This window comes from Streptomyces sp. NPDC047982 (genome assembly GCF_043204165.1).
Classification (GTDB): domain Bacteria; phylum Actinomycetota; class Actinomycetes; order Streptomycetales; family Streptomycetaceae; genus Streptomyces.
This window is the reverse complement of sequence record NZ_JBIDBS010000006.1, coordinates 261,910-319,144: the sequence shown is the minus strand read 5'-3', so window position 1 is coordinate 319,144 and position 57,235 is coordinate 261,910. Positions and strand designations below refer to the sequence as shown.

54 protein-coding genes (2 of these 54 running past the window's edge) are annotated in these 57,235 nt (G+C 71.2%); 6 read left to right on the top strand and 48 right to left on the bottom strand.

Annotated elements, in window-relative coordinates; translation table 11 throughout:
- The 14 genes from ACGF2V_RS10610 to pyrR all read right to left on the bottom strand — a co-directional run.
- Positions 1–287, bottom strand: the 5' portion of a protein-coding gene (locus ACGF2V_RS10610) for a primosomal protein N' (RefSeq protein ID WP_362710653.1). 1,858 nt of this gene lie to the left of the window's left edge; only the first 287 of its 2,145 coding nucleotides appear in the window; its start codon is at positions 285–287; the stop codon falls past the left edge of the window.
- A gap of 149 nt (positions 288–436) precedes the next feature.
- Entirely contained in the window at positions 437–1,660 is a 1,224-nt protein-coding gene (metK, locus tag ACGF2V_RS10605) for a methionine adenosyltransferase (RefSeq protein ID WP_362627321.1), read from the bottom strand.
- 242 nt (positions 1,661–1,902) lie between these two features.
- Positions 1,903–3,105 carry a bifunctional phosphopantothenoylcysteine decarboxylase/phosphopantothenate--cysteine ligase CoaBC gene (gene coaBC / locus ACGF2V_RS10600; RefSeq protein WP_362627318.1) on the bottom strand — a complete coding sequence of 401 codons (1,203 nt, stop codon included), beginning with the start codon at positions 3,103–3,105 and terminating at the stop codon, positions 1,903–1,905.
- 133 nt (positions 3,106–3,238) lie between these two features.
- The gene (gene rpoZ, locus ACGF2V_RS10595) at positions 3,239–3,511 is read right to left on the bottom strand and encodes a DNA-directed RNA polymerase subunit omega (RefSeq protein WP_030610454.1); all 273 of its coding nucleotides are present in this window, start codon (positions 3,509–3,511) and stop codon (positions 3,239–3,241) included.
- Between the two features lie 122 nt (positions 3,512–3,633).
- Positions 3,634–4,260 (bottom strand): guanylate kinase, encoded by a 627-nt coding sequence (gmk, locus tag ACGF2V_RS10590; protein ID WP_362627313.1) that lies wholly within the window; start codon positions 4,258–4,260, stop codon positions 3,634–3,636.
- A 38-nt stretch (positions 4,261–4,298) separates the two neighbouring features.
- Positions 4,299–4,622, bottom strand: a complete 324-nt coding sequence (locus tag ACGF2V_RS10585; RefSeq protein ID WP_014157387.1) for an integration host factor — start codon at positions 4,620–4,622, stop codon at positions 4,299–4,301.
- A 244-nt stretch (positions 4,623–4,866) separates the two neighbouring features.
- On the bottom strand, positions 4,867–5,706 hold the full coding sequence (gene pyrF / locus ACGF2V_RS10580; protein ID WP_362710650.1) for an orotidine-5'-phosphate decarboxylase: 840 nt from the start codon (positions 5,704–5,706) through the stop codon (positions 4,867–4,869).
- Positions 5,703–6,812 carry a quinone-dependent dihydroorotate dehydrogenase gene (locus ACGF2V_RS10575; protein WP_362627307.1) on the bottom strand — a complete coding sequence of 370 codons (1,110 nt, stop codon included), beginning with the start codon at positions 6,810–6,812 and terminating at the stop codon, positions 5,703–5,705. Before ACGF2V_RS10575 ends, pyrF begins: the two co-directional genes overlap by 4 nt.
- 49 nt (positions 6,813–6,861) lie before the next feature.
- On the bottom strand, positions 6,862–10,170 hold the full coding sequence (gene carB, locus ACGF2V_RS10570) for a carbamoyl-phosphate synthase large subunit (RefSeq protein WP_362627304.1): 3,309 nt from the start codon (positions 10,168–10,170) through the stop codon (positions 6,862–6,864).
- Positions 10,163–11,305, bottom strand: coding sequence for a glutamine-hydrolyzing carbamoyl-phosphate synthase small subunit (gene carA / locus ACGF2V_RS10565; protein WP_362710647.1), 1,143 nt, complete (start codon positions 11,303–11,305; stop codon positions 10,163–10,165). Before carA ends, carB begins: the two co-directional genes overlap by 8 nt.
- Positions 11,302–11,883 carry a hypothetical protein gene (locus ACGF2V_RS10560; RefSeq protein WP_362627299.1) on the bottom strand — a complete coding sequence of 194 codons (582 nt, stop codon included), beginning with the start codon at positions 11,881–11,883 and terminating at the stop codon, positions 11,302–11,304. The genes carA and ACGF2V_RS10560 overlap by 4 nt, the downstream gene beginning before the upstream one ends.
- On the bottom strand, positions 11,880–13,166 hold the full coding sequence (locus ACGF2V_RS10555; RefSeq protein ID WP_362627385.1) for a dihydroorotase: 1,287 nt from the start codon (positions 13,164–13,166) through the stop codon (positions 11,880–11,882). The genes ACGF2V_RS10560 and ACGF2V_RS10555 overlap by 4 nt, the downstream gene beginning before the upstream one ends.
- Positions 13,167–13,168: 2 nt before the next feature.
- Positions 13,169–14,170, bottom strand: a complete 1,002-nt coding sequence (locus ACGF2V_RS10550; protein ID WP_362627382.1) for an aspartate carbamoyltransferase catalytic subunit — start codon at positions 14,168–14,170, stop codon at positions 13,169–13,171.
- A 91-nt stretch (positions 14,171–14,261) separates the two neighbouring features.
- Positions 14,262–14,846 carry a bifunctional pyr operon transcriptional regulator/uracil phosphoribosyltransferase PyrR gene (gene pyrR, locus ACGF2V_RS10545; RefSeq protein WP_362627296.1) on the bottom strand — a complete coding sequence of 195 codons (585 nt, stop codon included), beginning with the start codon at positions 14,844–14,846 and terminating at the stop codon, positions 14,262–14,264.
- Positions 14,847–15,066: 220 nt separating this feature from the next.
- Here pyrR and bldD point away from each other — a divergent pair, with 220 nt between their 5' ends.
- A complete protein-coding gene (gene bldD / locus ACGF2V_RS10540) occupies positions 15,067–15,567 on the top strand; it encodes a transcriptional regulator BldD (RefSeq protein ID WP_030355502.1) in 501 nt (166 codons plus the stop codon).
- 346 nt (positions 15,568–15,913) lie between these two features.
- On the opposite strand, the gene nusB is transcribed toward bldD, so the two are convergent.
- The 14 genes from nusB to ACGF2V_RS10470 all read right to left on the bottom strand — a co-directional run bounded on the left by nusB (position 15,914) and on the right by ACGF2V_RS10470 (position 29,272).
- Positions 15,914–16,345, bottom strand: coding sequence for a transcription antitermination factor NusB (nusB, locus tag ACGF2V_RS10535; protein ID WP_362629610.1), 432 nt, complete (start codon positions 16,343–16,345; stop codon positions 15,914–15,916).
- 2 nt (positions 16,346–16,347) lie between these two features.
- Positions 16,348–16,914 (bottom strand): elongation factor P, encoded by a 567-nt coding sequence (gene efp, locus ACGF2V_RS10530; RefSeq protein ID WP_362629607.1) that lies wholly within the window; start codon positions 16,912–16,914, stop codon positions 16,348–16,350.
- Between the two features lie 50 nt (positions 16,915–16,964).
- Positions 16,965–18,071, bottom strand: coding sequence for an aminopeptidase P family protein (locus ACGF2V_RS10525; RefSeq protein ID WP_362629604.1), 1,107 nt, complete (start codon positions 18,069–18,071; stop codon positions 16,965–16,967).
- Between the two features lie 104 nt (positions 18,072–18,175).
- Positions 18,176–19,003 (bottom strand): Pro-rich N-terminal domain-containing protein, encoded by an 828-nt coding sequence (locus ACGF2V_RS10520; protein WP_362629601.1) that lies wholly within the window; start codon positions 19,001–19,003, stop codon positions 18,176–18,178.
- Positions 19,004–19,130: 127 nt separating this feature from the next.
- Positions 19,131–19,571 carry a type II 3-dehydroquinate dehydratase gene (gene aroQ / locus ACGF2V_RS10515; RefSeq protein ID WP_362629598.1) on the bottom strand — a complete coding sequence of 147 codons (441 nt, stop codon included), beginning with the start codon at positions 19,569–19,571 and terminating at the stop codon, positions 19,131–19,133.
- Positions 19,568–20,659, bottom strand: coding sequence for a 3-dehydroquinate synthase (gene aroB, locus ACGF2V_RS10510; RefSeq protein WP_362629595.1), 1,092 nt, complete (start codon positions 20,657–20,659; stop codon positions 19,568–19,570). Before aroB ends, aroQ begins: the two co-directional genes overlap by 4 nt.
- Positions 20,656–21,174: a shikimate kinase gene (locus tag ACGF2V_RS10505; protein WP_362629591.1), complete on the bottom strand. Its 519-nt coding sequence runs from the start codon at positions 21,172–21,174 to the stop codon at positions 20,656–20,658. The genes aroB and ACGF2V_RS10505 overlap by 4 nt, the downstream gene beginning before the upstream one ends.
- On the bottom strand, positions 21,171–22,355 hold the full coding sequence (aroC, locus tag ACGF2V_RS10500; protein ID WP_362629588.1) for a chorismate synthase: 1,185 nt from the start codon (positions 22,353–22,355) through the stop codon (positions 21,171–21,173). The genes ACGF2V_RS10505 and aroC overlap by 4 nt, the downstream gene beginning before the upstream one ends.
- Positions 22,356–22,502: 147 nt before the next feature.
- Positions 22,503–23,339 carry a shikimate dehydrogenase gene (locus ACGF2V_RS10495; protein WP_362629585.1) on the bottom strand — a complete coding sequence of 279 codons (837 nt, stop codon included), beginning with the start codon at positions 23,337–23,339 and terminating at the stop codon, positions 22,503–22,505.
- On the bottom strand, positions 23,326–25,179 hold the full coding sequence (gene mltG, locus ACGF2V_RS10490; protein WP_362629582.1) for an endolytic transglycosylase MltG: 1,854 nt from the start codon (positions 25,177–25,179) through the stop codon (positions 23,326–23,328). Before mltG ends, ACGF2V_RS10495 begins: the two co-directional genes overlap by 14 nt.
- 95 nt (positions 25,180–25,274) lie before the next feature.
- Positions 25,275–25,739 (bottom strand): Holliday junction resolvase RuvX, encoded by a 465-nt coding sequence (gene ruvX, locus ACGF2V_RS10485; protein ID WP_362629579.1) that lies wholly within the window; start codon positions 25,737–25,739, stop codon positions 25,275–25,277.
- A 26-nt stretch (positions 25,740–25,765) separates the two neighbouring features.
- Positions 25,766–28,435 carry an alanine--tRNA ligase gene (alaS, locus tag ACGF2V_RS10480; protein ID WP_362629576.1) on the bottom strand — a complete coding sequence of 890 codons (2,670 nt, stop codon included), beginning with the start codon at positions 28,433–28,435 and terminating at the stop codon, positions 25,766–25,768.
- The gene (locus tag ACGF2V_RS10475) at positions 28,435–28,815 is read right to left on the bottom strand and encodes a DUF6167 family protein (RefSeq protein ID WP_362629573.1); all 381 of its coding nucleotides are present in this window, start codon (positions 28,813–28,815) and stop codon (positions 28,435–28,437) included. Before ACGF2V_RS10475 ends, alaS begins: the two co-directional genes overlap by 1 nt.
- Before the next feature lie 7 nt (positions 28,816–28,822).
- Positions 28,823–29,272, bottom strand: coding sequence for a DUF948 domain-containing protein (locus tag ACGF2V_RS10470; protein WP_362629570.1), 450 nt, complete (start codon positions 29,270–29,272; stop codon positions 28,823–28,825).
- 222 nt (positions 29,273–29,494) lie between these two features.
- Between ACGF2V_RS10470 and ACGF2V_RS10465 the strand changes: the two genes are divergently transcribed.
- Positions 29,495–31,711 carry a regulator gene (locus ACGF2V_RS10465; RefSeq protein WP_362629567.1) on the top strand — a complete coding sequence of 739 codons (2,217 nt, stop codon included), beginning with the start codon at positions 29,495–29,497 and terminating at the stop codon, positions 31,709–31,711.
- A gap of 15 nt (positions 31,712–31,726) precedes the next feature.
- Here ACGF2V_RS10465 and rpsD read toward each other — a convergent pair whose 3' ends face one another.
- Positions 31,727–32,341, bottom strand: a complete 615-nt coding sequence (gene rpsD / locus ACGF2V_RS10460) for a 30S ribosomal protein S4 (RefSeq protein WP_362629564.1) — start codon at positions 32,339–32,341, stop codon at positions 31,727–31,729.
- A gap of 188 nt (positions 32,342–32,529) precedes the next feature.
- Here rpsD and ACGF2V_RS10455 point away from each other — a divergent pair, with 188 nt between their 5' ends.
- Positions 32,530–33,255, top strand: coding sequence for a DUF2470 domain-containing protein (locus ACGF2V_RS10455; RefSeq protein ID WP_362629561.1), 726 nt, complete (start codon positions 32,530–32,532; stop codon positions 33,253–33,255).
- 83 nt (positions 33,256–33,338) lie between these two features.
- On the opposite strand, the gene ACGF2V_RS10450 is transcribed toward ACGF2V_RS10455, so the two are convergent.
- The 4 genes from ACGF2V_RS10450 to ACGF2V_RS10435 form a co-directional block, all read right to left on the bottom strand.
- Entirely contained in the window at positions 33,339–34,721 is a 1,383-nt protein-coding gene (locus ACGF2V_RS10450) for a replication-associated recombination protein A (RefSeq protein WP_362629558.1), read from the bottom strand.
- Positions 34,722–34,799: 78 nt separating this feature from the next.
- On the bottom strand, positions 34,800–35,435 hold the full coding sequence (locus ACGF2V_RS10445; RefSeq protein WP_362629555.1) for a vitamin K epoxide reductase family protein: 636 nt from the start codon (positions 35,433–35,435) through the stop codon (positions 34,800–34,802).
- A gap of 488 nt (positions 35,436–35,923) precedes the next feature.
- Entirely contained in the window at positions 35,924–37,186 is a 1,263-nt protein-coding gene (gene hisS, locus ACGF2V_RS10440) for a histidine--tRNA ligase (RefSeq protein ID WP_362629553.1), read from the bottom strand.
- Between the two features lie 14 nt (positions 37,187–37,200).
- The gene (locus tag ACGF2V_RS10435) at positions 37,201–37,887 is read right to left on the bottom strand and encodes an MBL fold metallo-hydrolase (RefSeq protein WP_362629550.1); all 687 of its coding nucleotides are present in this window, start codon (positions 37,885–37,887) and stop codon (positions 37,201–37,203) included.
- A gap of 147 nt (positions 37,888–38,034) precedes the next feature.
- Between ACGF2V_RS10435 and ACGF2V_RS10430 the strand changes: the two genes are divergently transcribed.
- A complete protein-coding gene (locus ACGF2V_RS10430; RefSeq protein ID WP_362629547.1) occupies positions 38,035–38,820 on the top strand; it encodes a peptidylprolyl isomerase in 786 nt (261 codons plus the stop codon).
- A gap of 353 nt (positions 38,821–39,173) precedes the next feature.
- Complete coding sequence (locus ACGF2V_RS10425; RefSeq protein WP_362625881.1) at positions 39,174–40,403, top strand: DUF349 domain-containing protein; 1,230 nt, start codon at positions 39,174–39,176, stop codon at positions 40,401–40,403.
- Positions 40,404–40,523: 120 nt separating this feature from the next.
- Here the strand turns inward: ACGF2V_RS10425 and ACGF2V_RS10420 are convergent, their stop codons facing one another.
- From ACGF2V_RS10420 to pgsA, 15 genes are all read right to left on the bottom strand, one after another.
- Positions 40,524–43,097 (bottom strand): RelA/SpoT family protein, encoded by a 2,574-nt coding sequence (locus tag ACGF2V_RS10420; RefSeq protein WP_362625884.1) that lies wholly within the window; start codon positions 43,095–43,097, stop codon positions 40,524–40,526.
- 292 nt (positions 43,098–43,389) lie between these two features.
- Positions 43,390–43,944 (bottom strand): adenine phosphoribosyltransferase, encoded by a 555-nt coding sequence (locus tag ACGF2V_RS10415; protein WP_362625887.1) that lies wholly within the window; start codon positions 43,942–43,944, stop codon positions 43,390–43,392.
- Entirely contained in the window at positions 43,944–45,044 is a 1,101-nt protein-coding gene (gene secF / locus ACGF2V_RS10410; RefSeq protein WP_362704930.1) for a protein translocase subunit SecF, read from the bottom strand. Before secF ends, ACGF2V_RS10415 begins: the two co-directional genes overlap by 1 nt.
- A gap of 1 nt (position 45,045) precedes the next feature.
- A complete protein-coding gene (gene secD / locus ACGF2V_RS10405) occupies positions 45,046–46,800 on the bottom strand; it encodes a protein translocase subunit SecD (protein ID WP_362625893.1) in 1,755 nt (584 codons plus the stop codon).
- A 147-nt stretch (positions 46,801–46,947) separates the two neighbouring features.
- Positions 46,948–47,433, bottom strand: coding sequence for a preprotein translocase subunit YajC (gene yajC / locus ACGF2V_RS10400; RefSeq protein WP_362704932.1), 486 nt, complete (start codon positions 47,431–47,433; stop codon positions 46,948–46,950).
- Between the two features lie 165 nt (positions 47,434–47,598).
- Entirely contained in the window at positions 47,599–48,684 is a 1,086-nt protein-coding gene (gene ruvB / locus ACGF2V_RS10395) for a Holliday junction branch migration DNA helicase RuvB (RefSeq protein WP_362625898.1), read from the bottom strand.
- 80 nt (positions 48,685–48,764) lie between these two features.
- Entirely contained in the window at positions 48,765–49,391 is a 627-nt protein-coding gene (ruvA, locus tag ACGF2V_RS10390) for a Holliday junction branch migration protein RuvA (protein ID WP_362704934.1), read from the bottom strand.
- The gene (ruvC, locus tag ACGF2V_RS10385) at positions 49,388–49,978 is read right to left on the bottom strand and encodes a crossover junction endodeoxyribonuclease RuvC (protein WP_362704937.1); all 591 of its coding nucleotides are present in this window, start codon (positions 49,976–49,978) and stop codon (positions 49,388–49,390) included. The genes ruvA and ruvC overlap by 4 nt, the downstream gene beginning before the upstream one ends.
- Positions 49,979–50,126: 148 nt before the next feature.
- On the bottom strand, positions 50,127–50,879 hold the full coding sequence (locus ACGF2V_RS10380) for a YebC/PmpR family DNA-binding transcriptional regulator (protein WP_362704940.1): 753 nt from the start codon (positions 50,877–50,879) through the stop codon (positions 50,127–50,129).
- A 63-nt stretch (positions 50,880–50,942) separates the two neighbouring features.
- Positions 50,943–51,536 (bottom strand): pyridoxal 5'-phosphate synthase glutaminase subunit PdxT, encoded by a 594-nt coding sequence (pdxT, locus tag ACGF2V_RS10375; RefSeq protein WP_362625909.1) that lies wholly within the window; start codon positions 51,534–51,536, stop codon positions 50,943–50,945.
- 6 nt (positions 51,537–51,542) lie between these two features.
- Positions 51,543–52,463, bottom strand: a complete 921-nt coding sequence (gene pdxS / locus ACGF2V_RS10370) for a pyridoxal 5'-phosphate synthase lyase subunit PdxS (protein ID WP_362625912.1) — start codon at positions 52,461–52,463, stop codon at positions 51,543–51,545.
- Positions 52,464–52,631: 168 nt separating this feature from the next.
- Positions 52,632–53,177, bottom strand: coding sequence for a hypothetical protein (locus ACGF2V_RS10365; RefSeq protein WP_362625915.1), 546 nt, complete (start codon positions 53,175–53,177; stop codon positions 52,632–52,634).
- Between the two features lie 67 nt (positions 53,178–53,244).
- Positions 53,245–54,405: a glycosyltransferase family 4 protein gene (locus ACGF2V_RS10360; RefSeq protein WP_362625918.1), complete on the bottom strand. Its 1,161-nt coding sequence runs from the start codon at positions 54,403–54,405 to the stop codon at positions 53,245–53,247.
- Complete coding sequence (locus ACGF2V_RS10355) at positions 54,402–55,382, bottom strand: phosphatidylinositol mannoside acyltransferase (RefSeq protein WP_362704944.1); 981 nt, start codon at positions 55,380–55,382, stop codon at positions 54,402–54,404. Before ACGF2V_RS10355 ends, ACGF2V_RS10360 begins: the two co-directional genes overlap by 4 nt.
- On the bottom strand, positions 55,379–56,050 hold the full coding sequence (gene pgsA / locus ACGF2V_RS10350) for a phosphatidylinositol phosphate synthase (RefSeq protein WP_362625924.1): 672 nt from the start codon (positions 56,048–56,050) through the stop codon (positions 55,379–55,381). The genes ACGF2V_RS10355 and pgsA overlap by 4 nt, the downstream gene beginning before the upstream one ends.
- A 610-nt stretch (positions 56,051–56,660) precedes the next feature.
- Between pgsA and ACGF2V_RS10345 the strand changes: the two genes are divergently transcribed.
- Positions 56,661–57,235: the beginning of an elongation factor G-like protein EF-G2 gene (locus ACGF2V_RS10345; protein ID WP_362704946.1), read on the top strand. The gene runs 1,651 nt beyond the window's last position; the window shows 575 of its 2,226 coding nt (coding positions 1–575); the start codon lies at positions 56,661–56,663; the stop codon falls past the right edge of the window.

Here is a 57,235-nt window from a genome sequence, read left to right as displayed (position 1 = left end):
CGGACGTGGCGGGCACCGGCGCCGAACCGCACGCGCACCCGCACCCCGGGCCGGGCGTCGGCGTCGAGCTCCTCGGGCACGGCGTAGTCGAAGTACTGGTCGAGGTGGAGCGCGCCCTTGTTGACCAGGACCCGGGCGACGGGCAGCTCCTTGGCGAGCGCGGCACCGCGCCAGGTCCGCGGCTTGGCCCGCGGCACCTTCGCCTTCCGCACGGTCTCCCGGATCAGCGCGAGCTGCTCCGGAGCCCCGGGCCCGGGGTCGCCGGATCGCTTGTCGTCGCTGCTCACAGCCACATTCCTACCAGACCCCTCGGACAGCGCCTCCCCGCTCGCAACCCGCCCCGGAGCAAAGCGCCGGGACAACGCACCGGGGCCCGGACACCACGGCGGTGTCCGGGCCCCGGCGTACGCACTGAGGGCTGTTTACCGGGCCTTCGTCACAGCCCGGCGGCCTTGCGCAGCTCGTCCACGCGGTCCGTGCGCTCCCAGGTGAAGTCGGGGAGCTCGCGGCCGAAGTGGCCGTACGCCGCGGTCTGGGCGTAGATCGGACGCAGCAGGTCGAGGTCGCGGATGATCGCGGCCGGGCGGAGGTCGAAGACCTCGCCGATGGCGTGCTCGATCTTCTCGGTCTCGACCGTGGCGGTGCCGAACGTCTCGACGAACAGGCCGACCGGCTCGGCCTTGCCGATCGCGTACGCGACCTGCACCTCGCAGCGGGCGGCGAGACCCGCGGCGACGACGTTCTTGGCGACCCAGCGCATGGCGTAGGCGGCCGAGCGGTCGACCTTGGACGGGTCCTTGCCGGAGAAGGCGCCGCCGCCGTGGCGGGCCATGCCGCCGTACGTGTCGATAATGATCTTGCGGCCGGTCAGACCGGCGTCGCCCATCGGGCCACCGATCTCGAAGCGGCCGGTCGGGTTGACCAGCAGCCGGTAGCCGTCGGTGTCCAGCTTGATGCCGTCCTCGACGAGCTGCGCCAGTACGTGCTCGACGACGAACTCACGGATGTCGGGCGCGAGCAGCGAGTCGAGGTCGATGTCGCTGGCGTGCTGCGAGGACACGACGACCGTGTCGAGGCGGACCGCCTTGTCGCCGTCGTACTCGATGGTGACCTGGGTCTTGCCGTCGGGGCGCAGGTAGGGGATGGTCCCGTTCTTCCGGACCTCGGAGAGCCTGCGCGAGAGCCGGTGCGCGAGGTGGATCGGGAGCGGCATCAGCTCGGGCGTCTCGTCGCACGCGTAGCCGAACATCAGGCCCTGGTCGCCGGCGCCCTGCTTGTCGAGGTCGTCGCCCTCGCCGCCCGCGGCGGAGCCCTCGACCCGCGTCTCGTAGGCCGTGTCGACGCCCTGCGCGATGTCGGGCGACTGGGCGCCGATGGAGACCGAGACACCGCAGGAGGCGCCGTCGAAGCCCTTCTTGGAGGAGTCGTAGCCGATCTCCAGGACCTTGTTGCGCACGAGGGTCGGGATGTCGGCGTAGGCCTTGGTCGTGACCTCACCCGCAACATGCACCAGACCGGTGGTGATCAGGGTCTCGACGGCGACGCGCGAGGTCGGGTCCTCGCGGAGCAGCGCGTCGAGGATCGTGTCGCTGATCTGGTCAGCGATCTTGTCGGGGTGGCCCTCGGTGACGGACTCCGAGGTGAAGAGACGGCGGGACACATCGCTCCCTGGGGTTGCAGCGGCTGCTGGCTGATCATTTGGCGGACCGCCGGGAGCTGCGCCCGGCACAATCCGCGCACAGTTTATCGGTCACTCTCCTCCGGCGGACAGCGTGTCTCGTTCCTCGGGAGCGCCGAGGCCCCCGAAAGGGCTCGTCAAGGCGCTGAACCAGCCTCCCCGAGATGCCTTCCGTGCCCGGGTTTCCGGGGCTTCGCGGAGTGCCGGACCATGAAACGAGATCTTCATCCCAACCGCGGCGACACGAGGTCCCAGACCGTGTCGGCGAGGGCTTCCTTGGGTCCGTACGGCACCGCTGTCTCGGTGCCGTCGTCGGCGAGCACCACCGCCTCGTTGTCCTCGGAACCGAAGGTCCTGCGCTCACCCACCTCGTTGACGACGAGAAGATCGCAGCCCTTGCGGCGCAGCTTCTCGCGGCCGTGGGCGAGGACGTCGTCGGTCTCGGCGGCGAATCCGACGACGATCTGGCCCGGCCGGGCGCGTCCTGCGGAGACCTCGGCGAGGATGTCCGGATTACGAACGAGCGCGACAGGCTCCGGTTCCTGCCCGTCCTTCTTCTTGATCTTGCCCGGCGCGTACGCGGCGGGGCGGAAGTCGGCGACCGCGGCGGCCATCACGACCACGTCGGCGTCCGCCGCGGCCTTCAGCACCGCCTCGCGCAGTTGCACGGCGGTCCCGACGCGCACGACATCGGCGCCCGCGGGGTCGGGCAGGCCGGTGTTGGCCTCGATCAGGGTGACCCGGGCGCCGCGCGCGACCGCGGTGCGCGCCAGGGCGTATCCCTGTTTGCCCGAGGAGCGATTGCCGAGGTAGCGCACCGGGTCCAGCGGCTCGCGGGTGCCGCCCGCGCTGATCACGACGTGCCGGCCCGCCAGGTCCGGTCCGGCGGTGCCGCGGGCCAGCACCCGGCGGCAGACCTCGAAGATCTCCCCGGGGTCGGGCAGCCGGCCCTTGCCGGTGTCGACGCCGGTGAGCCGGCCGACCGCGGGCTCGATGACGACGGCGCCGCGGCGGCGCAGGGTGGCGACGTTCTCGCGGGTGGCGGGGTGCTCCCACATCTCGGTGTGCATGGCGGGTGCGAAGACGACCGGACAGCGGGCGGTGAGGAGCGTGTTGGTGAGCAGGTCGTCGGCGAGGCCGTGGGCGGCCCGCGCGAGCGTGTCCGCGGTGGCGGGGGCGACGACGACCAGGTCCGCGCCCTGCCCGATCCGGACGTGCGGTACCTCGTGGACGTCGTCCCAGACCTCCGTGGCGACCGGGTGGCCCGAGAGGGCCGACCAGGTGGCGGCCCCCACGAAGTTCAGCGCCGACTCGGTCGGGACGACCCGTACGTCGTGACCGGACTCGGTCAACCGCCGCAGGAGTTCGCACGCCTTGTACGCGGCGATGCCCCCGCTGACCCCAAGAACGACCTTCGACTTGTCCACTGCGTCTCCCCGCACTCGGATTCGGACTCCCCCATGCTGCCGCACCGCGCCCGGTGCGACACGGTCGCCCCTGGACGCACCACAGGCCCGGCGGCCGTGGCCGCCGGGCCTGTGGTGGAGGTGCGATTCCTGCCTACTGCGCGGGGCCCTCGACGGCCTCGGACGTGAGCAGGCCCGCGTTGATCTCGCGGAGCGCGATCGAGAGCGGCTTCTCGTGCACGTGGGTGTCGACGAGCGGACCGACGTACTCCAGGAGGCCCTCTCCGAGCTGCGAGTAGTACGCGTTGATCTGGCGCGCGCGCTTGGCGGCGTAGATCACGAGGCTGTACTTCGAGTCGGTGGCCTCGAGGAGCTCATCAATCGGCGGGTTGATGATGCCCTCGGGCGTGGTGATGGAAGAGGACACTCTCTGCCTTCCGAAGGGGGTGAGGATCAAAGAAACCTTTGACTGCGTGAGGCTCCGCACTGGTGACGGTACCGACGTGTCCGTCTGTCACATGCCGCGTACGCCGCACGTGCCCGGGTGAGTCAGTCGGTGCCGTCGGTGCCGTCGCTGCGGCCGGAAGCCTCCAACATCAAGGCTAGCAGCTCGCGTGCCACGTCCTGGACGGAGGTGTTGACCAGCGTCGTATCGAACTCGGACTCGGCGGCCAGCTCGACCTTGGCGGCGGTGAGCCGGCGCTCGATCACCTCGGCCGACTCCGTCCCGCGGCCGGTGAGCCGGCGGACCAGCTCCTCCCAGCTCGGCGGGGCCAGGAAGACGAGCCGGGCGTCCGGCATGGACTGCCGGACCAGCCGGGCGCCCTGGAGATCGATCTCCAGCAGCACTGGCTCACCCGCCTCCAGGCGCTCGATCACGGCCCGGCGCGGCGTGCCGTAGCGGTTGCCTGCGAACTCGGCCCACTCCAGCAGCTCGCCGTTGGCGATCAGCTTGTCGAACTCGTCGTTGTCCACGAAGAAGTAGTGGACGCCGTCCTGCTCGCCGGGACGCGGCTTGCGGGTCGTCGCCGACACCGAGAGCCACACCTCGGGGTGGGCCTTGCGCATATGAGCGACGACCGTGCTCTTGCCGACCCCGGAGGGGCCGGAGAGCACGGTCAGCCGCGGACGTACGTCCGGGGGTACGGGGGACGTCCCCCGGGATGTTGCAGCCATGGAGCGATTATCCAGGTTCTCAGGGGTGCCTGAGAACGTCAGGCGGCGCTGCCGCCGAACTCGCGCTCCAGGGATGCGATCTGGTTGGAGCCGAGACCCCGGACCCGGCGGCTCTCGGAGATGCCGAGCCGCTCCATGATCTGCTTGGCACGGACCTTGCCCACGCCGGGCAGGGACTCCAGAAGGGCGGAGACCTTCATCTTCCCGATGACGTCGTTCTCCTGGCCCTGCTTGATGACCTCGTGGAGGGAGGCGCCGGAGTGCTTGAGTCGATTCTTGACCTCGGCCCGCTCCCGGCGAGCCGCGGCGGCCTTTTCGAGCGCGGCTGCGCGCTGTTCAGGGGTAAGGGGCGGAAGAGCCACGCCTACGTCACCTCGGATGTCGATCTGTCGGATACGGACCGGTGAGGAAGCTGTGCGTCCCACACCAGGCGAGCGACGCACCACGCGTGCACGTCGGCTCTCGACGGAGACTAGCGGCCCGGGCCGCTCGAGTCAGCGAGAACCAACGAAAAGTCCTGGTCAGCCTCCATCGACCAGGACATTCCGGACATAACGTCCGAGTTTTTCGTTTACGATTCACCCAACGCCGTGATATCTGGCATGGTCATGCACCCGCGACGGCCGTCCGGACCTCGTCCGTCAGCCGTTCGGCGGCGTCGCGCAGCCCCGCCGCGTCCGGTCCCCGGCTCAGCACGCCGCGGCTCACGCTGGGCAGCACGTTGCCCACCGCGTCGCCGAACACTCCGGGGAGGTCCGCGGGGGTCGCCCCCTGGGCCCCGATGCCCGGCGCGAGCAGCGGACCGTTGACGGCGAGATCCACGCCCGCGTCGCCGAGCGTGGCGCCGACCACCGCGCCGACGGAACCGAGCGGCCGGGCCCCCTCGTTCTCGGCGGCGACGTGGTCGAGCACCACCTGGGCCAGCGAGCGGCCGTCGGCGGCGGTGGCGCGCTGCACCTCGGCCCCCTCGGGGTTGGAGGTGAGGGCGAGCACGAAGACGCCCGAGCCGGAGAGCACCGCCGCGTCCAGCGCCGGACGCAGCGAGCCGAAGCCCAGGTACGGCGAGACGGTGACGGCGTCCGAGAACAGCGGGGAGCCGGGGTCCAGGTAGGTCGCCGCGTAGGCGCCCATGGTCGAGCCGATGTCGCCGCGCTTGGCGTCCATCAGCACCAGCGCGCCCGCCGCACGCGCCTCCTCGACGGCCTTCTCCAGGACCGCGATGCCGCGCGAGCCGAAGCGCTCGAAGAACGCGGACTGCGGCTTGAGGACGGCGACCCGGTCGGCCAGCGCCTCGACGACGGTCCGCGTGAACCGCTCCAGGCCCGCGACGTCGTCGTTCAGCCCCCAGGCGGTGAGCAGCGAGGCGTGCGGGTCGATGCCGACGCACAGCGGCCCGCGGGTGTCCATGGCGCGGTGCAGACGTGCGCCGAACGGTTCCTGGATCATGCCGTGACCTTCCTGGTCTGCGCGCCGACGGCCTCGGCGAGGGTGGCGTACGGGGAGGCGGCCAGGCGCGCGGCCAAGCCCTTGTGGATCGCCCGGGCGTAGAACGGGCCCTCGTAGATGAAGCCGCTGTAGCCCTGGACGAGCGTGGCGCCGGCGAGGATGCGCTGCCAGGCGTCCTCGGCGTTCTCGATGCCCCCGACGCCGACCAGGGTGATCCGGTCGCCCACCCGCGCGTACAGGCGGCCCAGGACCTCCAGGGAGCGCGCCTTGAGGGGCGCGCCGGACAGTCCGCCGGTTTCGTCGACGAGCGCGCGCGGCGACTTCAGGCCGAGGCCGTCCCGGGCGATGGTGGTGTTGGTGGCGATGATGCCGTCGAGGCCCAGTTCGACCGCGAGGTCCGCCACCGCGTCGACGTCCTCGTCCGCGAGGTCAGGGGCGATCTTGACGAGCAGCGGGACGCGCCGCCCGGTGACGGTGCGGTCCGCCGCCTCGCGCACGGCGGCGAGCAGGGGGCGCAGCGCCTCGGTGGCCTGGAGGTTGCGCAGGCCGGGGGTGTTGGGCGAGGAGACGTTGACGACGAGGTAGTCGGCGTGGCCGGCGAGCCGTTCGGTGGACTTCACGTAGTCGCCGACCGCCTCGGCCTCCGGCACGATTTTCGTCTTGCCGATGTTGACCCCGACCGTGGTCCGGAAGACCGGGGTACGGGCGGCGAGGCGCCGGGCCACCGCCGCGGAGCCCTCGTTGTTGAAGCCCATGCGGTTGATCAGCGCGCGGTCCGCGACGAGGCGGAAGAGGCGCTTTTTGGGGTTGCCGGGCTGGGGTTCGCCGGTGACCGTACCGATCTCGACATGGTCGAAGCCGAGCATCGCCATGCCGTCGATCCCGACGGCGTTCTTGTCGAAGCCGGCGGCGAGGCCGAACGGGCCGTGCATCCGCAGGCCGAACGCCTCCGTGCGCAGCTCCTTGTACCGGGGGGCGAGCACGGCGGCGACGAGGGTGCGCAGCACGGGGACGCGGGCCGCGAGGCGGATCCAGCCGAAGGCCAGGTGGTGCGCCCGCTCCGTGTCCATCCGTTTGAAGAACAGGTGGAAGAAGAGTTTGTACATCGGGGGTCCTCATGGAGAGGGGGACACCGTTTCCGGTGTCCCCCTTCGGCTAGTCGCGGACGGCGATCAGGTGTTCCGCGTGTTCCTGGAGGGAGCGGACGCCGACGTCCCCGTGGGTGAGCGCGTCGATGCCCTGGACGGCGGCGGCGAGCGCCTGGACCGTCGTCAGGCACGGCACGGACCGGGCCACGGCGGCGGTGCGGATCTCATAGCCGTCGAGTCGGCCGCCCGTGCCGTACGGCGTGTTGACGATCAGGTCGACCTCGCCGTCGTGGATGAGCTGGACGATGGTCCGTTCGCCCTGCGGGCCGGTGCCCTCGGACTGCTTGCGCACGACGGTGGCGTTGATGCCGTTGCGCTTGAGGACCTCGGCGGTGCCGGAGGTGGCGAGCAGCTCGAAGCCGTGGGCGACGAGTTCGCGCGCCGGGAAGATCATCGAGCGCTTGTCGCGGTTGGCCACCGAGATGAACGCCCGGCCCTTGGTGGGCAGCGGTCCGTAGGCGCCGGACTGCGACTTGGCGTACGCCGTGCCGAAGACCGAGTCGATGCCCATGACCTCGCCGGTGGAGCGCATCTCCGGGCCGAGGACGGTGTCGACGCCGCGGCCGTGGATGTCGCGGAAGCGCGACCACGGCAGGACGGCCTCCTTGACGGAGATCGGCGCGTCGAGCGGCAGGGTGCCGCCGTCGCCGTGCGCCGGGAGCAGGCCCTCCGCGCGCAGCTCGGCGACGGTCGCGCCCAGCGAGATCCGGGCGGCGGCCTTGGCGAGCGGGACGGCGGTCGCCTTCGAGGTGAAGGGGACGGTGCGCGAGGCGCGCGGGTTGGCCTCCAGGACGTAGAGGATGTCGCCGGAGAGCGCGAACTGGATGTTGATCAGTCCGCGCACGCCGACGCCCTTGGCGATGCCCTCGGTGGAGGCGCGCAGCCGCTTGATGTCGAAGCCGCCGAGGGTGATCGGGGGCAGCGCGCAGGCGGAGTCGCCGGAGTGGATGCCGGCCTCCTCGATGTGCTCCATGACCCCGCCGAGGTAGAGCTCGGCGCCGTCGTAGAGCGCGTCGACGTCGATCTCGATCGCGTCGTCGAGGAAGCGGTCGACCAGGACCGGCCGGGTGGGGCTGATCTCGGTGGACTCGGCGATGTACGCGGAGAGCCGGGTCTCGTCGTAGACGATCTCCATGCCGCGTCCGCCGAGCACGTACGACGGGCGTACGAGCACGGGGTAGCCGATCTCGTCGGCGATGGCCTTGGCCTCGCCGAAGGTGGTGGCGGTGCCGTGCTTCGGCGCGGGCAGCCCGGCCTCGGCCAGGACGCGGCCGAAGGCGCCGCGGTCCTCGGCGGCGTGGATGGCCTCCGGGGGCGTGCCGACGACGGGTACGCCGTTGTCCTTGAGCGCCTGCGAAAGACCGAGCGGGGTCTGGCCGCCGAGCTGGACGATGACACCGGCGACCGGTCCCGCGAGGGTCTCCGCGTGCACGATCTCCAGCACGTCCTCCAGCGTCAGCGGCTCGAAGTACAGGCGGTCGGAGGTGTCGTAGTCGGTGGAGACGGTCTCCGGGTTGCAGTTGACCATCACGGTCTCGTAGCCCGCGTCGCTCAGCGCGAAGGAGGCGTGGACGCAGGAGTAGTCGAACTCGATGCCCTGGCCGATGCGGTTGGGGCCGGAGCCGAGGATGATGACCGCGGGCTTCTCGCGCGGCGCGACCTCGTTCTCCTCGTCGTAGGACGAGTAGAAGTACGGCGTCCTCGCCGCGAACTCGGCGGCGCAGGTGTCGACCGTCTTGTACACCGGGCGCACGCCCAGCGCGTGCCGCACCTCGCGGACCACGTCCTCGCGCAACCCGCGGATCTCGCCGATCTGCTGGTCGGAGAAGCCGTGCCGCTTGGCCTGTGCGAGCAGTTCGGGGAAGAGTTCGTCGGCGGCGGCCAGTTCGTCGGCGATCTCCTTGATCAGGAAGAGCTGGTCGACGAACCAGGGGTCGATCCTGGTGGCCTCGAAGACCTCCTCCTGGGTGGCGCCGGCCCGGATCGCCCGCATGACGGTGTTGATCCGGCCGTCGGTCGGGCGGACCGCCGCGGCGAGCAGCTCGTCCTTGTCGCCGGGCTCGCCGGTGAAGGAGAACTGCGAGCCCTTCTTCTCCAGGGAGCGCAGCGCCTTCTGGAGCGCCTCGGTGAAGTTCCGGCCGATTGCCATGGCCTCGCCCACCGACTTCATGGTGGTGGTGAGGGTGGAGTCCGCGGAGGGGAACTTCTCGAAGGCGAACCGGGGGGCCTTGACCACGACGTAGTCGAGCGTCGGCTCGAAGGAGGCCGGGGTCTGCTCGGTGATGTCGTTGGGGATCTCGTCGAGCGTGTAGCCGACGGCCAGCTTGGCGGCGATCTTGGCGATCGGGAAGCCGGTGGCCTTCGAGGCGAGCGCCGAGGAGCGGGAGACCCGCGGGTTCATCTCGATGACGATGATCCGGCCGTCGACGGGGTTCACGGCGAACTGGATGTTGCAGCCGCCGGTGTCGACGCCGACCTCGCGGATGATCGCGATGCCGATGTCGCGCAGCCGCTGGTACTCGCGGTCGGTGAGCGTCATCGCCGGGGCGACGGTGATCGAGTCGCCCGTGTGGACGCCCATGGGATCGAAGTTCTCGATGGAGCAGACGACCACGACGTTGTCGTTCTTGTCGCGCATCAGCTCCAGCTCGTACTCCTTCCAGCCGAGGATGGACTCCTCCAGGAGCACCTCGGTGGTCGGGGAGAGCGTCAGGCCCTGGCCGGCGATCCGGCGCAGTTCCGCCTCGTCGTGGGCGAAGCCGGATCCGGCGCCGCCCATGGTGAAGGAGGGGCGTACGACCACGGGGTAGCCGCCGAGCGTCTCGACGCCCGCCAGCACCTCGTCCATGGAGTGGCAGATGACCGAGCGTGCGGACTCGCCGTGCCCGGTCTTCGCGCGGACGGCCTCGACGACGCCCTTGAACAGGTCGCGGTCCTCGCCCTTGTGGATGGCCTCGACGTTGGCGCCGATCAGCTCGACGCCGTACTTCTCCAGGACACCGTTCTCGTGCATGGAGATCGCGGTGTTGAGCGCGGTCTGGCCGCCCAGGGTGGGCAGGAGCGCGTCGGGGCGCTCCTTGGCGATGATCTTCTCGACGAACTCGGGGGTGATCGGCTCGACGTACGTGGCGTCGGCGATCTCCGGGTCGGTCATGATCGTGGCCGGATTGGAGTTGACCAGGATGACGCGCAGGCCCTCGGCCTTGAGCACGCGGCACGCCTGGGTGCCGGAGTAGTCGAACTCGGCGGCCTGGCCGATGACGATCGGGCCGGAGCCGATGACCAGGACGGACTGGATGTCGGAGCGCTTAGGCACGCCGGCCCTCCATCAGGGAGACGAAACGGTCGAAGAGGTACGCGGCGTCGTGCGGGCCCGCGGCCGCCTCGGGGTGGTACTGGACGCTGAAGGCGGGCCGGTCGAGGAGCCGGAGCCCCTCGACGACCTGGTCGTTCAGGCAGACGTGGGAGACCTCGGCACGGCCGTAGGGGGTCTCGGAGACCTTGTCGAGCGGGGCGTCGACGGCGAAGCCGTGGTTGTGCGCGGTGACCTCGACCCTGCCGGTCGTACGGTCCTGCACCGGCTGGTTGATGCCGCGGTGGCCGTACTTCAGCTTGTAGGTGCCGAAGCCGAGGGCGCGGCCCAGGATCTGGTTGCCGAAGCAGATCCCGAAGAGCGGGGTGCCGCGCTCCAGGACGCCCCGCATGACGGAGACCGGGTGGTCGGCGGTGGCCGGGTCGCCGGGACCGTTGGAGAAGAACACGCCGTCGGGCTCGACGGCGTACACGTCCTCCAGCGTGGCGGTGGCGGGCAGCACGTGCACCTCGACGCCGCGTTCGGCCATCCGGTGCGGGGTCATGCCCTTGATGCCGAGGTCGATCGCGGCGACGGTGAACCTCTTGGTGCCGATCGCGGGGACGACGTACGTCTCCTTCGTGGCGACCTCGGCGGAGAGGTCGGCGCCCACCATCTGGGGCGCCTGCTGGACGCGGGCCAGGAGCGCGGTCTCGTCGGCCAGCGCGTCACCGGAGAAGATGCCGACGCGCATGGCGCCGCGTTCGCGCAGGTGGCGGGTGAGGGCGCGGGTGTCGATGCCGCTGATGCCGACGACGCCCTGGTTCTCCAGTTCCTCGTCGAGCGAGCGGCGGGCTCGCCAGTTGGAGGGCACCCGGGCCGGGTCGCGGACGACATAGCCGGAGACCCAGATCCGCTTCGACTCGGGGTCCTCGTCGTTGACGCCGGTGTTGCCGACGTGCGGGGCGGTCATCACGACGACCTGGCGGTGGTAGGAGGGATCGGTCAGCGTCTCCTGGTAGCCGGTCATGCCGGTGGAGAACACCGCCTCGCCGAAGGTCTCCCCCACGGCCCCGTAGGCACGGCCGCGGAAGGTGCGGCCGTCCTCCAGGACGAGTACGGCGGGAGCTCTGCCGGCTCCCCGGGCGGAGATCGTCATCGTGCGGTGCCTTCCGTAGTGCTGGTGAGTTGTTCGATGGCCTCGACCCAGGCCGGGTGCTCGGCCGAGCGGTCGGAGCGGAACCCGGAGTCGATCAGCTTGTCGCCGTGCGCCCAGGTGATGATCAGCAGGCCGCCCTCGGGGAGGACCTTGCCGGCGATGCCCTTGTCGAGCCGGGCCCCGCGCAGCGCGGTCGCCGGGACGAAGAAGTCGGTCGCCCCGGGGCGTACGACGTCCAGGCCCTGGTCGGTCAGGGTGAGTTCGACCCGGCTGCGGGTGCCGAGGCCGTGGGCGACGATCCGGTCGAGCCACTGTCCGGCGGTCGTCGAGGCGTGGTACCGGCCGGTCAGCGTCAGCGCCTCCCCGCCGTGGGCGAAGCCTTCCGGTGTGGTCGGGAGCTGCGGCAGATCCGACTGGAGACTGCCGCGCCACTTCCATCCCTGGCGCATCAGCCAGTAGACGAAGGCGATGAACACGAGCAGTCCGACGACCCAGCTGATGCGGGCGGGCCAGTCGGTCACCTCGGCCGACTTCTGTTCGGCGGCGAGGCGGAGGTACAGGGGGGTGAGTGATGTCACGCGAGCTTCCCGTCGACGACCGTGGCACGGCCCCGCAGGAAGGTGTGGGTCACTCGGCCCGGCAGCTCGCGCCCCGCGTAGGGGGTGTTGCGGCTGCGGGAGGCGAAGCCCGCGGGGTCCACCACACCACGGTATGCCGGATCGACCAGGGTGAGGTTGGCGGGCTCACCGACCGAGACGGGACGGCCGTGTCCGTCGAGGCGGCCGATGGCGGCCGGGCGCCACGACATCCGGTCCGCGACGCCCGCCCAGTCGAGCAGTCCGGTCTCCACCATGGTCTGCTGGACGACGGAAAGGGCGGTCTCCAGGCCCACCATGCCCATGGCGGCGGCGGCCCACTCGCAGTCCTTGTCCTCGTGCGGGTGCGGGGCGTGGTCGGTGGCGACGCAGTCGATGGTGCCGTCGGCGAGCGCCCCGCGCAGGGCCATGACGTCGGCCTCGGTGCGCAGCGGCGGGTTCACCTTGTAGACCGGGTCGTAGGTCCGCACGAGCTCGTCGGTGAGGAGCAGGTGGTGCGGGGTGACCTCGGCGGTGACGTTCCAGCCCTTGGACTTGGCCCAGCGGACGATCTCGACGGACCCGGCGGTCGACAGGTGGCAGATGTGCACCCGGGAGCCGACGTGGGCGGCGAGCAGGACGTCACGGGCGATGATCGACTCCTCCGCGACGGCGGGCCAGCCGCCGAGGCCGAGTTCCGCGGAGACGACGCCCTCGTTCATCTGGGCGCCCTCGGTGAGCCGGGGCTCCTGGGCGTGCTGGGCGACGACCCCGTCGAACGCCTTCACGTACTCCAGCGCGCGGCGCATGATCACCGCGTCGTCCACGCACTTGCCGTCGTCGGAGAAGACCTTCACCGCGGCGGCCGAGTCGTGCATGGCGCCGAGTTCGGCGAGCTTCCTGCCCTCCAGGCCGACGGTGACGGCGCCGACGGGCTGCACGTCGCAGTAGCCGGACTCCCTGCCGAGCCGCCAGACCTGCTCGACGACGCCGGCGGTGTCGGCGACCGGGAAGGTGTTCGCCATGGCGTGCACGGCGGTGAAGCCGCCGACGGCCGCGGCCTTCGTGCCGGTGAGGACGGTCTCGGAGTCCTCGCGGCCGGGCTCGCGCAGGTGGGTGTGGAGGTCGACCAGGCCGGGCAGCAGGATCCGGCCGGCGGCGTCGACGACGGTCGCGTCCCCGGCGTCGAGACCGGTACCGATCGCGGCGATGGTCTCGCCGTCGATCAGGACGTCCCGGGCCTCGCCGCCGAGGATCTTCGCACCGCGGACAAGGGTCTTGCTGATGGTCACTGGTTCTCCTCGGTACGAACGGGGGCGGCGGGCGACGGGGTGGCCGGGGCGGCGGGCTCGGCGCCGCCCAGCAGCAGGTAGAGGACGGCCATGCGGATCGAGACGCCGTTGGCGACCTGCTCGACGGCCGTGCAGCGGTCGGAGTCGGCGACCTCGGCGGTGATCTCCATGCCCCGGACCATCGGGCCGGGGTGCATGACGACGGCGTGCTCGGGCATCTTCGCCATGCGGTCGGCGTCCAGGCCGTAGCGGCGGGAGTACTCGCGCTCGGTCGGGAAGTACGCGGCGTTCATCCGTTCGCGCTGCACCCTCAGCATCATCACCGCGTCGGACTCCGCCAGCACCTCGTCGAGGCCGTAGCTGACCTCGCACGGCCACTGCTCGACGCCGATCGGGACGAGTGTCGGCGGGGCCACGAGCGTGACGCGGGCTCCGAGCGTGTTCAGCAGATGGACGTTGGAGCGCGCGACCCGGCTGTGCAGGATGTCGCCGACGATCGTGATCCGGCGGCCTTCCAGGTCACGGCCCAGGCCGCTGTCGGCGCCGACGAGGCGGCGACGCACGGTGAAGGCGTCCAGGAGCGCCTGGGTGGGGTGCTCGTGTGTGCCGTCGCCCGCGTTGACGACGGCTCCGTCGATCCAGCCGGACGTGGCGAGCCGGTACGGGGCGCCGGAGGCGCCGTGCCGGATGACGACGGCGTCGGCGCCCATCGCCTCCAGGGTGAGCGCGGTGTCCTTGAGCGACTCGCCCTTGGAGACGGACGAGCCCTTCGCGGAGAAGTTGATGACGTCGGCGGACAGGCGCTTGGCGGCGGCTTCGAAGGAGATGCGGGTGCGCGTCGAGTCCTCGAAGAAGAGGTTGACGACGGTGCGTCCGCGCAGGGTGGGGAGCTTCTTGATCGGCCGGTCCGCGACCCGGGCCATCTCCTCGGCGGTGTCGAGGATCAGGACGGCGTCGTCGCGGGTGAGGTCGGCGGCCGAGATGAGGTGGCGCTTCATCTGGGTGTTCTCCGAAGGGAGGGAGGTTTCAGGCATGCGGGCGTGCGGAAGCGGCCGTACGGCTCGGGTCCTCCGTACGGGTGAAGTGTGGCTACTGCTCGCCGGCCGGGGCGGTCCGCTGGACACCGAGCAGCACGGCGTCGCGGCCGTCCTCCTCGTCGAGCTGGACCTTGACCGTCTCCCGCAGCGACGTGGGCAGGTTCTTGCCGACGTAGTCGGCCCGGATCGGGAGTTCGCGGTGTCCGCGGTCGACGAGGACCGCGAGCTGCACGGCACGCGGGCGGCCGATGTCCCCCAGCGCGTCGAGCGCGGCGCGGATCGTGCGGCCCGAGAAGAGGACGTCGTCCACCAGGACCACCAGACGGCCCTCGATGCCCTCGCCGGGGATCTCGGTGCGGGCCAGGGCGCGCGCCGGACGCAGCCGCAGATCGTCGCGGTACATGGTGATGTCGAGGGAGCCGACCGGCATCTTCCGGCCGGTGATCTCCTGAAGCTTTTCGGCCAGTCGGCGGGCGATGAAGACGCCGCGGGTCGGGATGCCGAGGAGCACCACGTCGTCGGCGCCCTTGGCGCGTTCGACGATCTCGTGGGCGATCCGGGTCAGCGCCCGGGAGATGTCGGGAGCCTCCAGAACGGGGCGTGCCGCATTGCCGGGGGGTTCATGCTGTGCGTCCATAAGAAACGGACCTCCTTCTCCGCCTCACGGGACGGACTTTAAAGGACGTCGAAATTGCGTCATCCACGGTAGCAGGGCTTGTGCCGGGCCCTGATCGCACCCCGCGGGTGCCGGTCGGGGACCGTTCGGCTTGACGCAGCCAAGTAACGCTGCGTAACCTCACAGTGAGTTACCAGCATCGCGGCGGAGCCGCGCATTGTTCCAGCGTCCGGGGAGCCTTATGTCCAGCGAATACGCAAAACAGCTCGGGGCCAAACTCCGCGCCATCCGCACCCAGCAGGGCCTGTCCCTCCACGGCGTGGAGGAGAAGTCGCAGGGCCGCTGGAAGGCCGTCGTGGTCGGTTCGTACGAGCGCGGCGACCGTGCCGTGACCGTGCAGCGCCTCGCCGAGCTCGCGGACTTCTACGGGGTCCCGGTGCAGGAGCTCCTGCCCGGCACGACGCCCGGCGGAGCCGCCGAGCCGCCGCCGAAGCTCGTCCTGGACCTGGAGCGCCTCGCCCACGTCCCGCAGGAGAAGGCCGGACCGCTCCAGCGCTACGCCGCGACGATCCAGAGCCAGCGCGGTGACTACAACGGCAAGGTGCTCTCGATCCGCCAGGACGACCTGCGCACGCTGGCCGTGATCTACGACCAGTCGCCGTCCGTGCTCACCGAGCAGCTGATCAGCTGGGGTGTGCTCGACGCGGACGCGCGCCGGGCCGTCGCCCACGAGGAGGGCTGAGCCCCCCTCCGCGAAGAGACGTGTCGCCGTGCCGGCGCGGGTTTCCCCTTCCCGGGTGCCCGGTCGGCACGGCTTTTTTCGTCGCGTGCGCGGCTCGTGCGGCGGAGTCCCGCAGGGCCGGTGCGACCGGCTCCCCGCCGCGCGGCGGGCCTCCAACGCTTCGCGCCGGACTGCCGGACGTGGGGGGGGGGGGGGGGGGGGGGGGCGGGGGGGGGGGGGGCGCGCCGCGCCCCGGCCCCCCCCCCGCCCCCGCCCCCCCGCCCCCGCCGCCCCCCGCCCCGCCGCCCCCCCCCCCCCCCCCCCCCCCCCCCCCCCCCCCCCCCACTACCGAGGAACGTCTCCGGGGCTACCGGGGCCGGCGGAGGTTCGGCTTGAGGTCCTTGAAGCGGGCCAGCAGCCCGTTCACGAAGGACGGGGAGTCATCGGTGGAGAACTCCTTGGCGAGCTGGACCGCCTCGTCGATCACCACCGCGTCCGGGGTCTCGTCGACCCATATCAGCTCGTACGCGCCGAGCCGCAGGATGTTCCGGTCGACGACCGGCATGCGGTCGATCTCCCAGTCCACCGCGTAGGTCACGATGAGTTCGTCGATGCGCTCCGCGTGCCGCGCGTACCCCTCGACGAGCTCCATCGTGTACTCGGTGACCGGCGGCTGGCGGTGGTCGGCCCGCGCGTGCCGCACCCAGTCCGCGAGGACGGTCTGCACGGACGTGCCGCGCTGGTCGGCCTCGAAGAGGATCTGGAAGGCGCGCTTACGGGCCTTGGTCCGGGCAGCCACGGTCAGCTGTTCACCCGGCCGAGGTAGTCGCCCGTGCGGGTGTCGACCTTGATCTTCTCACCCGTGGTGATGAAGAGCGGGACACCGATCTCGTAGCCGGTCTCCAGCGTGGCGGGCTTCGTGCCACCGGTGGAGCGGTCGCCCTGGACACCCGGCTCGGTGTGCTGGACGGTCAGTTCGACGGCGGCGGGCAGCTCGACGTAGAGCACCTGGCCCTCGTGCTGGGCGACGGTGGCGGTGAAGCCCTCGATCAGGTAGTTGGCGGCGTCGCCGACAGCCTTGCGGTCGACCATGAGCTGGTCGTACGTGTCCATGTCCATGAAGACGAAGTAGTCGCCGTCCATGTACGAGAACTGCATGTCGCTGCGGTCGATGGTGGCCGTCTCGACCTTCACGCCGGCGTTGAACGTCTTGTCGACAGTCTTGCCGGAGAGCACGTTCTTGAGCTTGGTGCGCACGAAGGCCGGGCCCTTGCCGGGCTTGACGTGCTGGAACTCGACGACGGACCAGAGCTGGCCTCCGTCGAGCTTGAGCACCAGGCCGTTCTTGAGGTCGTTCGTGGAAGCCACGGTTGCGGAATCTCCTGGACTGAAGCTGGTGGAACGACCGAGGAAACGCGTCAGAGCGCGAGCAGTTCCTTGGTCGTAATGGTGAGTAGCTCGGGTCCGCCGTCCGCCTCGGGGCGCACGACGAGCGTGTCATCGATCCGGACCCCGCCCCGGCCCGGGAGGTGGACCCCCGGTTCGACGGTGACCGGCACACAAGCGTCCAGTTTACCCATGGCCGAGGGTGCCAGCTGCGGGTCCTCGTCGATTTCCAGTCCCACTCCGTGCCCGGTGCAGGGCGCGAGGCCGCCCCCGTGCCCCGCCGAGTCCAGGAGACAGCGGGCCGCGCGGTCCACGTCGCGGTAGGCGGCCCCGGGGACGAGGGCCTCCCGCCCGGCCCGCTGGGCGGCGAAGACCACGTCGTACAGCTCGATCTGCCAGTCGGCGGGCGCCGTACCGATCACGAAGGTCCGGCCGATCTCGCAGCGGTAGCCGCGGTAGCTGGCGCCCAGGCAGACGGAGAGAAAGTCCCCCTCCTCCACCCGCCGGTCGGTGGGGCGGTGACGACCCCGGCCGGAGTTCGGCCCGGTGGCCACGGAGGTGGGGAAGGCCGGGCCGTCGGCCCCGTGGTCCACCAGGCGGCGTTCCAGCTCCAGGGCGAGATGCCGCTCGGTGCGGCCGACCAGGATGGATTCGAGGAGTTCGCCCAGGGCCTGGTCGGTGATCTCGGCGGCGATGCGCAGACAGGCGATCTCCTCCTCGTCCTTGACCACCCGGAGCTGCTCGACGGTCGGGCCGAGGTCGGCCAGCCGGAGCCGCGGGGCGACCGATCCCATGGCCCGGTGGCGGGAGACCGTCAGATGGTGCTCCTCGACAGCCAGGGACTCCGCGCCCGACGAGGCGGCCAGTTCGGCGGCGGCGGCCACCGGATCGCCGTCGGTGCCCGACAGGGACGCCACCCGCAGCCGGTCGTCGGTACGCCCGTCCCCGGGTTCGCCGACCACGTCGCGGGGGCGGAGCAGGACGTCCTCGCCGGGACCGAGCAGCAGCACGGCTCCGGGAGGCGCCCCGCCCGCGAGGTAGCGGACGTTGGCGGGACGGGAGACCAGCGCGGCCGCGGATCCGACGGCGGCGCACCGGTCGCGGAGCACCCCGCGACGGACGGCGTACACGTCTGACATGTCACGAGCCTACGAGGACCGGCCCGGGCGTGCTCGGTCAACGCGTCCGACCGGGGCCGCGTGCGCGGCCGCCGCGGGCCCCGGGAATGCCGCCGGAACGCGGCTCACCAGGCGGGCGGACTCGCTATGGAACGGGCGAGCACGTCGTCCAGGACCCGCGCGGTGGTCTCGACGTCGTACGTCGAGTTGTCGATGATCGGCAGCCCGGAGCCGTACCAGCCCGCCATCCTGCCGTGGATACGGGCGACCTCCTCGTCCGCGAGACGGCGGTTGCCGCTGCGGGCGGCGTTGCGCTCCAGCACGACCTCCAGGCCGGGCAGCAGGACGACGGGCAGCAGCCCGGGGCCGACGTGGCGCTTCCAGCCGCCGAGGCCGACGACGGGCCGGTCGGGGAAGACGGCGTCGTCCAGGATGCAGGAGATGCCGTTGGCGAGGAAGTTGCGGGCGGCGAAGCCGCAGGTGCGACGGGCGAGGCGGTACTGCGCCTCGGAGTGCTCGTTCCACCCCGACTGCGGGTCGGCGAAACCGGAGCAGACCCATTCGCGGACGTCGTCGAGGCTGACGTGGGCCGTGGGGACGTGGCGGCGGCCGGCCCAGAGCCGGGCCACGGTGGTCTTGCCCGCCCCGGCCGGGCCGATCAGCAGGACCGCGAGCGTCGCGGTGCCGGTGCCGGTGCCGGTTCCGGCGGGCGGCGCGGGCAGCGGGACGGGCCCGCCGGGCGGCAGCGAAACGTGCCCGGTGACCTCCCTGGCGGGAGGTGCCGGGGCGTGCTGCGGGGCCGGTCCGCCCCAGCCCCCCGCGGTGGGCGGGGTGGGGGGCGGCGGTCCCGGAGGTCCGGGATGCCCCGGGTGCCGGGCCTGCTGCGTCCAGTCGGCGGGGCCGTTCGCCGGGCCCTGGGGCGGTGGCAGCGGTGCCCCCACTGCGTGCTGCATCCGGTGCCACTCCGTCTCGTACAGGCGACTGGGACTGGGACGGCAACCGTACCGTCCCCGGCCGCCACAGGATGAACGGACGGGGACGGCCGACAGTGCCCGGCCGGCCGTCGGACGTGCCGGTCCGTCAGTCGGTCGCCTCGTCCGCGAGGGCACGCAGGGCGAGGCGGTAGGAACCGATGCCGAATCCGGCCACGGTCCCGGTGGCGACCTGCGCGACCACGGAGGTGTGGCGGAACTCCTCCCGCGCGTACGGGTTCGAGATGTGCACCTCGATCAACGGGGCCGTGCGCTGAGCCGCCGCGTCCCGCATCCCGTACGAGTAGTGGGTGAAGGCGCCCGGGTTGAGAACGACCGGAATCGAACCGTCCGCGGCTTCGTGGAGCCAGCGGATCAGCTCCCCCTCGTCGTTGGTCTCGCGGACCTCGACGTCGAGGTCGAGCTCCTCGCCGACCGCCCGGCAGGTCTCGACGAGTCCGGCGTACGAGGTGGCGCCGTACACGTCGGGTTCACGGGACCCGAGCCGGCCGAGGTTCGGCCCGTTGAGGACGAGGACCCGGCGGCTCACGCCGACACCTCCCCGTACGCGGCGAGCAGGACGGCCGGGTCGGGGCCCTCCAGGACGGTGGGCCTGCCGAGGCCGTCGAGGACGATGAAACGCAGCAGGTCGCCGCGGGACTTCTTGTCGACCTTCATGGTCTCCAGCAGCCTGGGCCACTGGTCGCCGCGGTAGGTGAGGGGCAGTCCGACGGACTCCAGGACGGCGCGGTGCCGGTCCGCGGTGGCGTCGTCGAGGCGTCCCGCCAGCCGTCCCAGCTCGGCGGCGAAGACCATGCCGACCGAGACGGCCGCGCCGTGCCGCCACTTGTAGCGCTCGTTCTTCTCGATGGCGTGGGCCAGGGTGTGCCCGTAGTTGAGGATCTCGCGCCGTCCGGACTCCTTGAGGTCACCGGACACCACCTCGGCCTTGACCCGGACGGAGCGTTCGATCAGCTCGGCGGTGTGCGGTCCGGCGGGCGTACGGGCCCCCTCGGGGTCCGCCTCGATCACGTCGAGGATCACGGGGTCGGCGATGAAACCGGCCTTGATGATCTCGGCCAGGCCGCTGACGTAGTCGTGGACGGGCAGCGAGTCCAGGGCGGCGAGGTCGCACAGGACCCCGGCCGGCGGGTGGAAGGCGCCGACGAGATTCTTGCCCTCGGCGGTGTTGATGCCCGTCTTGCCGCCGACCGCCGCGTCGACCATGGCGAGCACGGTCGTGGGCACGGCGATCCAGCGCACCCCTCGCAGCCAGGTCGCGGCGACGAAACCGGCGAGGTCCGTGGTGGCTCCGCCGCCGACGCCGACGATGACGTCGCAGCGCGTGAAGTGGGACTGGCCCAGGGCCTTCCAGCAGTACGCGGCGACTTCGGCGGTCTTGGCCTCCTCCGCGTTGGGCACCTGGACGGCGATGGCCTCGTAGCCCTGCTCGGCAAGGTCCTGGCGGACCGCGTCACCGGTCTCGGCGAGCGCCTCGGGGTGCAGGACCGCGACGCGCCTGGCCCGGTCGCCGATGAGCGCGGGCAACTCGCCGAGGAGCTGCCGGCCGATCAGCACGTCGTACGGGTCGGTGCCCGCGCTGCCCGCGACGTGGATGCGGGTCACTGCGTCCGTCATGTCTCCTTCTTCAACTCCATTGCGTCGAGGACCGCTTGGGCGACCTCGTCGGGGGTGCGGCCGTCGGTGGCGACGACCACCCGGGCGACCTCGGTGTACAGAGGGCGGCGGGCCTCCATCAGCTCGCGCCACTGCTTGCGCGGGTTGACGGCCAGCAGCGGGCGGGCGACGTTGAGGCCGGTGCGCCTGACCGCCTCCTCGACGTCCATCGAGAGGTAGACGACGGGCAGCGAGGACAGCAGTTCCCGCGTCCCCGCGTCGAGGACCGCGCCGCCGCCGAGGGCGAGGACGCCCTCGTGCTCGGCGACGGCGGTCCGTACGGCTGCCCGCTCCAGCTCACGGAAGCGGGGCTCGCCGTCGTCGACGAAGATGTCCGAGATCTCCCGGCCCTCGGCGGCCACGATGTCCGCGTCGGTGTCCCGGTAGGTGGTGCCGAGCCGCCCGGCGAGCAGTTCCCCCACGGTGGACTTGCCGACGCCCATCGGGCCGACGAGGACGATCAGCGGGCCGCTCATCGGATCCTCAGGTGGTCGAGGTACGACCGCACGTTGCGGCGGGTCTCGGTGACGCTGTCCCCACCGAACTTCTCCGCGACGGCGTCGGCCAGGACCAGGGCGACCATCGCCTCGGCGACGATGCCCGCGGCCGGCACGGCGCAGACGTCGGAGCGCTGGTGATGGGCCTTGGCGGGCTCGCCGGTGGTGACGTCGACGGTGGCGAGCGCGCGGGGCACGGTCGCGATGGGCTTCATCGCGGCGCGGACCCGCAGCGGCTCGCCGGTGCTCAGCCCGCCCTCGGTGCCGCCGGAGCGGCCGGAGGCGCGCTTGATGCCGTCCTCGGTGACCAGGATCTCGTCGTGCGCCCGGGAGCCGGGGACACGGGCCAGATCGAAGCCGTCACCGACCTCGACTCCCTTGATGGCCTGGATGCCCATCAGGGCGGCGGCGAGCCGGGCGTCGAGACGACGGTCCCAGTGGACGTGGGAGCCGAGGCCGACGGGCACGCCGTACGCCAGCACCTCGACCACGCCCCCGAGGGTGTCGCCGTCCTTGTGGGCCTGGTCGATCTCCGCGACCATCGCCTTGCTCGCGTCGGCGTCGAGGCAGCGAACGGGGTCGGCGTCGAGACGTTCGACGTCGGCGGGCGTCGGGAGGACGCCGCGGGGCGCCTTGGCGGCGGCCAGCTCGACGACGTGGCTCACGATCTCGATGCCGGTGGTCTCCTTGAGGTACGAGCGGGCGACGGTGCCGAGCGCGACCCTGGCCGCGGTCTCCCGGGCGCTGGCGCGCTCCAGGATCGGCCGGGCCTCGTCGAAGTCGTACTTCTGCATGCCCGCGAGGTCGGCGTGGCCGGGGCGCGGGCGGGTGAGCGGGGCGTTGCGGGCCAGTTCGGCCAGCGCCTCGGGGTCGACCGGGTCGGCCGACATGACCTGCTCCCACTTGGGCCACTCGGTGTTGCCCACCATCACGGCGACCGGGGAACCGATGGTGAGGCCGTGGCGCACCCCGCCGAGGAAGGTGACCTCATCCTTCTCGAACTTCATCCGCGCCCCGCGGCCGTATCCGAGCCGCCGCCGCGCGAGCGCGTCCGCCACCACGTGAGTGGTGATCGGGACACCGGCGGGAAGACCCTCCAGCGTCGCCACGAGTGCGGGGCCGTGCGACTCCCCCGCGGTCAGCCAGCGCAACCTGCTCAACGGTGCTCCTCATGCTCGCGCCTCGAACTGCGACGGCGCGACCGGGTGCGCGGCCCTGGCCCGCCGTTCTCGATCCTCCCACGTCCGGGGGCGTGAGCCGGGCGCCGGTCCAGCAGGCGGACGCCTCCCGGCCGCCGGAGAGCGAGGTCAGCGGGGAGCGAGCGCCGCTTCCCCGGCCTGTCGCATGGCCGCGAGCGGCGCGGGCGCGCGGCCGGTCATCCGCTCGACCTGGAGCACCGCCTGGTGCACCAGGAGGTCGAGACCTCCGATGACCGTGCCGTCCTGGGCCGCCCACGCGGCGGCGAGTCCGGTCGGCCAGGGTTCGTACAGGACGTCGAAGAGCGTGCCGGGCCGCTCGGGCACGGCGCCGGTCAGCGCGTCCGTGGCACCGGCCGGGGTGGTGGCGATGACCAGGGGGGCGTGCAGCGCCTCGGCGGCCCGTGCCCAGTCGGAGGTCCTGACGTCGACGCCGAGGCGCTCGCCCCAGCCGCGCATCTCCCGGCCGCGTTCCGCGCTGCGCACGTACGCCGTGACCGGTCCTGCACAGATCCCGGACAGTGCGGCGAGCGCCGAGGAGGCGGTCGCTCCGGCGCCGAGCACGGCGGCCGATGCGACCTTCTCGACCCCGCGTTCCCGCAGGGCGGCGATCATCCCCGGGACGTCGGTGTTGTCGCCGGTCCGTCGGCCGTCCTCGGTGAACACGACCGTGTTGACGGCCTCCACCGACGAGGCGGTCTCGCTGACGCAGTCCAGCAGCGGGATGACCGCGCGCTTGAGCGGCATGGTCAGCGAGAGACCCGCCCAGGTGGGGTCGAGTCCCGCCATGAAGGCGGCGAGTCCGGACTCGTCCACCTCGAACCGGTCGTACGTCCAGTGGGTGAGCCCGAGTTCGGCGTACGCGGCCCGGTGCAGGACCGGGGAGAGCGAGTGGGCGATGGGCGAGCCGAGGACAGCCGCGCGGTGGCGCCGGTCATTCGAGGCCATGGAGTTCCTTGAACTTCTTGTTGAGCTTCTCGTGCTCGGCGGCCGTCTTGGTGAACTCGGTCTTCTTGCCGTCGAGCGAGATGAAGAACATCCACCCGTCATCGGTGGGATTGAGCGTGGCACGCAGGGCTTCGGCGCCAGGATTGCTGATCGGCCCCGGCGGAAGACCCTCGTGGTAATAGGTGTTGTAAGGATCCGGATTGCTGCTGATCTCGTCCGAGCTGATCTTGATCTTGCTCTGGTTGTTGAGATAGTTGAATGACGAGTCGAATTGGATCTTACGATTCGTGATCACATTGTCCGGCTGCAGGCGGTTGTAGACGACTTCGCTCATCTTGCGGAAGTCGTCGTGCGTGAGGCCCTCCGCCTGGACGAGGCTTGCGACGGTGAGGACCTGCCAGGGACCGTCCAGATCGTGTTCCTCGGCCGCCTTCTCGAGGTCGATCTTGTCGTACTCCTCGTTGGCCCGGGAGACCATCTTCTTGAGAACGGCCTCCGGCTTGGTCCCCTTGGTGACCGGATACGCGACCGGATAAAGGAACCCTTCCAGCGGGTCCTTGATGTCTTTGTCATTGCTGGCCCACTCGGGCAGACCGAGATCGGACGCCTTGGACGCGGCGACTTCCTTGGTCGTGCCTTTTTTGAGGCCCAGCCTCTTGTCGATCATCTCGTAGACGGCGACATTGCGGGTGCCCTCGGGAATCACCAGAAGATTCTGGTTCTTCGGGTCGACCAGCATCTTGACGGCCTCGGCCGCGGACATCTTCTCGTGGAGCAGATAGACCCCGGCCTGGATCTGTCCGCCCTTGGGGTTCTCCTTCTGAGCGGCGACGAACGCGTCGACGCTCTTGACGACACCCTTCTTCTTCAGGATGTTGCCGATGTCGTAGCCGTAGAGGCCCTTCTCGATCTCGACCTCGACCTGCCCGGTGCCTTGTCCGACATAGTCCGGCGGGGCGCCGAACTTGTCCTGCCAGACCGAATAGCCGAGATATCCCAGTCCGCCGAGGCCGCCGACCAGGACCACCGCGACGCCCAGACAGGCGCGGCCGTTGCGGCTCTTCTTCTTGCCCTTGCCCCGGCGCTCGCCGCCGCCGCGTACGGCCCGGCGCGAGGCGGGCGGGTCGTCGTGCTCGTCGTCCTCGTCCCCGTGGTCGTCCCTGCCGCCCGGGGCGTCGGCGCCGGCGAAGAAGGGGTGGGTCTCCTCCGGTTCGTCCTCCGGGTCCCAGTCGGGCTTCTTCGCGGGGGCCGGTCCGGGAGCGGCGTCACGGCTGCCCGGGGGCTCGGGCGCCGGGTAGGCGCCCTGCGTTGCGCCCGGGTCGGGCGTCTCTCCCTGGCCGGCCTGCCGGCCGCCGTACGGGTCGGCCGCGTGGGCGTCGTACGGTGCGGTCGGCTGCTGCCCCGAGTCCCAGCCGCCGTTGTCGTACCCGGGCTGCTGAGGTTGCTGAGGCTGGTGCCCCTGCGGCTGCTGCTGCTGCGCGTACAGGTCCTGCGGGGCTCCGTACGCGGGCTGCTGGTGGTACTGCTGCCCGTACGGATCGGACGCCTGCGGGTGCTGCGCGTACGGGTCCTGCGGCTGCTGCGGGTGCTGCGTGTACGGGTCCTGCGGCTGCTGCGCGTAGCCGCCCTGGCCGTACGGGTCCTGGCCGTACGGGTCCTGGCCGTAGGGGTCCTGGCCGTATGCGACCTGGTGGTAGGGATCCTGAGGGTGGTGCTGCTGCCCCTCTCCGTACTGGCTCCGGCCGTGGGCGGGCTGCTGCCCTCCCCATCCCTGGTCCCCGTACAAGGGGTCTTCGGGATGCCACGGTTCGGAGCCTGGGCCCCGGCCATACTCAGTCATCGATCCCCTAGAGCCGCGAGACGACGTTCCGTCTCTTCGCTGTGCGGTACTTGTTCGAACACCGCCGCATCGCGCGGAACGTTACCGTACCGCGATCAGCCCTCCACCTCGATGCCTTCACCCGGTGCTCTGCCCGACGCCCGTTCGGACTCGAGGGCGTTCTGGAGGATCACCACGGCCGCCGCCTGGTCGATGACGGAACGGCCCTTCTTCGATTTCACGCCCGAGGCGCGCAGTCCCTGACTGGCGGTCACCGTCGTCATCCGCTCGTCGACCAGCCGCACCGGAAGGGGCGACACCGAGCGGGCCATCTCCTGCGCGAAGGCCCGGATCTTGGCCGCGGCGGGCCCTTCACCGCCGCCGAGGGAACGCGGCAGACCGATGATGACCTCGATCGGCTCGTACTCCTCGACGAGCTGCCTCAGCCGCCGGTGGGCCGCCGGGACGTCACGCCCCGGTACGGTCTCCACCGGCGTGGCGAGGATCCCGTCGGGGTCGCACGAGGCGACCCCGATCCGGGCGTCCCCGACGTCGATCGCGAGGCGGCGGCCTCGGCGCATCCTCGTCGCTCCCGTCACGTCCGCCGTCACGCCGTCTCGGTGACGAGGCGTTCGACCGCGGCCACGGCGGCGCCGATGGCCTCGGGGTCCTGGCCACCGCCCTGCGCGACGTCCGGCTTGCCGCCGCCTCCGCCGCCCAGGGTCTTGGCGGCCGTGCGGACCAGGTCGCCCGCCTTGAGGCCGCGCTCGCGGGCCGCCTCGTTGGTGGCGATCACGGTCAGTGGGCGCCCGTTCGCCGTGGTGAACAGGGCCACGACGGCCGGGCGCCCGCCCTGGATGCGTCCGCGCACGTCGAGGACGAGCTTGCGCAGGTCGTCGGCGGAAGTGCCGTCCGGGATCTGCCCGGTGACGAGGGCGACGCCCCGTACGTCCCTGGCGGACTCGGCGAGTCCGGCGGCGGCCTGGAGGACCTTCTCCGCGCGGAACTTCTCGATCTCCTTCTCGGCGTCCTTCAGCTTGCCGAGCATTCCGGCGATCTTCTCGGGAAGCTCCTCGGGACGGCCCTTGACCAGCTCCTGGAGCTGGGCGACGACCGTGTGCTCCCGGGCGAGGAAGTTGTACGCGTCGACGCCGACGAGGGCCTCGATACGGCGCACACCGGAACCGATGGACGATTCGCCGAGCAGCTTCACCAGACCCAGCTGGGCGGTGTTGTGGACGTGCGTGCCGCCGCACAGCTCCTTGGAGAAGTCCCCGATGGTGACGACCCGGACCCGCTCGCCGTACTTCTCGCCGAACTCGGCGATGGCGCCCTGCTTCTTGGCCTCGTCGATCGGCATGACCTCGGCGTGGACGTCGAGTTCGCGGGCGAGGACCTCGTTGATCTTCTGCTCGACGTCGGTGAGGACCGTGCCGGGCACGGCGGACGGGGAACCGAAGTCGAAGCGGAAGCGGCCCGGCGAGTTCTCCGAACCGGCCTGGGCGGCCGTCGGGCCCAGCGCGTCGCGCAGCGCCTGGTGCGTGAGGTGCGTGGCGCTGTGGGCGCGGGCGATGGCCCGGCGCCGGGTGGTGTCGATGACGGCGTGGGCGCAGGCCCCCACGGTCACCTCGCCGACCTGGACCGAACCCTTGTGGACGGAGACGCCGGGCACGGGCTGCTGGACGTCGCGGACCTGGATGACGGCCCCGCTGTCGAGCCGGATCCGGCCCTGGTCGGCGAGCTGGCCGCCGCCCTCGGCGTAGAACGGGGTGCGGTCCAGGACGACCTCGACCTCGTCGCCCTCGGAAGCGGCGGGCGAGGGCACGCCGTCGACGAGCAGGCCAACGACGGTCGACTCGCTCTCGGTGGTGGTGTAGCCGGTGAACTCGGTGGTGCCGGAGCTGTCGGCGACCGCGCGGTAGGCGGACAGGTCGGCGTGGCCGGTCTTCTTGGCCTTGGCGTCGGCCTTGGCCCGCTCCCGCTGCTCCTTCATGAGGCGGCGGAAGCCGTCCTCGTCCACGGACAGGCCCTGCTCGGCGGCCATCTCCAGGGTGAGGTCGATCGGGAAGCCCCAGGTGTCGTGGAGCAGGAACGCCTTGTCGCCGGCGAGGACCTTGCCGCCGGCGGCCTTGGTCTCGGTGACGGCGGTGTCGAGGATGTTGGTGCCGCCCTTGAGGGCCTTGAGGAAGGCGGCCTCCTCGGCGAGGGCGACGGTCTCGATGCGCTTGCGGTCGGTGACCAGCTCCGGGTACTGCTGTCCCATCGTGCCGACCACGACGTCGACCAGGTCCTCGACGACCGGGCCGGTGGCGCCCAGCAGCCGCATGTTGCGGATGGCACGGCGCATGATGCGGCGCAGCACGTAGCCGCGGCCCTCGTTGCCGGGGGTGACGCCGTCGCCGATGAGCATCACGGAGGTGCGGACGTGGTCGGCGACCACGCGCAGCGAGACGTCGCTGTCGTGGGCCTTGCCGTAGGCGACGCCGGTGAGCTCGGTGGCCCTGTCGATGACGGCCTTGAGCGTGTCCGTCTCGTACATGTTCTGCACGCCCTGCAGGATCATGGCGAGGCGTTCCAGGCCGAGGCCCGTGTCGATGTTCTTCGACGGCAGGTCGCCGAGGATCGGGAAGTCCTCCTTGCCGTCACCGGCACCGCGCTCGTACTGCATGAAGACCAGGTTCCAGATCTCCACGTAGCGCTCGTCGTTGACGGCCGGGCCGCCCTCGGGACCGAACTCGGGGCCGCGGTCGTAGTTGATCTCGGAACAGGGGCCGCAGGGTCCGGGAACGCCCATGGACCAGAAGTTGTCCTTCTTGCCCAGGCGCTGGATGCGCTCGGCCGGCACGCCGATCTTGTCGCGCCAGATCTGCTCGGCCTCGTCGTCGTCGAGGTAGACCGTGATCCACAGTCGCTCGGGGTCCAGGCCGTAGCCGCCGTCCGCCACGGAGCTGGTGAGCAGCTCCCAGGCGAGCGTGATGGCGCCTTCCTTGAAGTAGTCCCCGAAGGAGAAGTTGCCGCACATCTGGAAGAACGTGCCGTGCCGGGTGGTCTTGCCGACCTCCTCGATGTCCGGCGTGCGGACGCACTTCTGCACGCTGGTGACGCGCGGGGCGGGCGGCTTGACCTCGCCGAGGAAGTAGGGCTTGAAGGGCACCATGCCGGCCGGGACCAGCAGCAGAGTCGGGTCGTCCGCGATGAGCGACGCCGAAGGGACGACGGTGTGACCGCGCTCCTCGAAGAAGCTCAGCCAGCGGCGACGAATTTCAGCCGACTCCATCAGTGGTCCTCATTCCGGTTGTACGAGTTGTAGGGGTACGAGATGCGGGGAGGCGTCCGGCGGTCGCCGGCTGCGAGGGCCCTGTCCGCTCCGGCGGGCTCGGCCGCCTCGACGACGGCGAAGCGGGGCCGCGCGGGCAGCTCGGGATCGACCGGCGCCTCCAGGCCCAGTGCCTCGCCCAGTTCCGCCTCGCGCCGCGCCATGGAGTCACGGACGTCCACGGCGAAGTCCTTGATCCGGTGGCCGGTCTCGATGGCCCGGTCCGCGGCCTGTGCCGCGAGACTCTCGGGAGTGAGCTGCCTGAGCTTGCGGTTGACCTTGGTGGTGGCCCAGACACCGGCGGCTGCGCCGGCGGTGAACCAGAACGTGCGGCGGAACATCGCTGCGTCAGTCCTTCGGTCCGCGGGGGTTTCTGCCGGTGCGCCTCCCACCGCGCACGGGGGGCACGGTGCGGCCGACGATCACCGTGCGCCGGGCCGCCCGACGGGCGGGCTCCGGTTCGGCACCGGACCGGCGGCCGATGGCCTGCCGGACCCCGTATCCGAACGCGGCGACCTTGACGAGCGGGCCGCCGAAGGCCGATGCGACGGTGGTGGAGAGCGCCGACGCGTTCGAGGTGACTTCCTGGACGTCCGTCGCGATCGCGTCGACCCGGTCGAGCTGGGTCTGCGCGGAGCGCACGGTGGCGGAGGCGTCCGCGAGCAGCGGGACGGCCTGTTCGGTCACGTCCGCCACGAGTTTGGTGGTCGCCCTGAGCGTCTGGGCCAGCCTCACCAGTACGACGGCGAGGAACGAAACCAGGATCGCCCAGAAGACGGCCACCAGGATCCCGGCCACCTCTCCACCGGACACTGTGCACCGCTCTCTGGATAGTCGCTGTCTCTGTACTGTCTCTGTCTCTGCTCGGTCCCCGACGCCCTCCGCCGCAGACGGCGGGGCGTCGTCTCCCGAGCCTATCGCGCCGGTGGTCGCGCCCCGTACCGCATTCTTCCAGGACAAGTATGCGATCCCATCAGGTGATTGTACGGAGAGCACCCGGGCAAGTACTGTGCGTGTTTCATGCGACGCCCTCACCGCCCCCTCGGGCTTCCCCACAGCCCGAGCGCCCCCACCACCGGCGACCTCCCGGCGGAACTCAGCGGATTCGTGGGGCGGGAGGACGAACTGGCCTCCCTCGGCCGCCTGATGGACCGGGCCCGGCTCGTCACCGTGGTCGGCGTGGGCGGGGTGGGCAAGACCCGCTGCGTCCTCAAGATCGCGACACGACGGAAGGGCACACAACTGGAGAAACGGTACTGCAGCGAGGTCCGGATGGTGGAGCTCTCCGCAGTCCAGGATCCCGAACTGCTGGACCACGCCGTGGTCGACGCACTGGGCCTCAGCGACCACACCGGCAGGCCGCCCCGCACGATCCTGCACGCCCATCTCGCCGGGCGTCGGCTCCTCCTGGTGGTCGACGGCTTCGAGCACCTCGTGGACGCCTGCGCCGGTCTCGTGGGCGCACTGCTGCGGCGGCATCCGCGGCTGCGGGTGCTGGCCGCCGGACGGCTCCCGCTGGACGTGGACGGCGAGCATGTCTTCCCGCTCGCGCCGATGACGGACGAGGACGCGATACGGCTCTTCGCGGAGCGCGCCGCCGCGGTGCGGCCGGACTTCCGGCTCACCGACGGGAACCGGGCGACCGCAGGCGAACTGTGCCGCCGTCTGGACGGGATCCCACTCGCCCTGGAACTCGCCGCCGCACGGCTGCGCGTCCTGTCCGCCGAGCAGGTGCTGCAACGCCTGGACGACCGGTTCCGGCTGCTGACCGGCTCCAGCCGCAGCGCGCTGCCACGCCACCGGACGCTGCGTACGGCCATCGGCTGGAGCCACGAGCTCTGCACCCCGCAGCAGCGTCTGCTGTGGGCGAGGCTCTCGGTGTTCGCCGGGCAGTTCGACCTGGAGGCGGTCGAATACATCTGCGGAGGCACCGGCCTGCCGGCCGACGCGGTGCTCGACGCGCTTTCCGGGCTGCTGGCGCAGTCGATCGTGGTGCGCGAGGAAGCCGCGGCCGGCAGTCGGTACCGGATGCTGGACACGATGCGCGCGTACGGTGCCGAGTGGCTGGCGGCCACGGGCGACACGGACCGGCTGCTCCGCCGCCACCGCGACTGGTTCCTGGGGCTCGCGACCTGGTGCGAGCTGGACTGGTTCGGTCCCCGGCAGAGTCAGGTGGCCGCCCGGGCGGAGAGCGAACTGCCGAATCTGCGACAGGCGATGGAGTATTCGCTGGAGATCCCGGGCGAGGCCCACCTCGCGCAGTACCTGGCGGGCACCCTCTGGTTCCTCTGGGTGGGCTGCGGGCGCCTCTCGGAGGGCAGGCGCTGGCTGGACCACGTACTGGAGGAGGAGACGCCGTACGACTTCTCGCGGCTGAAGGCACTGTGGGTGCTCGGGCACGTTGCCGTGGTGCAGGGCGACCCGGTCGGCGCGATCGCCGCGCTCCACGAGTGCCGGGAGGAGGCCGACCGGGCCGACGACGCCACGGCGCTGGCGTACGCGGTGCACCGAATGGGGTGCCTCGCCCTGGTCACGGACGACATGGTCAGGGCGCGGGAGCTGCTGACCGAGGCCCTCGGCCGCTACCGGGAGCTCGGCGAACTGAACAGCAACGTGCTGATGGCGCGGATCGAGCTGGCGATGGCGGTCGGGTTCCACGGGGACGTCGAGGGCGCGGCGGCGATCTGCGAGGAGGTCAGGGAGGTCTGCGAGGACCACGGGGAGCAATGGGCCCTCTCGTACGCCCTGTACGTCCTGGCCTTCACCGCGCTGGAGGAGGGCCGTCCGGGCCGGTCCCGGGAGCTGCTCAAGGAGGCCCTGACGATCGGGCACACCTTCCAGGACGTGCTGGTCTCGGCGCTCGTCCTGGAACTGCTGGCCCTGGTCACGGCGGTCGACGGCGACGCGGAGGAGGCCGCGCTGCTCCAGGGCGGCGCCGACCGGCTCTGGGTGTCGGTGGGACCGCCCCTGTTCGGTTCGGTGTACTTCGGGCATTCGCGGGCCCGGTGCGAGGAGCTGGCGCGGCAGGCGCTGGGCGACGGCCCGTACGAGACGGGGCTGCGCGCGGGCGGCGCGCTGGATCCGGACGCGATGGTGGCGAGGGTGCTGGCGGACGGGACCGCCGACGGACCCCGGGAGCCCTGCCGTCCTCGCGAACCGGTGCTCGGCCCCGGGAAAGCACTCGGGCCCGCACCGTCCCCGGCATCGGGGGCGGGCGGGCCCGAGCACGAACCGTGAGTGGCTACGCCTGGATCAGCGGGCGTAGTACTCGACGACGAGCTGCTCGTCGCAGATCACGGGGATTTCCTTGCGGTTCGGGTCCCGGTCGAGGCGGAAGGCCAGGGCCTTCAGGTTCACCTGCAGGTAGCGCGGGGTCTCGCCGTCGGTGGCGTAGCCACCCTCGCGGGCCACCTGGAAGGGGTGCTTGTCGCGGCTGCGCTCGCGGACCGTCACGACGTTGTCGGGGCGGACACGGAAGGACGGCTTGTCGACCTTGCGGCCGTCGACCTCGATGTGACCGTGCACGACCATCTGACGGGCCTGGTAGATGGTGCGGGCGAGGCCCGAACGCAGCACCAGGGCGTCGAGACGGCGCTCCAGCTCGACGACGAGCGCCTCGCCCGTCTTGCCCTCGGCCTTCTTGGCGCGGTCGTAGGCACGCACCATCTGCCGCTCGCTGATGTCGTACTGGGCACGCAGACGCTGCTTCTCCAGAAGACGGACCTTGTAGTCCGAGTTCTGCTTGCGGCCACGGCCGTGCTCGCCCGGCGGGTAGGGGCGGGCCTCGAAGTACTTGACAGCCTTGGGCGTCAGCGCGATGCCGAGCGCGCGGCTCTTCTTGACCTTGGGACGCGACTGGTTAGGCACGTTCTCCAGACCTCCATCGTAGGTTAGGTTAGGCTCACCTTATTTGAGGAGATCGCATGTCTCGCCCGGGGAACACCAGTCACATCACGGACAGCACTGACAATCTCGACACCTCTCGGGGTGCCGATATGACGGAGGACCGATCAGATCGTGGTCAGCCGCGTCCCGGCGGGCTTGAAATCACTCGGATGCCGTCAGCAGCCGAGCGCACACGAACTCTCGTACAGAATACCTGCTCGGCGGTACTGCTCGTGCCCGGGCTGCGCACGGCCGGCTGGGACGAGCTGGTGCCGTCCGCCAGGAGCGTGGGACCCGACGGCGACCTGTTCCTCGAACTGCCCGCCGCCTCCCCCGCCGTACGGGCCGCGGCGCGCGCCGAGGACGACGAGCTGGCCGCGGTGCTGGAGATCACGGATGTCGCCCCGGTCTCCGTGCCGCACCGCGTCCGGGCCCGCGCCCGGGTCTCGGGGTGGCTCACCACCGTGCCCGGGCTGTCGGGCCCCGGCCGGACGACGCTGCGGCTGGAGACGGGCGAGGCGTACGTCGACGACCTGTGGGGGGCCGAAGCGGTCGAGCCCGACGCCTTCCGGGACGCGGAGCCCGATCCGCTCGCCGGCCACGAGACGGAGCTGCTCCAGCATCTGCACGCGGCCCACGGGGAGCAGTTGGGCACGCTGTGCTCGTTGCTGGGCGGTCGGACGGCCCGGCGCTGTGCGGCGCACCGGCCCTCCGTCGTGCCGCTGGCGCTGGACCGGTACGGATTGCGGGTACGCGTGTGCGAGGACCGCGAGCGGTGTTTCGACGCGCGCTTCGAATTTCCCGAGCCGGTGCGCGACGTCGTCGAGCTGCGGCACGCCATGCGCACGCTCTTCGAGGCGGCGGCGCGTGCGGAACGGCTGCGCTCCCACCGCTGACACGCCGGACCGGGGCCACGCGCCGCGCGCACGCTCCTTCAACCGGATACACAGGCGCACACCCCGTCCCTCGCACGCCGCGCTCAGTCGCCGGACGGCGCTGCCTCGTCGTCGGAACCGGGGCGGCCGAGCCGCTCGCGCACCCGCTGCACGACATCCGCGTAACGCGCCTCCGCGCCGTAGCGCGTCGGTCGGTAGTACCGCCGGTCGCGGACGGAGTCCGGGGCATACTGCTGGGCGGCGATGCCGCCGGGGACGTCGTGCGGGTACACATACCCCTGGGCGTGGCCCAGCTCGGCGGCTCCCTTGTAGTGGCCGTCGCGCAGGTGGGCCGGGACGGGGCCCGCGAGGCCCCCCCGCACGTCCTCCTGCGCGGCGAAGATCGCGAGGGTCGCCGCGTTGGACTTGGGCGCCAGGGCCAGGGCGATCGTGGCGTGGCTCAGGGTGAGCGCCGCCTCCGGGAATCCGATCATGGCGACCGCCTGCGCCGCCGCGACGGCGGTGGGCAGCGCCGTGGGGTCGGCGAGGCCGATGTCCTCGCTGGCCGAGATCATCAGCCGCCGGGCGATGAACCGGGGGTCCTCCCCCGCCTCGATCATCCGGGCCAGATAGTGCAGCGCGGCGTCGACGTCGGAGCCGCGGATGGACTTGATGAGCGCGCTCGCCACGTCGTAATGCTGGTCGCCGTCCCGGTCGTAGGTGACGGCGGCGCGGTCGACGGTCTCCTCCAGCGTCCGCAGGGTGATCTCCTTCTCCTGCTTGTCCAGGGCCGCGCCGGCCGCCGCCTCCAGCGCGGTGAGCGCGCGGCGGGCGTCGCCGCCCGCGACGCGGAGCAGATGTGCCTCGGCGTCGTCCGGCAACGTCACCGCGCCGCCGAGTCCGCGCGCGTCGGTCAGGGCGCGGCGGAGCAGACCGCGTAGATCGTCGTCCGTGAGCGGTTCCAGGGTGAGGAGCAGCGAGCGCGACAGGAGCGGTGAGATGACGGAGAAGTAGGGGTTCTCCGTGGTCGCGGCGATCAGGGTCACCCAGCGGTTCTCCACAGCGGGGAGCAACGAGTCCTGCTGGGCCTTGGAGAAGCGGTGGATCTCGTCGAGGAAGAGGACGGTCTCCTTGCCGTAGCCTCCGATGGCGCGGCGGGCACCGTCGATGACGGCCCGCACCTCCTTGACGCCCGCGGTGATCGCGGAGAGTTCGACGAAGCGCTTGTTGGTGGCCTTGCTGACCACGTAGGCCAGCGTCGTCTTCCCGATGCCGGGCGGGCCCCACAGGAGCACGGACGACGGGCCCGCCGGGCCGCCGTTGCGCTCGCCGACGAGACGGCGCAACGGCGAGCCCGGCTTGAGCAGATGCTGCTGCCCGACGACCTCGTCGAGAGTGCGGGGGCGCATCCGGACAGCGAGCGGGCTGCTGGACGGGTCGTTCTCCTGGCGGTCTTCGGCGGCTGCGGTAAAGAGGTCGGGCTCCACGTCTTGAAGCCTATTCCACGGCACCGACACCCCTGCCGGGCCGGTCGCACGGCAGGGTCCGGCGGAACGGGCCGGGGGTCAGCTCGTCCAGAAGTCCCACCAGCGGGTCAGGACCAGCATGCCGATGATGCCGATCCACAGGGCCGGCGGCACCCAGTGGAACTCCATCAGTCCGTTGCGCAGCCAGTTCGGCGCGGGGATGATCCGGTGCTCGATGTTGTGCTTGGTGACGTAGCAGAACATGACGATGGTGGCGACCCAGGCCAGGCAGCACCACAGGCAGAGCGAGTTGATGTTGTACAGCGACTGGTACATGAGCCAGGTGCAGAAGCCGACGCCGAACAGCGTTCCGGCGTTCATCCCGAGCCAGTACCAGCTGCGGAAGCGGGAGCCCGAGAGCAGGGCCAGACCGATGCCGATGATCACCGGGTACGTGGCCAGGCCGAGCATCGGGTTCGGGAAGCCGAAGGCGGACGCCTGCTCGCTCGTCATGATGTTGCCGCAGGCGACGACCGGGTTGAGGCTGCACCCCGGCGTGAAGTTCGGGTCCTCCAGCAGCTTGAACTTGTCGATCGTGATGATCCAGGCCGCGAAGAGTCCGGCGGCGCCCGTGATCACCAGCAGCAGCGCGAACGCCCGGCCGGCGCCGAAGGACCTCTCCACCCCCTTCTCGCTCTGGTCGCAGGAGGGGCCGTCAACCGCTGCAGTCGTCATATCGCCGTTTCCGTCAGTGAGTGGCCTGCTGGGCACGGTCATTGTGCCGTACCCCTCTGCCGCCCTTCTGTCCGATGGACATAAACACGTCTGCCGGATTCCGCTGGGAGCGGGTGTGGGACATCGGGGTCGGCGGGCCGCCGGGACCGCCGCGGCGGGTGGGGCACAGGCGAGCCGCCCGCCGGTGCACCGCACCGGACCGACCACCCCGACCTGCGGATCCTCCGGAGCGGACCCGCAGGGAGGAGCGGCCGGGACGGTTCCCGTGGCCGGTCCGGGAACCGGTCCACGCCGACGCCTGGCCGCGACGGGACGCGCGCGCCAGCCATGGCCGGAACGAATCCGGTCAATCGGCATACGCGACAGGAATCGCCCCACAGGGTGAATTCCCGCTCATAGAATTGACGTCCTATCCGGCTGGATCCGGACAGGACGTCGACGCCGTGACCGGCAGGGTCCGTGACGGGCGGACACTGCCGGGACAATCCTCAGGCCAGGCGCTCGCGCACGGCTTCGGCCACGTCCGACAGCGCAACCGCCGTCTGCTCGCCGGACTCCATGTCCTTGAGCTGGGCGACGCCCTCGGCCAGATCGCGTTCGCCCGCGACGATCGTGAACCGCGCCCCCGACCGGTTCGCGCTCTTCATGGCGCCCTTGAGGCCGCGGTTCCCGTAGGCGAAGTCCGCCGCGACGCCCTCGCGGCGCAGCTGCGTGACGATCCCGAAGAGGACCCGCCGTGCCTCCTCGCCCAGCGGCACCGCGAAGACGCTGGTGGTCGCGGGGAGTTCGAGCTCGATACCCTCGGCCTCCAGGGCGAGCACCGTGCGGTCCACCCCGAGCGCCCAGCCGACCGACGGCAGCGCCGGGCCGCCGATCATCTCGGACAGGCCGTCGTAGCGCCCGCCGCCCCCCACCGCGGACTGCGAACCGAGTCCGTCGTGGACGAACTCGAACGTGGTGCGGGTGTAGTAGTCGAGTCCGCGGACGAGCTTCTCGTCGTCCTCGTACGCCACCCCTGCCGCGGAGAGCAGGTCGCGGACCTCCTCGTGGTACGCCTTGCAGGCGTCGCACAGGTAGTCGCGCAGCACCGGCACGCCGACCAGCTGCTTCTGGACCTCCGGCCGCTTGTCGTCGAGGACCCTCAGCGGGTTGATCTCGATGCGGCGGCGGGTGTCCTCGTCCAGGTCGAGCCCGCGCAGGAAGCCCTGGAGCGCGTCCCGGTAGACGGGGCGGCACTCCCGGTCGCCCAGCGAGTTGAGCAGGACGCGGAAGTTCCGCAGGCCCAGTGTGCGGTACGCCTGGTCGGCCAGGATGATCAGCTCGGCATCCAGCGCCGGGTCCTCCGCGCCGATCGCTTCGGCGCCCACCTGGGAGAAGTGCCTGTAGCGGCCCTTCTGCGGGCGCTCGTAGCGGTAGTACGAGCCGGAATACCACAGCTTCACGGGCAGATTGCCCAGCTTGTGGAGGTTGGCCTCCAGCGCGGCGCGCAGCACGGAGGCGGTGCCCTCGGGACGCAGCGCCAGCTGGGAGCCGCCCTTGGTCGTGAGGGTGTACATCTCCTTGGTCACGATGTCGGTGGACTCACCGACTCCGCGCGAGAAGAGGGCGACGTCCTCGAAGCCGGGCGTCTCGATGTATCCGTAGCCGGAGTTCTTCAGGGGGGCGGCGATCGCCTCGCGCACGGCGAGGAACTTCGCGGAGTCGGGCGGGGTCAGGTCGTACGTGCCCTTGGGGGCCTTGAAGGTGCTCACGGTCTTTACTCTCGTCACATTCCTCGTCGGGGCGCGTCCATCCCGTGCAGATACGGGTTCGTGGCGCGCTCGCGGCCGATGGTCGTCTGGGGGCCGTGGCCCGACAGCACCACGGTCGAGTCGTCGAGCGGCAGGCACACACGGGCCAGCGACTCGAGCAGCTCGGCGTGGTCGCCACCGGGCAGGTCGGTGCGTCCGACGGAGCCGGCGAAGATCAGGTCGCCCGAGAAGAGGATCTGCGGAATGTCCGCGGCCTCGGGCATCCGATACGTCACCGACCCCTTGGTATGGCCGGGCGCGTGCGCGACGTGGAACTCCAGACCGGCCAGCTTCAGCGGGAGGCCGTCGCTCAGCTCCTTGACGTCGTCCGGCTCCCCCACCGTCAGCTCGCCCATGAGCGGCATGCCGATGGAGCGGCCGAGGGCCTTCTCCGGGTCGCTCATCATGTACCGGTCCTCGGGGTGGATCCAGGCGGGGATGTCGTGCGCGCCGCACACCGGGACGACCGAGGCGACGTGATCGATGTGCCCATGGGTCAGGACGACGGCGACGGGCTTCAGCCGATGCTTCTTCAGCGCCTCCTCGACCCCGGCCGCAGCCTGGTGGCCCGGATCGATGATCACGCACTCCTCGCCTGCGGCCGGGGCGACCAGGTAGCAGTTGGTCCCCCAGGCCCCTGCGGGGAACCCGGCAATGAGCACGATCGTCCTTACTGGTCGTCCGACGGCGGATTGCGACTGAGAAGGTCGCGGCAGTTCAGAGCCTACCGGCGCTCCTCATCACACAGGTAACCCATATACGGTACGGGCAACCCAGGCCCCACAAACGACCTACAAGGAGATCACCCGGTGGTCAGCAACGATCAGCGGCGGCGGCAGCTCGCCAGGGAGAAGTTCGAGCGGCAGCAGCGGCGCCGGGAGGAGGCCCGCCGCAGGTCGAAGCGGCTGACGATCGCCGTCTCGGCGGCCGTGGCCGTGGCGGCGGTCGCCGGGGTGGGCACCTATCTCGCCGTCGGCGGCGACGACGGCAAGGACAAGAGCGACGCGGCGACGAGCGCCTCCCCCTCGCCGTCGACGAGCGAGAACGCCGAGCCCGAGCCCGCGATGGCGATCGACAAGAAGGCGAAGTACGCGATGTCGCTGAAGACCAGCGCGGGCGACATCGCGTTCACCATGGAGGCGGCGAAGACCCCGCACACCACGAACTCGTTCAAGGCGCTCGCCGACAAGGGATTCTTCGACGGCACGAAGTGCCACCGGCTGACCACGCAGGGCATCTTCGTGCTGCAGTGCGGGGACCCCAAGGGCGACGGCACGGGCGGCCCCGGCTACACGATCCCGGACGAGAACCTGACGGCGCTGGGCAAGGCGGGCGCGGACGGCACGGTGACCTACCCGGCGGGCACGGTGGCGATGGCGAACACCGGGCAGCCGCACACCGGAGGCAGCCAGTTCTTCCTGGTGTACAAGGACAGCAAGCTGCCGCCGACCTACACGCCGTTCGGCACCATGGACGCCGCCTCGCTGAAGACCGTGGAGAAGGTCGGCTCGGCGGGCGTGGCCGGTGGCGCGGGCGGCGACGGTGCGCCGAAGAAGGCCGTGGACATCTCGAAGGCCGCTGTCGACAAGTCGTGAGGCGGGGGGGGGGGGGGGGGGGGGGGGGGGGGGGGGGGGGGGGCGGGGGGGGGGGGGGGGGTGGTGCGGGGGGGGGGGGGCGGGGGGGGGGGGGGGGCCGGGGGGCCCCCCCCCCGCGCCCCCCCCCGCCCCCCGGGGGCCCCCCCCCCGGGGGGGGGGGCCCCCCCCCCGGGGGGGGGGGGCGGCCCCCCCCGCGGCGGGAGCGGATTATTTTCGGCCCCGCCGAGTGCGGACAGCCGGGCGGCCGGTCGCCTAGATTGGCGTTGTGCAGGGCGGGCGCTGCCCGCCCGAGGAAACTGTGGACGATGCCAGGGGGGTGAACCCTCTCGCGGGCATCAGGTGGAGGAGGCGCTGTGAGCAGCGACCCGTGGGGCCGCGTCGATGAGACGGGCACCGTGTACGTGCGTACGGCCGATGGCGAGAAGGTCGTCGGATCGTGGCAGGCGGGTTCCCCCGAGGAGGCTCTGGCCTACTTCGAGCGCAAGTACGAGGGCATGGTGGTCGAGATCGGCCTCCTCGAACGTCGGGTGAAGACCACCGACCTGTCGGCGAAGGACGCGACGACCGCCATCGAGCATCTGCGTCTGCAGGTGGACGAGCATCACGCCGTCGGCGACCTCGACGCGCTGCGCAAGCGGCTCGACGCCCTGGTGGCGACGGTCGAGGCGCGGCGCGAGGAGCGCAAGGCCCAGAAGGCGCGTCAGTCCGACGAGGCGAGGCAGGCCAAGGAGGCCCTGGTCGCCGAGGCGGAGGAGCTGGCGCGGAGCGAGCAGTGGCGCTCCGCGGGCGAGCGGCTGCGCGCGCTCGTCGACACATGGAAGGGCCTGCCGCGGCTCGACCGCAAGTCCGACGACGAGCTGTGGCACCGCTTCTCGCACGCCCGCTCGGCGTTCTCCAAGCGCCGCAAGGCCCACTTCGCCTCGCTGGACGCCCAGCGCGAGGAGGCCCGCAAGGCGAAGGAGAAGCTGGTCGCGGAGGCCGAGGCGCTCTCGGGTTCCACGGACTGGGGGGCCACGGCCGCCCGTTACCGCGATCTGATGACGGAGTGGAAGGCGGCGGGCCGCGCCCAGCGCGAGGCCGAGGACGACCTGTGGAACCGCTTCCGCGGTGCCCAGGACGTCTTCTTCGCCGCCCGCAGCGAGGTCTTCGCCGAGCGGGACGCGGAGCAGGGCGAGAACCTCAAGCTGAAGGAGGAGCTCGCGGCCGAGGCCGAGAAGCTGGTGCCGGTGAAGGACCTGAAGGCCGCCCGCGCCGCGTTCCGCGGCATCAACGAGCGCTGGGAGGCCGTCGGTCATGTGCCGCGCGACGCCCGCCCGAAGGTCGAGGGGCGGATGCACGCGGTGGAGCGGGCGCTCCAGGAGGCCGAGGAGGCGGAATGGCGCCGGACGAACCCGGAGGCACGTGCGCGTGCCGAGGGTCTGACCGGTCAGCTGCAGGCCGCCGTCGACAAGCTGCGCGCCCAGATCGACACCGCCCGCGCGTCGGGGAACAACGCCCGCGCCGACAAGCTCGCCAAGGAGCTCGAAGGCCGTCAGGCGCTGCTGGACCAGGCGCTGAAGGGGCTGGAGGAGTTCGGCGGCTGATCCCCGCCTCGGCCGAGGCCCCCGCACGCGCCCTTCGGGACGCGTGCGGGGGCCTCGGCCGTCGTGCGTACGGACTGTCAGTCGCCGTGCGGTGGTCCGGCGGTCGGGTCGGGGCCGCCGTCAGGGCCTGCGTGCCGAGGTCACCCGGTAGACGTCGTAGACGCCCTCCACTCCGCGCACCGCCTTGAGCACGTGTCCGAGGTGCTTGGGGTCGCCCATCTCGAAGGTGAAGCGCGAGGTGGCCACCCGGTCCCTGGAGGTCTGCACGGCCGCCGACAGGATGTTGACGTGCTGGTCGGACAGGACACGGGTGACGTCCGACAGCAGCCGGGAGCGGTCCAGTGCCTCGACCTGGATGGCGACCAGGAAGACCGAGGACTGGGTCGGCGCCCACTCGACGTCCAGGATGCGTTCCGGCTGCTGCGACAACGAGTCGACGTTGACGCAGTCGGCACGGTGCACGGAGACGCCGCTGCCGCGGGTGACGAACCCGATGATCGGGTCGCCGGGGACGGGCGTGCAGCAGCGCGCCAGTTTGACCCAGACGTCCTCGACGCCCTTGACAACGACCCCCGGGTCGGCGTTGGAGCGGCGCTTGCCGCGGCCGCGCGAGGGCGGCGCGCTCTCGGCGATGTCCTCGTTGGCGGCATCCTCGCCGCCGAGCGCCTGGACCAGCTTCTGCACGACCCCGGCCGCGGCCACGTGGCCCTCGCCGATCGCGGCGTACAGGGACGAGATGTCGGGGTAGCGCATCTCGTGCGCGAGGGTGACCAGGGAGTCGCCGGTCAGGATGCGCTGGATCGGCAGGTTCTGCTTGCGCATGGCGCGCGCGATGGCGTCCTTGCCCTGCTCGATCGCCTCGTCGCGGCGCTCCTTGGAGAACCAGGCGCGGATCTTGTTGCGGGCGCGGGGCGACTTGACGAAGCCCAGCCAGTCCCGCGAGGGGCCGGCGCCGGCCGCCTTGGAGGTGAAGACCTCCACCAGGTCGCCGTTGTCGAGGGTCGATTCGAGCGGTACGAGCCGCCCGTTGACCCGCGCCCCTATGGTCCGGTGGCCGACCTCCGTGTGCACCGCGTACGCGAAGTCGACGGGGGTCGCGCCCGCGGGGAGCGCTATGACGTCGCCCTTGGGCGTGAAGACGAAGACCTCGTTGCGGGAGAGATCGAAGCGCAGCGACTCCAGGAACTCGCCGGGGTCCTCGGTCTCCTTCTGCCAGTCCAGGAGCTGCCGCAGCCACGCCATGTCGTTGACGGTGTCCTGCCGTGCGCCCTTGCCGGTGCTCTTCGGGACGTCGGTGCGCACCTTGGACGCGCCCGCGACGGCCTCCTGCTTGTACTTCCAGTGCGCCGCGATGCCGTACTCGGCGCGCCGGTGCATGTCGAACGTACGGATCTGGAGTTCGACGGGCTTGCCGCTGGGACCGATCACCGTGGTGTGCAGCGACTGGTACATGTTGAACTTGGGCATCGCGATGTAGTCCTTGAACCGGCCGGGGACCGGATTCCATCGCGCGTGGACGGTGCCGAGCGCCGCGTAGCAGTCGCGGACGGTGTCGACGAGGACCCGGATGCCCACCAGGTCGTAGATCTCGGCGAAGTCCCGGCCCCGCACGATCATCTTCTGGTAGACGCTGTAGTAGTGCTTCGGCCGTCCGGTGACGGTGGCCTTGATCCGGGCGGCACGCAGATCGGCCTGGACCTCGTCGGTCACGACGGCGAGGTATTCGTCGCGCTTGGGAGCCCGCTCGGCGACCAGGCGGACGATCTCGTCGTACATCTTGGGGTAGAGGATCGCGAAGGCGAGATCCTCCAGCTCCCACTTGATGGTGTTCATGCCCAGGCGGTGGGCCAGGGGGGCGTAGATCTCCAGCGTCTCGCGGGCCTTCTTCTCCTGCTTCTCCCGCTTGAGGTAGCGCATGGTGCGCATGTTGTGGAGCCGGTCGGCGAGCTTGATGACGAGGACCCGGGGGTCCTTGGCCATGGCGACGACCATCTTGCGCACGGTCTCGGCCTGCGCGGCCTCGCCGAACTTGACCTTGTCCAGCTTGGTGACGCCGTCGACGAGCAGGGCGACCTGGTCGCCGAAGTCCTGGCGCAGGGTCTCCAGGCCGTACTCGGTGTCCTCGACCGTGTCGTGCAGCAGCCCTGCCATCAGCGTCGCCGGGTCCATGCCCAGCTCGGCGAGGATCGTGGTGACGGCGAGCGGGTGGGTGATGTACGGGTCGCCGCTCTTGCGCTTCTGGCCCCTGTGCCAGCGCTCGGCGACCTGGTACGCGCGCTCGATCTGGCGGAGCGTGGCGGTCTCGATCTTGGGGTCGTTCCCCCGGACGATGCGCAGCAGTGGTTCGAGCACCGGGTTGTACGGGCTGGAGCGCTGAACCCCGAGGCGCGCGAGCCTGGCCCGCACCCTGTTGGAGGAGCCTGCGGAACGCGATGCGGGGGCGGCCGGGACGACCGGCCTGGCGGCGGGCTTCGCCGGGGGTTTCGGCGTGGAGGCTGCCGGTGAGGCGGGGGCGGCCGGCTGCACGGGCGAGGCGGGCCGCAGTGCCGGGGCAGCACACCGTTCCGGTCCCGTGCCGGCCTCGGGGGCCGGGGGCTTCGGCTTCGGCGCGGGCTGCCTCTTCCCGGGCGCGGCTGAGGGCGCCGCGGGCTTGTCGGGCTGCGGGGCGGCGACTGGCTGGGCCTCGTCTGGCAAGAGCGCTCCTCGTGCGGGTCCGGACTCCCGGAAAGGCCATCGTATCGAGCCGGTGGCCGGTCCTCCCCCGGGGACGGTGAGAGCCCTCTCAACGACCGGCGGCACCGGGTTGTTCCCGGCCTCGCCGCACACGCGTTCCCGTCGCTCCCCGGCACGTGCCCCGACGTTTCACGACAAGTGCCCGGGCCGGGCCCGTTCGCGTCGCCGGTGCGCACGATTTCGCCCGGTGCGCGCAAAGAGAACCGGGTGACCAGAAGGCCCCTGGTCACCCGGTTCATGTCTGCTGCGGCGCTCACACGTGGAAGAGGGCCTCCAGCGGCGCGCCCGCCAGTCCCCGTTCCACCCGGGCCCGTCCGCCGAGGAAGCCGAGCTCCATGAGGACCGCGACGCCCGCGACGCCGGCACCCGCCCGCCGGATCAGCTCCAGCGACGCCTCCGCGGTGCCGCCGGTCGCGAGGATGTCGTCGATGACCATGATCCGGTCGTCGGCGGACAGGTCCTCGGCGTGGATCTCGATCTCGGCGGTGCCGTACTCCAGCTCGTACCCCTGGCTGAGGGTGGCTCCGGGGAGCTTGCCCGCCTTGCGGACGGGCACGAAGCCGAGACCGGCTCGCACCGCGACCGGGGCTGCCAGGATGAAGCCGCGCGCCTCGAGTCCGACGATCTTCGTGGCGCCGTGCCGTCGGCACAGCTCGGCAAGGGTGTCGGTCAGGGCCTCGAACGCCGTCGGGTCGGCGAGCAGCGGAGTGATGTCCTTGAAGACCACGCCCGGCTTCGGGTGATCGGGGACGTCACGGATCCGGCTGAGCAGAAGCTCCCGGACGCTCTCGGTGGTGCTGCTCGTCATCAGCGCTTCCCCTGGGTCCGGCCGCGCCCCGTGGGGGGCTGCTGGCGCTGGCCGACGACCGCGGCGGCGGGCGCGGGGCCCGACGGGAAGCCGTCGCCCGGCTCGTCGTCCTCGGCGGACTCGTCGCTGGCGGCGGCTGCCGCCCGCTTGGCGAGAACCCGCTTCTTCAGCGCCTTGATCTGCGGGTCGCGTCCCTTGAGGTCGGCGACGAGCGGGGTGGCGATGAAGATCGAGGAGTACGCACCTGCGGCGAGGCCGACGAACAGCGACAGCGAGATGTCGTTCAGCATGCCTGCGCCGAGGACACCGCCGCCGATGAACAGCAGGCCGGCGACCGGGAGCAGGGCCACGACGGTGGTGTTGATCGAGCGGACCAGGGTGCCGTTGATCGAGCGGTTGGCGATCTCGCCGTAGGTCCAGCGGGTCTGCTTGGTGACGTCCACGGTGCTCTCCTTGAGGCTGTCGAAGACGACGACCGTGTCGTACAGCGAGTAGCCGAGGATGGTGAGCAGACCGATCACGGTGCCCGGGGTGACCTCGAAGCCGACCAGGGCGTAGACACCGACGGTGATGGTGAGGTCGTGGATCAGCGCGACGAGGGCCGCGATGGCCATGCGCCATTCGAACGCGATGGCCAGGTAGATCACGACGAGGACCATGAAGACGCCGAGGCCGGTCCACGCCTTGTTGGCGATCTGCTCACCCCAGCTCGGACCGACCAGGTCGGCGGCGATCTTCTCCTGCGGAACCGAGAGCTCTTCGGCGAGCAGTTCCTTGATCTGGTCGGACTTCGCGGTGTCGACCTCGGTGATCTGGATCCGCAGGCCACCGTTGCCGAGCTTCTGGACGATCGCCTGGTGACCCGACGCCTCGGTCGCGAGGTCCTCGGCCTCCGAGACGGTCACACTCGTCTTCGGTGTCGTGAAGACGGCGCCGCCCTTGAACTCGATGCCCATGTTGAGGCCGCTGACCGCCAGGCCGACGATGGCCGTGATGGTGATCAGGACCGAGACGCCGTACCAGATCTTGCGCTTGCCGATGAAGTCGTAGCCGACCTCGCCGCGGTAGAGACGGGCGCCGAGAGTGCCGAGTCGCGACATGTCACGCCTCCTTCGGGTGGTCGGTACGGGCGTTGACACGCCGCGAGCGGCGCAGGGGCGGCTTGGCGCCGAGGCGTTTGGGATCCAGGCCGGACCACGGGTGACCGCTGGAGAAGAACTTCGTACGCGCGAGCAACGTCATGACCGGCTTGGTGAAGAGGAACACCACGACCACGTCGAGCAGGGTGGTGAGCCCCAGCGTGAACGCGAAGCCCTGGACCTTGCCGACCGTGACGACGAAGAGCACCGCCGCGGCGAGGAACGACACGAAGTCGGAGACCAGGATGGTGCGCCGGGCGCGCGGCCAGGCCCGCTCGACGGCGGGGCGCAGCGTGCGGCCCTCGCGGATCTCGTCGCGGATCCTCTCGAAGTACACGATGAAGGAGTCCGCGGTGATGCCGATGGCCACGATGGCGCCGCAGACCGCCGGGAGGTTCAGCGCGAACCCGATGGCCGGGCCGAGCAGCGACATGAGCGTGTAGGTCAGGATGCCGGAGGCCAGGAGGCTGAGCAGCGCGATGAACGCCAGCCCGCGGTAGTAGGTCACCAGGTAGATGACGACCAGTGCCAGGCCGATGGCACCGGCGATCAGGCCCGCCTGGAGCTGCTCGCCACCGAGCGCGGCCGTGACGGTGGTGACGGTCTGCTCCTCGAAGCTGAGCGGCAGGGCACCGTAGGAGAGCACGTTGGCGAGGTCCTCGGCGGACTGCTGGTCGAAGCTGCCGGAGATCTCGGCGTTGGCGCTCAGCGCCTCGCGCACGTAGGGGGCCGAGACGACCTCGCCGTCGAGCACGATGGCGAACTGGTTCTGCGGGGCCTGCTGCTGGGCGAGCCGTCCCGTGATCTTCTGGAACTTCTTGGCGCCGGCGTCGGTGAACTCCATCTGGACGATCCACTGACCGGTCTGCTGGTTGATCGCGCCCTTGGCCTTGTCCACGTCCGTGCCGGAGACCTCGGCCGGGCCGAGGATGTACTTGGCCTCGCCCGTGGAGTCGCAGGCGACGGTGGGATCGGTGGGCTTCACGGCGGCACCGGCCGATGCGCGGCCGGCCTTCGTCGAGCAGTCGAGGGCGGCGAACTTCTTCTCCAGCGCGGCACCGGCCCGGTCGGCGGGGGCCGGTGGGGTCGTAGAGGCGTTCGGCGCGCCGGACTCCTTGGGGTCGTCGGAGGCCCCGGGGCTGGGCGTGTCCTTCGTCAGGGCGCCGGTTACCGCGCGTCCCTGGGTGGTCGTGGTGGCCGAGGGGGTGGCCGAGGAGCCGGACGCCTTCTCGCCAGTGGCGGCGGACGCGCTCGGCTTCGGCGACCCGGAGGGCGCGGGGCTGGCGGTGCCCTTGGGAGTGGGGCCACCGGCCGCCATGCCGAGCACCGGCCGGAAGTAGAGCTGGGCGGTCGTGCCGACCTGCTCCCGGGCCTGCTGCGAGTTCGTCCCCTTGGGGATGTTGACGACGATGGTGTCCCGGCCCTGGGTCTGGACCTCGGCCTCGGAGACACCCAGACCGTTGACACGGCGCTCGATGATGCCGACCGCCGTGTCCATGTTCGTCTGGTTGATCGCGTCCGGCTTGCCGGGCTGGCTCTGCGCCTTCAGCGTGATGGACGTGCCACCCGCCAGGTCGATGCCCAGTCTTGGCGTGGGCTGATCAGCCAGGAACATCCCTCCGGTGAGGGCGACCATGACGATCAGGATCAGAGCCAGGGAACGCCCCGGCCTGCCTTGACCGCCGGCCGGTCCCCGGCTCTTCTTCGGTGCTGCCACCTTCTCGTTTCTCCCTGTCCAACCGCACCGAGCCGGGTACGTGCCCGAGCGGCCACGAAATGTAGTGGGGACCCACTCCCGCAGAAGATCGCACGGGCCGGGGTGCGCCGGACGCCCGAGGGCTCACCGCATCCCCGGTTCGCACGGCTACTTCGCGTCGGCCTCGCCGTCGGCCTTGCCCTCGGACTTCTTGCCCAAGTCGGCGTCCTTCGGCTGGGCGTCGTCGGCCTCGGCCTTCTTGCCCAGGTCGATCCTGGCGTCGTCCGAGGAGGTCGACGCGGCGTCCGCCTCGGTCAGCGAGGAGGCGTCGTCCGGGACGACGGTGCCGTCGAGGCCGAGGGCGTTCTCGTCGTCGCCGTGGACGATGCGGTTGTACTCGGCGTCGTCGAGAACGGCACCGATGGCGTTCTTGGCGTAGATGGCGTGGACGCCGGGCGCGACCTCCAGGAGAACCGTGTCGTCGTGGACCTCCTTGACGGTGGCGTACATGCCTCCGATCGTCCGGACACCGGCGCCGGGCTGCATCTCGTCACGCATCTGGATGGCGGCCGCCTGCTTCTTCTTGGCAGACCGCGTCATCAGGAACATGGCCCCGATGAGCACGATGAAAGGGAGGAGAGACACGAGATTCACGGGACGATTTTCCTTCGCACGACCGCGCTGAAGGGCGGCCTGGTCTTCGGGGGGTGGGCACACCGACCCTTTGGGGCGGCATCGGCGGAGTCTAGGCGAGTCCGCATCGATGGAACAACGCCCGACGCCGCTCGTTGGTTCCTGCCCGGGTGAACCTGTGACGCGTCACGCCCCGAACAGGCCCTGTTGTCCCTTTCCGCCGTGCTGAGGGGGAACGAGACCGAGATGGGCCCAGGCCGCGGGGGTCGCGACGCGCCCTCGCGGCGTCCTGGCCAGCAGCCCTTCCCGCACCAGGAACGGCTCGGCGACCTCCTCGACCGTTTCGCGTTCCTCGCCCACGGCGACCGCCAGGGTCGACAGTCCCACAGGGCCGCCGCCGAACAGCGTGAGCAGGGCACGGAGCACCGCCCGGTCCAGCCGGTCGAGACCGCGGGCGTCGACCTCGTACACGCCGAGAGCGGCGGAGGCGACCGGGCGGTCGATCCGTCCGTCGGCCTTGACCTGGGCGTAGTCCCGGACGCGACGCAGCAGCCGGTTGGCGATACGAGGGGTGCCGCGGGACCGCCCGGCGATCTCGGCGGCGCCGTCCTCGTCTATCGCGACGTCGAGGAGGCGGGCCGAGCGCCGGATGACGCGTTCCAGTTCGGTGGGGGCGTAGAACTCCATGTGGCCGGTGAAGCCGAAGCGGTCGCGCAGCGGGGGCGGCAGCAGTCCGGCCCTGGTGGTGGCGCCGACCAGGGTGAAGGGCGGGAGCTCCAGCGGGATGGCGGTGGCACCGGGGCCCTTCCCCACGATGACGTCGACCCGGAAGTCCTCCATGGCCATGTACAGCATCTCCTCGGCGGGCCGCGACATGCGGTGGATCTCGTCGAGGAAGAGGACCTCGCCCTCCTGGAGCGAGGAGAGGATCGCGGCGAGGTCGCCCGCGTGCTGGATGGCGGGGCCCGAAGTGATCCGGATGGGGGCGCCCATCTCGGCCGCGATGATCATGGAGAGGGTGGTCTTGCCGAGGCCGGGGGCACCTGAGAGCAGGACGTGGTCGGCGGTGGCACCGCGGGCCCGGGCCGCCTTGAGGACCAGGTCCAGTTGTTCGCGGACCTTTTCCTGACCGACGAATTCGTCGAGGTCCTTCGGTCGCAGCGCGGCCTCGACCGCGGTGTCCTCGCCGTCCGCGCCGGCGTCGACGAGGCGCTCGTCGAATCGCCCGTCGAGTCGTTCACCGGCGTCGGATCCGGTCTCGTCCCAGTTCATTCAGTCTGTCCCGCCTCGCGTGCTTCGGTGCCGTGCGCTACCCGGCACGGCGTCGGGTTCTCCCCGGGTACGCGCTCCGGTCAGCGCGCGCGGTTGAGGGTCTGGAGCGCGGCCCGCAGCAGCTGCGGTACGGGGGCCTGGCCGTTCTCGGCGATGGCCGCCTCGGCCTGCGGTGTCACGGCGGCGACCGCGTCGTCGGCCTCCCGCGTGGCGTAGCCGAGACCGATCAGCGCGGCGTGCAACTGGTCGCGCCAGGAAGGGGTGACCGCCGCGCCGATGCCCTGCCGGCCGATCCGGGCGCCGACCGGTTCGCCGAGTCTGTCCTTCAGTTCGAGGAGGAGTTTCTGCGCGCCCTTCTTGCCGATGCCGGAGACGGCCGTGAGCGCCTTCTCGTCGCCGGTGGCGACGGCGGTCCGCAGGGCGTCGGGGCTGTGCGTGGCGAGCATCGCCTGGGCCAGGCGGGGGCCGACCCCACTGGCGGTCTGGAGCAGCTCGAAGACCTGCCGCTCGTCGTCGTCGGCGAAGCCGTAGAGGGTGAGCGAGTCCTCCCGGACGACGAGGGAGGTGGCGAGCCTGGCCTCCTCGCCGATCCGGAGGCCGGCGAGGGTGTTCGGGGTGCACTGGACGGCCATGCCGACGCCGCCGACCTCGATCACGGCCGTGGTCGGGGCGAGCGCGGCGACGGGGCCGCTGACGAAGGCGATCATCGGGGGACCTTCCGGACGGGGGGCGCGGGCGGACGGACCGCGGGGGTACGGGGGACGCGCGAGGCACGGAACGCGTCGGCGGCCGCCGCGTGCGCCTGCTGGAGGCGGTTGACCGCGGGGGCGCGCCAGATGTGGCAGATGGCGAGCGCGAGGGCGTCTGCCGCGTCGGCCGGTTTCGGCGGGGCGTCGAGTCTCAGGAGCCGGGTGACCATGGCACCGACCTGCGCCTTGTCGGCGCGGCCGCTGCCGGTGACGGCCGCCTTGACCTCGCTCGGGGTGTGCAGCGCGACGGGTATGCCGCGGCGGGACGCGCAGAGCATGGCGACCGCGCTGGCCTGGGCGGTGCCCATCACCGTACGGACGTTGTGCTGGCTGAACACCCGCTCCACGGCGACGTATTCGGGCCGGTGCTCGTCCAGCCACTCCTCGATGCCGCGTTCGATGGCGACCAGGCGCCGGCCGAGCTCCGCGTCGGCCGGGGTGCGGACGACGCCGACACCGAGCATCGTCAGGGTCCGGCCGGCCACGCCTTCGACGACACCGACACCGCACCGGGTCAGCCCCGGGTCGACGCCGAGTACCCGCATGGGTCATCCCCCTCCGTAGCGATCGGTCAACTGTTCCCGCAGGCTATCGGCTCGCACTGACAACGCGTCGGGCAACGCGACGGGCCGACGGGGCGTGTCCCCCGTCGGCCCGTGCGTGAAGGCTGTGCCGTGGTGCGCCGAGCCCGGCTCAGGCGTCGACCTTCTCCATGACCTCGTCCGAGACCTCGAAGTTGGCGAAGACGTTCTGGACGTCGTCGCTGTCCTCCAGCGCGTCGATCAGCTTGAAGATCTTGCGCGCGCCTTCCTCGTCCAGCTCGACCTGCATGGTGGGCAGGAAGCTGGCCTCGGCGGAGTCGTAGTCGATACGGGCCTCCTGGAGGGCGGTGCGGACCGCGACCAGGTCGGTGGCCTCACTGACGACCTCGTAGGTCTCACCGAGGTCGTTGACCTCCTCGGCGCCCGCTTCGAGGACGGCATCGAGGACCTGGTCCTCGGTCAGCTCCCCCTTGGGGACGATGACGACGCCCTTGCGGTTGAAGAGGTAGGAGACCGAACCGGGGTCGGCCATAGAACCGCCGTTGCGGGTCATCGCGACGCGCACGTCGGAGGCTGCACGGTTGCGGTTGTCGGTGAGGCACTCGATGAGCATCGCGACACCGTTGGGGCCGTAACCCTCGTACATGATCGTCTGGTAATCGACGCCGCCCGCCTCGAGACCACCGCCGCGCTTGACCGCGGAATCGATGTTCTTGTTCGGTACGGAGCTCTTCTTCGCCTTCTGGATCGCGTCCACAAGCGTCGGGTTTCCATCGGGGTCCACACCACCGGTGCGGGCCGCGACCTCGATGTTCTTGATCAGCTTCGCGAAGAGCTTGCCGCGCTTGGCATCGATCACGGCCTTCTTGTGCTTCGTCGTAGCCCATTTAGAGTGGCCGGACATCTGCCTTCTCCTTCGCGTCACCAAAAATCGATCCGAACCCGGGAGATCCTACCGGGAATCGAATCAGCCGACTGTGCGCACCATGTCGACGAACAGGGCATGAACACGGTGGTCCCCGGTCAATTCCGGGTGGAACGACGTCGCCAGCAGGTTTCCCTGGCGTACGCCGACGATGTGGCCGCCGTGCTCGGCAACCACCTCGGCCCGGGCACCGACCGACTCCACCCAGGGGGCGCGGATGAAGACGCCCTCCACCGGGCCGCCCTCGATCCCGGTGACCTCCACCGCCGCCTCGAACGACTCGTTCTGGCGCCCGAAGGCGTTGCGGCGCACGATCATGTCGATCCCGCCCACCGTCTCCTGTCCGGAGCGCGGGTCGAGGATCTTGTCGGCGAGGAGGATCATTCCGGCGCAGGTGCCGTAGACCGGCATCCCGTCCCGTACGCGCTCGCGCAGCGGTTCCAGCATGCCGAACAGGGACGCCAGCTTGGACATCGTGGTGGACTCGCCACCGGGCACGACCAGGCCGTCGACCTCGGCGAGTTCTTCGGGGCGCCGGACCGGCCTGGCCTGGGCGTCCGCCGAGGCCAGGGCGATCAGGTGCTCCCGTACGTCGCCCTGGAGGGCCAGGACGCCGATCACAGGGGTGTCGCTCATCGGTGCTTACCAGCCGCGGTTGGCGTAGCGCTCGGCCTCGGGCAGGGTGTCGCAGTTGATGCCGACCATGGCCTCGCCCAGGTTCCGGGAGGCGTCCGCGATGACCTTCGGGTCGTCGTAGAAGGTGGTGGCCTTCACGATGGCGGCGGCGCGCTTGGCCGGGTCGCCGGACTTGAAGATGCCGGAGCCCACGAAGACGCCCTCGGCGCCGAGCTGGCGCATCAGCGCCGCGTCGGCGGGGGTGGCGACGCCGCCCGCGGAGAACAGCACGACAGGCAGCTTGCCGAGTTCCGCGACCTCCTTGACCAGCTCGTACGGGGCGCGCAGCTCCTTGGCGGCGGCGTACAGCTCGTTGTTGTCGTAGCCGCGCAGGCGGGCGATCTCGTTCTTGATCTGGCGCAGGTGACGGACGGCCTCGACGACGTTCCCGGTGCCGGCCTCGCCCTTCGAACGGATCATGGCCGCGCCCTCGGCGATGCGGCGCAGGGCCTCGCCGAGGTTGGTGGCGCCGCACACGAACGGGGTGGTGAACGCGAACTTGTCGCTGTGGTTGACCTCGTCGGCCGGGGTGAGGACCTCGGACTCGTCGATGTAGTCGACGCCGAGGGACTGGAGGACCTGGGCCTCGACGAAGTGTCCGATGCGGGACTTGGCCATCACCGGGATGGAGACGGCCTCCATGATCTCCTCGATCATGTTCGGGTCGGACATGCGGGCCACTCCGCCGTCCTTGCGGATGTCGGCCGGCACCCGTTCCAGGGCCATGACTGCCACGGCGCCCGCGTCCTCGGCGATCTTCGCCTGCTCTGCATCGACGACGTCCATGATCACGCCGCCCTTGAGCTGCTCGGCCATGCCGCGCTTGACGCGGGCGGTACCGGTGGCCGGGGAGTCGGCGGACTGCGGGGTGGTGGGGAGGGTGGACACGGATCGACCTCGCTCGGAGAAAAGTCGCTGAAAAGCGCTGATGGATGCACGGATGAGCAAACTCTCCGGGAGCGGTCCACCTCAAGGGCCAATGCGAGGCCGGTGGATCGTTTTGGCCGCGTACGGGCGGCTTGTGAGTCCGGTCACGTACGGGGTCGCCCTGCCGGGTCAGCCGGCGGGGCGGTCCGCCAGGGCGACCGGCGGTTCGTCGTCCATCTCGAAGGCGAGCGGGAACGGGGCGTGCCCGGCCAGCCGGAACCACCGCACCGTGCGGTGGCGGCGCAGGGCGCGCGCCGCGCGCACCGCGTCGTTGTGGAAGCGCCGGGCCATCGGCACCCGGCGCACGGCCGCGGCGAGTTCAAAGGCCGCCTCCTGGCCTCCGGGGATCTCCTTCACGGCCTCCACCTGCGCCGTCTCGCCGAACACCGCCCGCAGCGCGGCGCTCAGCTCGCTCTCCGCGACCTCGCGGTGCTCCTCCTCCGCCTGGCGGGCGGCGTGCGCGGCCTCGTACAGCACGATGGACGCGGCCGGATCGAGCACACCCGACGTCGCCAGTTCCTGGGTCACCGAGGCACGGCGCAGCAACTGCGCGTCCAGGGCGGCGCGGGCGGCGTCGATGCGGGTGTGCAGCCGGTCCAACCGTCCCGCGGTCCAGCTGAGGTACATGCCGATCGCGACGAGCGCGACGACGATCCAGATGAGGGTTTCGATCACGGGCGGCAAGGCTACCGTCGGTGCGTGCACGCCGGACCCGGGCCCGGGCCGCAGCCGGCGCCCGTGATCAGTCCCGCGTCAGTCCGAAGCGCGCGCGCAGCCCCGTGCGCTCGTCCGTCGCCACCGACGCCGCGCCGTCCGTCACCGTCTCGTACACCGCGAGGATGTCGGCACCGACCGTCGACCAGTCGAAGCGCCGCACGTGCGCGCTGCCCCGCTCACACAGCTGCGCGCGCCGCTCCGGGTCGCCGAGAAGCCGGATCGCGGCCGACGCCAGGGCGTCGGCGCTCTCGTTGGCGAAGAGTTCTCCCGCCGCGCCCTGGTCCAGGACCTGCGCGAACGCGTCCAGATCGCTGGCGAGGACCGGTGCGCCCGCCGACATCGCCTCGACCAGGATGATCCCGAAGCTCTCGCCGCCCGTGTTGGGGGCGACGTACACATCGACGCTGCGCAGCAACCGTGCCTTGTCCTCGTCGCTCACCATGCCGAGGAATTCGACGCGCCCGCGCATCTCCGGCGGCAGCGGCGCGACGGCTTCCTCCTCGTCGCCCCGGCCCGCCACCAGCAGTCTGGTGTCCGGGCGTGCGGCGAGAATCGCGGGCAGCGCCCGCATCAGGACGGGCAGGCCCTTGCGGGGCTCGTCGATGCGTCCGATGAACCCGATCGTGCCTCCCTGCCACTCGGGCCTGGGTTCGGCCGAGGCGAAGAAGCCGACGTCGACGCCGTTCGGGATGACGACCGCGTCGCCGCCGAGGTGCTCGACGAGGGTCCGGCGGGCGTACTCGCTCACCGCGATGCGCGCGCTGATCTTCTCCAGCGCGGGCTGCAGGATCGGATACGCGGCGATCATGGCCCGCGAGCGCGGGTTGGAGGTGTGGAACGTGGCGACGATCGGCCCCTGCGCGGCCCAGCAGGCGAGCAGCCCCAGCGACGGCGAGGTCGGCTCGTGGATGTGGATGACGTCGAAGATGCCGTCGTGGAGCCAGCGGCGCACCCGCGCGGCGGAGAGGAAGCCGAAGTTCAGCCGGGCCACGGAGCCGTTGTACGGGACGGGCACGGCCCGGCCCGCCGAGACCACGTACGGCGGCAGCGGCGTCTCGTCGTCGGCGGGGGCCAGCACCGAGACCTGATGTCCGAGCCGGATCAGGTGCTCGGCCAGGTCCCGGATGTGGAACTGCACCCCGCCGGGCACGTCCCAGGAGTACGGGCACACAATGCCGATCTTCACGGACGGGCCTCCCCGTTCCCCCGGTGCTTGGCGTTCGCCCGGTCCCGCGTCCCCTCCCGGGGCTCCAGATCCGCGAGCCAGAGCCGTTGCAGCATGTGCCAGTCCTCCGGGTGCTCGGCGATCCCCACGGCGAAGGCATCGGCCAGCGCCTGGGTCATCGAGGACGTCTTCTCCGTACGGCTGCCCGACTCGGGCACCAGTACCGGCGGGTGGACACGCACCTTCATCACGGGCGTGTCGTCGTAGCCGAGCGTCACCGGCAGCAGCAGCGCGCCGGTCTGCTGGGCGAGCAGCGCGGGTCCGGCGGGCATGCGCGCGGTCTCGCCGAAGAACGACACCTCGACGCCGGAGGAGGACAGATCGCGGTCGGCGACCAGGCAGACCAGGCCGCCCGCGCGCAGCCGCCGTGCCAGGGTCCCGAAGGCGGCACCGCCGCTGTGCGGGAGCACCTCCATGCCGAGCCCCTCGCGGTAGGCCACGAACCTGTCGTACAGCGTCTCGGGCTTCAGCCGCTCGGCGACCGTGGTGAAGGGGACCTCCAGGCCGGTGGTGACCCAGGCGCCCGCCAGGTCCCAGTTCGCCAGGTGCGGCAGGGCGAGGACGACGCCGCGGCCGGCGTCGAGACCCTCGGTCAGCCGGTGCGCGTCGGCGACCTCTATGGACGCCTTGATCCGTGCCGGGCTCCAGGTGGGCAGCCGGAACGACTCCATCCAATAGCGCATGTACGAACGCATCCCGGCCCTGGAGAGCTCGGCGAGCCGGGCCGGCGACGCCCCGGGCACGACCCGTGCCAGATTGTCCTCCAGCCGCAGCACGGCTTTGCCCCGCCGCTTCCAGACCTGATCGGCGAGGGTACGGAAGAGGCCGCGGGCGACCGGTTCGGGAAGCTTCTTGACCACAGCCCAGCCGAGCCCGTACAGGCCGTCGGTCATCCGGTCCCGCAGGCCGGTGCGGGCGTCACCCGTCGCGCCGCTCACCGCGCCGCCCCGCTCCCCCGCTCGGCGGCGGCATCGGCCGCATCCGCCTCGGCGGACTCGCGGCGCACGGTCACGACCCGCTGCACGAGCGTCACCAGGCTGCCCGCGGCGACGATCCACAGGGCGATCGGCAGCAGGACCTGGACACCGGGGACACCGAAGGCGTGCAGGCCCGCGACCCCGGCGGCGACCAGCGAGACCACCAGCCGCTCGGCGCGCTCCACGAGCCCGTTGACGGCTACCGGCAGCCCGATCGACTCACCGCGCGCCTTCGTGTACGACACCACCTGGCCGCTCGCCAGACAGAAGATCGCGACCGCGCACAGCACGTCGTCGTCGCCCCTGCCCGCGTACCAGAGCGCGAATCCGCCGAAGATCGCGCCATCGGCGACCCGGTCGAGGGTCGAGTCGAGGAACGCTCCCCAGCGGCTGGAGATGCCGGCCTGCCGGGCCATGTTGCCGTCGACGAGGTCGGAGAAGACGAAGACCGTGATGACGACCGTGCCCCAGAAGAACTCCCCCATCGGGAAGAAGACCAGCGCACCCGCCACCACCCCTGCCGTACCGATCAGGGTGACCGCGTCGGGGCTCACGCCGAGACGGAGCAGCAGTGCGGCGAACGGTGTGAGGACACGCGTGAAAAAGGCACGCGCGTACTTGTTCAGCATGGCCTTCCCGAGGGTCTGTGGGCCGGACGGCCCCGTCGGCCACCGGCTGGCCCATCGTAGTCACGCCCGCCGGACTCCACCCTCCGGGCACCAGCCGCGCCGGGCCGCGCGCCGTGCGACCAGCGGCCCGGCGGCGTTCGGGCCCGGGTCCGGCACAAGGGGCGCGGAGCTAGTGCCGTGACCGGCAAGGTTTACCCGGAAGGAGCGTCGTCCGGTGCGTGCGATCGCAAGGCGGACGGAAGCCCTCGTAGCGGGGCTACGTGGGCTTTTGGCCAACGCCGCGAGCGTGCGTGCCGGGCGGCGCGACGGGGCAAACGTTGCCGGTCACGGCACTAGCACAGAGGGGCACGGAGCCGACACGGAGGGGCGCGGGGCCGGCACGAAAGGACGCGTGCCCGGGCCCGGGCCCGTCGCGGCCGGAGACGCACGGGCGCGGTCGGCGGGGCACGGGTCGGCGACGTATGGACGCGGCCCGGCCCGAGTGGAAAGCTCGAATTACCGCGGGCGTCGCAGTGGCCGCCACGTCGGCCTCCCGTGCCCGTGCGGTCTTCTTCCCACATCGCGCCGGTTCTCCTTCCCGATCCGGACCACTACCTGGGAGGCACGCGTCATGGGCGACAGGACACACGCACACACCGGGGCCGCCGGCGCGACGGCGACGGCCGACCCGCGCACGTTCCTCCGCAACGTGGTGCTGGTCGGCCACAGCGGCTCCGGCAAGACCACACTCGTCGAGGCGCTGGCGCAGACGGCCGGGGCGGTCAACCGGGCGGGCCGGGTCGAGGACGGTGCGACCGTCTCCGACTACGACGAGATCGAACGGCGGCGGCAGCGTTCCGTGCAGCTCTCGGTGGTGCCCGTCGTCTGGGGCGGGTACCGGATCAATCTGCTGGACGCCCCGGGGTACGCCGATTTCGTCGGGGAGCTCAGGGCCGGTCTGCGCGCGGCGGACGCGGCCCTGTTCGTCGTGTCGGCCGCCCAGGAGCCCGACGCCGTGGCCGGTGCCGCCCGGACCGTGTGGGACGAGTGCGCCGCCGTCGGCATGCCGCGCGCCATCGTCGTCACCCACCTGGACACCGCGCGCACCTCGTTCGACGAGATGACCCGGATCTGCGGCGAGGTCCTCGGCGGCGACGACCCCGACGCCGTGCTCCCGCTCTACCTGCCGGTGCACGGGCCCGCGGG

What these genes read in the sequence shown, in the direction of transcription:
- gmk (WP_362627313.1), bottom strand. Translation starts at nt 4,260, where the DNA reads ATGGCTGCAACATCCCGGGGGACGTCCCCCGTACCCCCGGACGTACGT.
- pyrF (WP_362710650.1), bottom strand. Translation starts at nt 5,706, where the DNA reads ATGATCCAGGAACCGTTCGGCGCACGTCTGCACCGCGCCATGGACACC.
- ACGF2V_RS10575 (WP_362627307.1), bottom strand. Translation starts at nt 6,812, where the DNA reads ATGTACAAACTCTTCTTCCACCTGTTCTTCAAACGGATGGACACGGAG.
- carA (WP_362710647.1), bottom strand. Translation starts at nt 11,305, where the DNA reads ATGACGATCTCCGCCCGGGGAGCCGGCAGAGCTCCCGCCGTACTCGTC.
- ACGF2V_RS10550 (WP_362627382.1), bottom strand. Translation starts at nt 14,170, where the DNA reads ATGAAGCGCCACCTCATCTCGGCCGCCGACCTCACCCGCGACGACGCC.
- pyrR (WP_362627296.1), bottom strand. Translation starts at nt 14,846, where the DNA reads ATGGACGCACAGCATGAACCCCCCGGCAATGCGGCACGCCCCGTTCTG.
- bldD (WP_030355502.1), top strand. Translation starts at nt 15,067, where the DNA reads ATGTCCAGCGAATACGCAAAACAGCTCGGGGCCAAACTCCGCGCCATC.
- ACGF2V_RS10525 (WP_362629604.1), bottom strand. Translation starts at nt 18,071, where the DNA reads ATGTCAGACGTGTACGCCGTCCGTCGCGGGGTGCTCCGCGACCGGTGC.
- ACGF2V_RS10520 (WP_362629601.1), bottom strand. Translation starts at nt 19,003, where the DNA reads ATGCAGCACGCAGTGGGGGCACCGCTGCCACCGCCCCAGGGCCCGGCG.
- aroB (WP_362629595.1), bottom strand. Translation starts at nt 20,659, where the DNA reads ATGACGGACGCAGTGACCCGCATCCACGTCGCGGGCAGCGCGGGCACC.
- ACGF2V_RS10505 (WP_362629591.1), bottom strand. Translation starts at nt 21,174, where the DNA reads ATGAGCGGCCCGCTGATCGTCCTCGTCGGCCCGATGGGCGTCGGCAAG.
- ACGF2V_RS10495 (WP_362629585.1), bottom strand. Translation starts at nt 23,339, where the DNA reads ATGGCCTCGAATGACCGGCGCCACCGCGCGGCTGTCCTCGGCTCGCCC.
- mltG (WP_362629582.1), bottom strand. Translation starts at nt 25,179, where the DNA reads ATGACTGAGTATGGCCGGGGCCCAGGCTCCGAACCGTGGCATCCCGAA.
- ruvX (WP_362629579.1), bottom strand. Translation starts at nt 25,739, where the DNA reads ATGCGCCGAGGCCGCCGCCTCGCGATCGACGTCGGGGACGCCCGGATC.
- alaS (WP_362629576.1), bottom strand. Translation starts at nt 28,435, where the DNA reads ATGGAGTCGGCTGAAATTCGTCGCCGCTGGCTGAGCTTCTTCGAGGAG.
- ACGF2V_RS10475 (WP_362629573.1), bottom strand. Translation starts at nt 28,815, where the DNA reads ATGTTCCGCCGCACGTTCTGGTTCACCGCCGGCGCAGCCGCCGGTGTC.
- ACGF2V_RS10465 (WP_362629567.1), top strand. Translation starts at nt 29,495, where the DNA reads ATGCGACGCCCTCACCGCCCCCTCGGGCTTCCCCACAGCCCGAGCGCC.
- ACGF2V_RS10455 (WP_362629561.1), top strand. Translation starts at nt 32,530, where the DNA reads ATGCCGTCAGCAGCCGAGCGCACACGAACTCTCGTACAGAATACCTGC.
- ACGF2V_RS10445 (WP_362629555.1), bottom strand. Translation starts at nt 35,435, where the DNA reads ATGACGACTGCAGCGGTTGACGGCCCCTCCTGCGACCAGAGCGAGAAG.
- ACGF2V_RS10415 (WP_362625887.1), bottom strand. Translation starts at nt 43,944, where the DNA reads ATGACGAGCAGCACCACCGAGAGCGTCCGGGAGCTTCTGCTCAGCCGG.
- secF (WP_362704930.1), bottom strand. Translation starts at nt 45,044, where the DNA reads ATGTCGCGACTCGGCACTCTCGGCGCCCGTCTCTACCGCGGCGAGGTC.
- ruvB (WP_362625898.1), bottom strand. Translation starts at nt 48,684, where the DNA reads ATGAACTGGGACGAGACCGGATCCGACGCCGGTGAACGACTCGACGGG.
- ruvA (WP_362704934.1), bottom strand. Translation starts at nt 49,391, where the DNA reads ATGATCGCCTTCGTCAGCGGCCCCGTCGCCGCGCTCGCCCCGACCACG.
- ruvC (WP_362704937.1), bottom strand. Translation starts at nt 49,978, where the DNA reads ATGCGGGTACTCGGCGTCGACCCGGGGCTGACCCGGTGCGGTGTCGGT.
- ACGF2V_RS10380 (WP_362704940.1), bottom strand. Translation starts at nt 50,879, where the DNA reads ATGTCCGGCCACTCTAAATGGGCTACGACGAAGCACAAGAAGGCCGTG.
- pdxT (WP_362625909.1), bottom strand. Translation starts at nt 51,536, where the DNA reads ATGAGCGACACCCCTGTGATCGGCGTCCTGGCCCTCCAGGGCGACGTA.
- pgsA (WP_362625924.1), bottom strand. Translation starts at nt 56,050, where the DNA reads ATGCTGAACAAGTACGCGCGTGCCTTTTTCACGCGTGTCCTCACACCG.